The 57,671-nt window shown below is 72.3% G+C and carries 48 protein-coding genes (2 of these 48 cut by a window edge); 16 read left to right on the forward strand and 32 right to left on the reverse strand.

Features of this window, described 5'->3' with window-relative positions; genetic code table 11:
- The 16 genes from FHS22_RS23460 to rpmE form a co-directional block, all read right to left on the reverse strand.
- Nucleotides 1–160, reverse strand: partial view of a F0F1 ATP synthase subunit gamma gene (locus FHS22_RS23460; protein WP_184944884.1) — the 5' end (the start) only. 740 nt of this gene lie to the left of the window's left edge; only the first 160 of its 900 coding nucleotides appear in the window; its start codon is at nucleotides 158–160; the stop codon falls past the left edge of the window.
- Nucleotides 161–163: 3 nt separating this feature from the next.
- Nucleotides 164–1,810 carry a F0F1 ATP synthase subunit alpha gene (gene atpA, locus FHS22_RS23465; RefSeq protein WP_184944886.1) on the reverse strand — a complete coding sequence of 549 codons (1,647 nt, stop codon included), beginning with the start codon at nucleotides 1,808–1,810 and terminating at the stop codon, nucleotides 164–166.
- Between the two features lie 23 nt (nucleotides 1,811–1,833).
- Nucleotides 1,834–2,643, reverse strand: coding sequence for a F0F1 ATP synthase subunit delta (locus tag FHS22_RS23470; RefSeq protein ID WP_184944888.1), 810 nt, complete (start codon nucleotides 2,641–2,643; stop codon nucleotides 1,834–1,836).
- Between the two features lie 85 nt (nucleotides 2,644–2,728).
- The gene (locus FHS22_RS23475; RefSeq protein ID WP_184944890.1) at nucleotides 2,729–3,274 is read right to left on the reverse strand and encodes a F0F1 ATP synthase subunit B; all 546 of its coding nucleotides are present in this window, start codon (nucleotides 3,272–3,274) and stop codon (nucleotides 2,729–2,731) included.
- Between the two features lie 32 nt (nucleotides 3,275–3,306).
- Nucleotides 3,307–3,534, reverse strand: coding sequence for an ATP synthase F0 subunit C (atpE, locus tag FHS22_RS23480; protein WP_030906562.1), 228 nt, complete (start codon nucleotides 3,532–3,534; stop codon nucleotides 3,307–3,309).
- A gap of 64 nt (nucleotides 3,535–3,598) precedes the next feature.
- Nucleotides 3,599–4,393, reverse strand: a complete 795-nt coding sequence (gene atpB, locus FHS22_RS23485) for a F0F1 ATP synthase subunit A (protein ID WP_184944891.1) — start codon at nucleotides 4,391–4,393, stop codon at nucleotides 3,599–3,601.
- A 67-nt stretch (nucleotides 4,394–4,460) separates the two neighbouring features.
- Entirely contained in the window at nucleotides 4,461–4,676 is a 216-nt protein-coding gene (locus FHS22_RS23490) for an AtpZ/AtpI family protein (protein WP_221474003.1), read from the reverse strand.
- A 75-nt stretch (nucleotides 4,677–4,751) separates the two neighbouring features.
- Nucleotides 4,752–5,177, reverse strand: coding sequence for a Cg1360 family ATP-synthase-associated protein (locus FHS22_RS23495; protein WP_184944893.1), 426 nt, complete (start codon nucleotides 5,175–5,177; stop codon nucleotides 4,752–4,754).
- A 152-nt stretch (nucleotides 5,178–5,329) separates the two neighbouring features.
- On the reverse strand, nucleotides 5,330–6,751 hold the full coding sequence (locus FHS22_RS23500) for an MraY family glycosyltransferase (protein WP_184944895.1): 1,422 nt from the start codon (nucleotides 6,749–6,751) through the stop codon (nucleotides 5,330–5,332).
- A gap of 63 nt (nucleotides 6,752–6,814) precedes the next feature.
- Nucleotides 6,815–8,074 (reverse strand): serine hydroxymethyltransferase, encoded by a 1,260-nt coding sequence (locus FHS22_RS23505; RefSeq protein WP_184944897.1) that lies wholly within the window; start codon nucleotides 8,072–8,074, stop codon nucleotides 6,815–6,817.
- 87 nt (nucleotides 8,075–8,161) lie between these two features.
- Nucleotides 8,162–8,542, reverse strand: a complete 381-nt coding sequence (locus FHS22_RS23510; protein ID WP_184944898.1) for a hypothetical protein — start codon at nucleotides 8,540–8,542, stop codon at nucleotides 8,162–8,164.
- 12 nt (nucleotides 8,543–8,554) lie between these two features.
- Nucleotides 8,555–9,796 carry a hypothetical protein gene (locus tag FHS22_RS23515; RefSeq protein ID WP_184944900.1) on the reverse strand — a complete coding sequence of 414 codons (1,242 nt, stop codon included), beginning with the start codon at nucleotides 9,794–9,796 and terminating at the stop codon, nucleotides 8,555–8,557.
- Nucleotides 9,797–9,982: 186 nt separating this feature from the next.
- Entirely contained in the window at nucleotides 9,983–10,648 is a 666-nt protein-coding gene (locus tag FHS22_RS23520) for an L-threonylcarbamoyladenylate synthase (RefSeq protein WP_184944902.1), read from the reverse strand.
- Between the two features lie 35 nt (nucleotides 10,649–10,683).
- Complete coding sequence (gene prmC, locus FHS22_RS23525; protein WP_184944904.1) at nucleotides 10,684–11,538, reverse strand: peptide chain release factor N(5)-glutamine methyltransferase; 855 nt, start codon at nucleotides 11,536–11,538, stop codon at nucleotides 10,684–10,686.
- 25 nt (nucleotides 11,539–11,563) lie between these two features.
- Nucleotides 11,564–12,616 carry a peptide chain release factor 1 gene (gene prfA / locus FHS22_RS23530; RefSeq protein WP_184944906.1) on the reverse strand — a complete coding sequence of 351 codons (1,053 nt, stop codon included), beginning with the start codon at nucleotides 12,614–12,616 and terminating at the stop codon, nucleotides 11,564–11,566.
- A gap of 115 nt (nucleotides 12,617–12,731) precedes the next feature.
- Nucleotides 12,732–12,950, reverse strand: coding sequence for a 50S ribosomal protein L31 (rpmE, locus tag FHS22_RS23535; protein ID WP_184944908.1), 219 nt, complete (start codon nucleotides 12,948–12,950; stop codon nucleotides 12,732–12,734).
- Nucleotides 12,951–13,221: 271 nt separating this feature from the next.
- On the opposite strand from rpmE, the gene FHS22_RS23540 reads away from it, so the two are divergent.
- Entirely contained in the window at nucleotides 13,222–14,337 is a 1,116-nt protein-coding gene (locus FHS22_RS23540; RefSeq protein ID WP_184944909.1) for a hypothetical protein, read from the forward strand.
- A 165-nt stretch (nucleotides 14,338–14,502) separates the two neighbouring features.
- On the opposite strand, the gene rho is transcribed toward FHS22_RS23540, so the two are convergent.
- The 3 genes from rho to thrC all read right to left on the reverse strand — a co-directional run bounded on the left by rho (nucleotide 14,503) and on the right by thrC (nucleotide 19,027).
- Entirely contained in the window at nucleotides 14,503–16,491 is a 1,989-nt protein-coding gene (gene rho / locus FHS22_RS23545) for a transcription termination factor Rho (RefSeq protein ID WP_184944911.1), read from the reverse strand.
- A 464-nt stretch (nucleotides 16,492–16,955) separates the two neighbouring features.
- On the reverse strand, nucleotides 16,956–17,918 hold the full coding sequence (gene thrB, locus FHS22_RS23550; protein WP_184944913.1) for a homoserine kinase: 963 nt from the start codon (nucleotides 17,916–17,918) through the stop codon (nucleotides 16,956–16,958).
- Nucleotides 17,919–17,968: 50 nt separating this feature from the next.
- Nucleotides 17,969–19,027, reverse strand: coding sequence for a threonine synthase (thrC, locus tag FHS22_RS23555; protein ID WP_184944915.1), 1,059 nt, complete (start codon nucleotides 19,025–19,027; stop codon nucleotides 17,969–17,971).
- 214 nt (nucleotides 19,028–19,241) lie between these two features.
- Between thrC and FHS22_RS23560 the strand changes: the two genes are divergently transcribed.
- Nucleotides 19,242–20,765 (forward strand): glycosyltransferase family 2 protein, encoded by a 1,524-nt coding sequence (locus tag FHS22_RS23560; RefSeq protein WP_184944917.1) that lies wholly within the window; start codon nucleotides 19,242–19,244, stop codon nucleotides 20,763–20,765.
- A 77-nt stretch (nucleotides 20,766–20,842) separates the two neighbouring features.
- Here the strand turns inward: FHS22_RS23560 and FHS22_RS23565 are convergent, their stop codons facing one another.
- Entirely contained in the window at nucleotides 20,843–22,171 is a 1,329-nt protein-coding gene (locus FHS22_RS23565; protein ID WP_184944919.1) for an MFS transporter, read from the reverse strand.
- Between the two features lie 70 nt (nucleotides 22,172–22,241).
- On the opposite strand from FHS22_RS23565, the gene FHS22_RS23570 reads away from it, so the two are divergent.
- Complete coding sequence (locus tag FHS22_RS23570; RefSeq protein ID WP_221474005.1) at nucleotides 22,242–23,060, forward strand: SAM-dependent methyltransferase; 819 nt, start codon at nucleotides 22,242–22,244, stop codon at nucleotides 23,058–23,060.
- On the opposite strand, the gene FHS22_RS23575 is transcribed toward FHS22_RS23570, so the two are convergent.
- Together FHS22_RS23575 and FHS22_RS23580 are read right to left on the reverse strand one after the other, a co-directional pair.
- Nucleotides 23,044–24,681, reverse strand: a complete 1,638-nt coding sequence (locus tag FHS22_RS23575) for a glycosyltransferase family 2 protein (RefSeq protein WP_184944923.1) — start codon at nucleotides 24,679–24,681, stop codon at nucleotides 23,044–23,046. The two genes, FHS22_RS23570 and FHS22_RS23575, sit on opposite strands and share 17 nt — an antisense overlap.
- Complete coding sequence (locus FHS22_RS23580; RefSeq protein WP_184944925.1) at nucleotides 24,678–25,901, reverse strand: glycosyltransferase family 2 protein; 1,224 nt, start codon at nucleotides 25,899–25,901, stop codon at nucleotides 24,678–24,680. The genes FHS22_RS23575 and FHS22_RS23580 overlap by 4 nt, the downstream gene beginning before the upstream one ends.
- Nucleotides 25,902–26,034: 133 nt before the next feature.
- On the opposite strand from FHS22_RS23580, the gene FHS22_RS23585 reads away from it, so the two are divergent.
- The 5 genes from FHS22_RS23585 (at nucleotide 26,035) to FHS22_RS23605 (ending at nucleotide 34,027) form a co-directional block, all read left to right on the forward strand.
- A complete protein-coding gene (locus FHS22_RS23585) occupies nucleotides 26,035–27,903 on the forward strand; it encodes an arabinofuranosyltransferase (protein ID WP_184944926.1) in 1,869 nt (622 codons plus the stop codon).
- A gap of 147 nt (nucleotides 27,904–28,050) precedes the next feature.
- Nucleotides 28,051–28,596, forward strand: coding sequence for a hypothetical protein (locus FHS22_RS23590; protein ID WP_184944928.1), 546 nt, complete (start codon nucleotides 28,051–28,053; stop codon nucleotides 28,594–28,596).
- The gene (locus FHS22_RS23595) at nucleotides 28,589–30,565 is read left to right on the forward strand and encodes a glycosyltransferase (RefSeq protein ID WP_184944930.1); all 1,977 of its coding nucleotides are present in this window, start codon (nucleotides 28,589–28,591) and stop codon (nucleotides 30,563–30,565) included. The genes FHS22_RS23590 and FHS22_RS23595 overlap by 8 nt, the downstream gene beginning before the upstream one ends.
- Complete coding sequence (locus FHS22_RS23600) at nucleotides 30,562–32,382, forward strand: glycosyltransferase family 2 protein (RefSeq protein ID WP_184944932.1); 1,821 nt, start codon at nucleotides 30,562–30,564, stop codon at nucleotides 32,380–32,382. Before FHS22_RS23595 ends, FHS22_RS23600 begins: the two co-directional genes overlap by 4 nt.
- A complete protein-coding gene (locus FHS22_RS23605) occupies nucleotides 32,372–34,027 on the forward strand; it encodes a glycosyltransferase family 2 protein (protein ID WP_184944934.1) in 1,656 nt (551 codons plus the stop codon). The genes FHS22_RS23600 and FHS22_RS23605 overlap by 11 nt, the downstream gene beginning before the upstream one ends.
- 13 nt (nucleotides 34,028–34,040) lie before the next feature.
- On the opposite strand, the gene FHS22_RS23610 is transcribed toward FHS22_RS23605, so the two are convergent.
- From FHS22_RS23610 to FHS22_RS23635, 6 genes are all read right to left on the reverse strand, one after another.
- Nucleotides 34,041–34,853, reverse strand: coding sequence for a polysaccharide deacetylase family protein (locus FHS22_RS23610; RefSeq protein ID WP_184944936.1), 813 nt, complete (start codon nucleotides 34,851–34,853; stop codon nucleotides 34,041–34,043).
- Nucleotides 34,854–35,151: 298 nt separating this feature from the next.
- The gene (locus FHS22_RS23615; RefSeq protein ID WP_338047899.1) at nucleotides 35,152–36,462 is read right to left on the reverse strand and encodes a homoserine dehydrogenase; all 1,311 of its coding nucleotides are present in this window, start codon (nucleotides 36,460–36,462) and stop codon (nucleotides 35,152–35,154) included.
- A complete protein-coding gene (gene lysA / locus FHS22_RS23620; RefSeq protein WP_184944938.1) occupies nucleotides 36,459–37,841 on the reverse strand; it encodes a diaminopimelate decarboxylase in 1,383 nt (460 codons plus the stop codon). The genes FHS22_RS23615 and lysA overlap by 4 nt, the downstream gene beginning before the upstream one ends.
- Nucleotides 37,842–37,981: 140 nt before the next feature.
- Complete coding sequence (locus FHS22_RS23625; RefSeq protein WP_184944940.1) at nucleotides 37,982–38,812, reverse strand: neutral zinc metallopeptidase; 831 nt, start codon at nucleotides 38,810–38,812, stop codon at nucleotides 37,982–37,984.
- Nucleotides 38,813–38,846: 34 nt separating this feature from the next.
- Nucleotides 38,847–39,596, reverse strand: coding sequence for a DALR anticodon-binding domain-containing protein (locus FHS22_RS23630; protein ID WP_184944942.1), 750 nt, complete (start codon nucleotides 39,594–39,596; stop codon nucleotides 38,847–38,849).
- A gap of 46 nt (nucleotides 39,597–39,642) precedes the next feature.
- Complete coding sequence (locus FHS22_RS23635; protein ID WP_221474006.1) at nucleotides 39,643–41,592, reverse strand: glycosyltransferase; 1,950 nt, start codon at nucleotides 41,590–41,592, stop codon at nucleotides 39,643–39,645.
- A gap of 51 nt (nucleotides 41,593–41,643) precedes the next feature.
- Here FHS22_RS23635 and FHS22_RS23640 point away from each other — a divergent pair, with 51 nt between their 5' ends.
- A complete protein-coding gene (locus FHS22_RS23640) occupies nucleotides 41,644–43,386 on the forward strand; it encodes an asparagine synthetase B family protein (protein ID WP_184944944.1) in 1,743 nt (580 codons plus the stop codon).
- Nucleotides 43,387–43,411: 25 nt separating this feature from the next.
- On the opposite strand, the gene FHS22_RS23645 is transcribed toward FHS22_RS23640, so the two are convergent.
- Complete coding sequence (locus FHS22_RS23645; RefSeq protein ID WP_184944946.1) at nucleotides 43,412–43,630, reverse strand: hypothetical protein; 219 nt, start codon at nucleotides 43,628–43,630, stop codon at nucleotides 43,412–43,414.
- 244 nt (nucleotides 43,631–43,874) lie between these two features.
- On the opposite strand from FHS22_RS23645, the gene FHS22_RS23650 reads away from it, so the two are divergent.
- The 3 genes from FHS22_RS23650 (at nucleotide 43,875) to treS (ending at nucleotide 49,246) form a co-directional block, all read left to right on the forward strand.
- Nucleotides 43,875–44,288 carry a hypothetical protein gene (locus tag FHS22_RS23650; RefSeq protein WP_184944948.1) on the forward strand — a complete coding sequence of 138 codons (414 nt, stop codon included), beginning with the start codon at nucleotides 43,875–43,877 and terminating at the stop codon, nucleotides 44,286–44,288.
- Nucleotides 44,285–47,020, forward strand: a complete 2,736-nt coding sequence (locus tag FHS22_RS23655) for a MinD/ParA family ATP-binding protein (protein ID WP_184944949.1) — start codon at nucleotides 44,285–44,287, stop codon at nucleotides 47,018–47,020. Before FHS22_RS23650 ends, FHS22_RS23655 begins: the two co-directional genes overlap by 4 nt.
- A 534-nt stretch (nucleotides 47,021–47,554) precedes the next feature.
- Nucleotides 47,555–49,246, forward strand: a complete 1,692-nt coding sequence (gene treS, locus FHS22_RS23660) for a maltose alpha-D-glucosyltransferase (RefSeq protein WP_184944951.1) — start codon at nucleotides 47,555–47,557, stop codon at nucleotides 49,244–49,246.
- 48 nt (nucleotides 49,247–49,294) lie between these two features.
- On the opposite strand, the gene FHS22_RS23665 is transcribed toward treS, so the two are convergent.
- The 3 genes from FHS22_RS23665 to FHS22_RS23675 are packed head-to-tail and all read right to left on the reverse strand — an operon-like array spanning nucleotide 49,295 to nucleotide 52,947.
- Nucleotides 49,295–51,574, reverse strand: coding sequence for an FtsX-like permease family protein (locus FHS22_RS23665; RefSeq protein WP_184944953.1), 2,280 nt, complete (start codon nucleotides 51,572–51,574; stop codon nucleotides 49,295–49,297).
- Between the two features lie 4 nt (nucleotides 51,575–51,578).
- A complete protein-coding gene (locus FHS22_RS23670; RefSeq protein ID WP_260408206.1) occupies nucleotides 51,579–52,406 on the reverse strand; it encodes an ABC transporter ATP-binding protein in 828 nt (275 codons plus the stop codon).
- 28 nt (nucleotides 52,407–52,434) lie between these two features.
- Complete coding sequence (locus FHS22_RS23675; RefSeq protein ID WP_338047900.1) at nucleotides 52,435–52,947, reverse strand: PadR family transcriptional regulator; 513 nt, start codon at nucleotides 52,945–52,947, stop codon at nucleotides 52,435–52,437.
- Nucleotides 52,948–53,074: 127 nt separating this feature from the next.
- On the opposite strand from FHS22_RS23675, the gene FHS22_RS23680 reads away from it, so the two are divergent.
- The 4 genes from FHS22_RS23680 to FHS22_RS23695 form a co-directional block, all read left to right on the forward strand.
- Complete coding sequence (locus tag FHS22_RS23680) at nucleotides 53,075–54,355, forward strand: ABC transporter substrate-binding protein (protein WP_338047901.1); 1,281 nt, start codon at nucleotides 53,075–53,077, stop codon at nucleotides 54,353–54,355.
- 77 nt (nucleotides 54,356–54,432) lie between these two features.
- On the forward strand, nucleotides 54,433–55,758 hold the full coding sequence (locus FHS22_RS23685) for an ABC transporter substrate-binding protein (protein ID WP_184944955.1): 1,326 nt from the start codon (nucleotides 54,433–54,435) through the stop codon (nucleotides 55,756–55,758).
- A gap of 12 nt (nucleotides 55,759–55,770) precedes the next feature.
- Complete coding sequence (locus tag FHS22_RS23690) at nucleotides 55,771–57,330, forward strand: ABC transporter permease (RefSeq protein WP_377297282.1); 1,560 nt, start codon at nucleotides 55,771–55,773, stop codon at nucleotides 57,328–57,330.
- Nucleotides 57,327–57,671, forward strand: the 5' end (the start) of a protein-coding gene (locus FHS22_RS23695; RefSeq protein ID WP_184944957.1) for a carbohydrate ABC transporter permease. It continues 531 nt past the right edge of the window; 345 of the gene's 876 nt are visible here — the first part of the coding sequence; the start codon lies at nucleotides 57,327–57,329; its stop codon lies beyond the right edge, outside the window. Before FHS22_RS23690 ends, FHS22_RS23695 begins: the two co-directional genes overlap by 4 nt.

A 57,671-nucleotide genomic window follows, 5' to 3' on the forward strand; every position in this document is an offset into this window, starting at 1 on the left:
CCGCGCGAGTGATCTCCCGCTCGTACGGCACGGCCGCCTGCATCCGCTGCTGCGCCTTCACGATGCGCGACGAGGCGATGAGCTCCTGGGCACGCGTGATCTTCGCCGTGGACTTGACCGACTTGATCCGCCGCCGCAGCAGTCTTAGCTGGGCACCCATCGGCTACTTCTTCTCGTCCTGGACGTGCTTGACGATCTTCTCCTGGCCGACCCGGTTGGCGCCGAGAGCCGCGACCGGCTCCTCGTTGACCAGCAGCTCGCCCGCGGAGGTCTCGAAGCCCTTCTTGAACTGGGCGATCGCGTCCTTGAGGGCCGTGATCGCGTCGTCCGAGAGCTCCCGGGTCTCGCGGATGCCATCGAAGATGCCCTTGTGGTCGCGGCCGATGTAGTCGAGGAACTCCGCCTCGAAGCGGCGGATGTCCTCGACCGGGACCTCGTCGAGCTCGCCGGTGGTGCCGGCCCAGATCGAGACGACCTCCTTCTCCACCGGGAAGGGGCTGTACTGCGGCTGCTTGAGCAGCTCGACCAGGCGCTGGCCGCGCTCGAGCTGCGCCTTGGAGGCCGCGTCCAGGTCGGAGGCGAAGGCCGCGAAGGCCTCCAGGTCGCGGTACTGGGACAGGGCGAGGCGGAGCGTGCCGGCGACCTTCCGCATGGCCTTGGTCTGCGCGGAGCCGCCGACTCGGGAGACGGAGACACCGACGTTGATGGCCGGACGCACACCGGCGTTGAACAGGTCGGTCTCGAGGAAGACCTGGCCGTCGGTGATGGAGATGACGTTGGTCGGGATGAACGCCGAGACGTCGTTGCCCTTGGTCTCGATGACCGGCAGACCGGTCATCGAGCCGGCGCCCATGTCGTCGGAGAGCTTGGCGCAGCGCTCCAGCAGACGGGAGTGCAGGTAGAAGACGTCGCCGGGGTAGGCCTCGCGGCCCGGCGGGCGGCGCAGCAGCAGGGAGACGGCGCGGTAGGCGTCGGCCTGCTTGGTCAGGTCGTCGAAGACGATGAGGACGTGCTTGCCCTGGTACATCCAGTGCTGGCCGATGGCCGAACCGGTGTAGGGGGCGAGGTACTTGAAGCCGGCCGCGTCGGAGGCCGGGGCGGCGACGATGGTGGTGTACTCCATCGCGCCCGCCGCCTCCAGGCGGCCCTTGACCTGCGCGATCGTCGAGCCCTTCTGGCCGACGGCGACGTAGACGCAGCGGACCTGCTTCGCCGGGTCGCCGGAGAGCCAGTTCTCCCGCTGGTTGAGGATGGTGTCCACGGCGATGGCGGTCTTGCCGGTGCCGCGGTCACCGATGATCAGCTGGCGCTGACCCCGGCCGATCGCGGTCATGGCGTCGATCGCCTTGATGCCGGTGGCCAGCGGCTCCTTCACCGGCTGGCGCTGGACCACGGAGGGGGCCTGGAGCTCGAGAGCACGCATGCCCTCGGACTCGATGGCGCCCTTGCCGTCCAGCGGGTTGCCCAGCGGGTCGACCACGCGGCCGAGGAAGTCGTCGCCGACCGGCACGGAGAGGACCTCTCCCGTGCGGCGGACCGACTGGCCCTCCTCGATCTTGCTGAAGTCGCCCAGGATAACGACACCGATCTCCCGGACGTCCAGGTTCAGTGCCAGACCACGCGTGCCGTCCTCGAACTCGAGCAGCTCGTTCGCCATCGCCGAGGGAAGGCCGGAGACATGGGCGATACCGTCGCCGCAGTCGACGACGGTCCCGATCTCCTCGCGCGCGGCGCCTTCCGGCTCGTACGCCTGGACGAAGCGCTCAAGCGCGTCCCGGATCTCGTCCGGCCGGATCGTAAGCTCCGCCATCTCTCTTCTGTCTCCCTATTCGCCTAGCCGGCCAACCGGCGGCGGACTTCTTCGATTCGTCCCGCGATGGTGGTGTCGATGAGGTCGTCCCCGATGCGGACGGAGAACCCACCGAGCACTCGCGGATCCACCTCGACGTTCAGGTGAACGTCGTGGCCGTACGAGGTGCGAAGCCACGCGGCGAGGCGCTGCTTCTGCTCCTCGGAGAGCGCGACGGCGCTGCGCACCACCGCGACGAGACGCTGCCGCTGGGACGCGACCAGGCCGCCGAACTCCGCCAGTCCACCGTCCAGGCTACGTCCTCGCGGATGCACCACGAGCTGCGTGACCAGACGGAGGGTCGTCGGGGCGACCTTCGCGCCGAGAAGCGCGTCGAGCAGCTCGCGCTTGCCCTGCGCGGGCGCGGCGGGGTCGGTCAGCGTCCGGTGCAGGGTGAGGTTCGAGGCGACGATGCGCCCGAACCGGAACAGCTCGTCCTCGACGTCGTCGAGCCGGCCCTGCGCCTCGGCCTCGGCCGACGCGGCGACCACGCCGAGGCGCTCCAGCGCGTCGGCCAGGTCGCCGGAGCGCGCCCACTTGACGGAGACGGCCGCCACGACCGTCTCCAGCGCGGCGGCGCTGACCTTGCCCTCCAGCAGGACCCGGAGGATCTGGGCCTTCTGCTCGGCCGGGCGGGCGGCGTCGGACATGCTCCGGCGGAGCCCGTGCTCACGGTCGAACAGGTCGGCGACCGAGAAGAGCTCGTCGGCCAGCGTGCCGAGGTCGGCGCTTCCCGCCACGGCGTTGAAGCGCTCCTCGACCTCGGCCAGCGAGGTCCTGCTCAGACCCCTCATCGGTCGCTCACCCTTCCTCGTTCGCTACGCGGCCCGCTCGTGCCTCGCGAGCCACTCCGCTCACTGCGTCGGGTTCGCTCCATCATCAGCGGACCGCCGCGCTGCTCGACTCGAGCTCCTCCAGGAACCGGTCGACGGTGCGGCGCTGGCGCGCCTCGTCCTCGAGGGACTCACCGACGATGCGGCCCGCCAGGTCGGTCGAGAGCCGGCCGATCTCGGAGCGGAGCTGGGCGAACGCCTGCTGGCGGTCGGCCTCGATCTGGACGTGCGCCGCCTCGATGAGGCGGCGGGCCTCGGCCTGCGCCTCCTCGCGGAGCTCGGCCTTGATCTGCGCACCCTGCTCGCGGGCCTCCTCACGCAGGCGGGACGCCTCGTGACGAGCCTCGGCGAGCTGCTCCTTGTACTGCGCGAGCAGCGCCTGGGCCTCGGCCTGGGCGTCCTGCGCCTTCTGGATGCCGCCCTCGATCGCCTCGGTCCGCTCGTTCAGAGTCTTCTGAATGCGCGGGGTGAGGATCTTGCCGACGACGATGAGGACGACAGCGAAGGCGAAGATGCCGACGACCAGCTCGTAGGCGTGCGGGATGAGCGGGTTGTTCCCCTCCGCCGCCAGGAGCGAAGCTGCTGTGATCATTGGTGCAGCCTTCCGTCAGAGATATTCGGGTCTTACTGGCCGAACATGAACGGCGCGACGAGACCGATGAGGGCCAGGGCCTCGGTGAGAACGAAGCCGAGCAGCATGTTCTGGCGGATCAGGCCGTAGGCCTCGGGCTGGCGGGCGATGGCCTGCACGCCCTGACCGAAGATGATGCCCACGCCGATGCCGGGGCCGATCGCGGCGAGACCGTAGCCGATGGAACCGAGGGAGCCGGTGACCTCAGCGAGGATGCCCATTGTGTCTTCCTTTACTGGTCGGCCGGTGGATGCCCTCCACCGGTCTGGATATTCGAGGTGGGTCTTAGTGCTCGGCGTGGAGCGAGTTGCCGATGTACATCGCGGCGAGCATCGCGAAGAGGAACGCCTGCAGGAACTGGATGAACATCTCGAAGCCGGTCATCGCGATCGTCATGACGACGCCGACCACGCCCAGCGGGGCGCCCAGCGGGGTGAGCTTCTCGAAGAGGAACCAGAAGCCGACCAGGCTGAAGAACGCCAGGATGATGTGGCCGGCGAACATGTTGGCGAACAGTCGCACCGCGTGCGTGAAGGGCGCGATGATCAGGTTCGAGAGGAACTCGATCGGGGCGAGCAGCACGTAGATCGGCTTGGGCAGGCCCGGCGGGAACATCATGTTCTTGAAGTAGCCGATCGGGCCCTGGTGCTTGATGCCCAGGTAGATCTTGAGGACGTAGATGCTCAGCGCCAGCACGATCGGGAAGGCGATGTGCGAGGCGACCGGGAACTGGACGACGGGGATGACGCCCATCAGGTTCCAGATCCAGACCATGAAGAAGATGCTCAGCAGCAGGCCCATCCACCGGTCGGCGTCCTTGCCGAGGAACGGCCGGGCGACCTGGTCGCGGACGAACGTGTAGCCGATCTCGGCGACGTTCTGCACGCCCCGGGGCACGAGCTTCGGCTTGGCGAAGGCGGCCCAGCAGAAGGCGATGACGATCAGCGAGCTCAGAACCGCCAGGAGCACCGGCTTGGTGAACCAGGTGACGCCCGCGATGATCGGCGGAAGGTCGAAGAGTTCCAGCCCCGGAGGCGTGAACTTGTCCTCGGGAGCGGTGAGGAGCGTCAGCGTGCTCACGCGGCGGTCCCTTCAACGTGGTAGTGGATCGAAATGGCTTCGTCGGCGAGCCGGCCGCAGCCGAGGACTAGCGGCCGTACTTCCGGTAGACCAGGTAGACGGCGAGAGCGACGCCGAGAATCAGCCCGATCGGAGTGAAGGCGACCACTCCGGTCCACTTGGACAGCAGCCATCCCGCCCCGCCGTACAGGATCATCCCGGAGAGCAGATAGCTGGGGATCGACCAAGCGGCGTTGGCGAAGTCGCGGCCGTCGTCCTCGGGCCGGATTTTCTTCTCGCTCATCGCGGCCACGACGATAGCAGGCATGATGAGGGCTAGTCATATCGGGCCCCACCGCACCCGATGGGATCTTAGTCCTCATCGGGAATCACCTTGACCCGGGACCCTACCCTCCGGATCGACGTAGAGCATCTTGAGCTTCATGAAGCCGCGCATCTCACCGACGGTCCACGCCAGGGTGCAGACGATGGCGGCCCAGCCGAAGGCCTTGGGCTCGAACGCCGTGGCGTCCTCGAACGCCTTCAGCATCGCCATGACCGCCAGGATCTTGACCGCGTAGGTCACCACCGCGGCGGTCATCATCATCATGGGCGAGACGCGGCTGGCGTAGGAGACCGCCACCAGGCCGACGGTGAAGAAGACCGAGACGACCAGCAGGCCGATCGCGGCGCCCAGCGCGCCCTTCCCTCCGGCCAGCACGGTCGCGACCACGACCACGGCCAGCCCGGCCAGAGCCGTGGGGATCGCGGCTCCCTTCAGGAGGCGCACGTCGTTGGCCTGCATCGGCACTCCCAGTGACAGTTATCAAGCGAGCGATTGCTACCCAGCAGGTCTCGTACTGTTCAGCACCTGCTAGTGAAAGCTATCACAAGCTCCTGGAAGAGCGCCTTTACCTGCCGTTTCAAGTAAACGATCTAGAGGTTTCCGGCAGGTGTTCAGCGCCCTGTCCCCGGGGCCGGGAAACGCTGGCGGGAAGCGCTGAGTGACAGGTCGGACAGGGCGGACAGCTCCGCCCTGTCGTCGCCCACCGGGTGCTCCCCCGGGAGCGGAGGCTCGGGGGACGCCGGGCGCAGAGGCCGCTGGAGCGGAGCCTCCACCGGGAGCGGGCGGGCGCCCTGCGGGAACGGGGGGTCGGCCGGGAGGGGGCGGACGTCCTGGGCGGCCGGCGCCTCGGGAGGAAGCGGGTGGGCGGCCTGCCCGTGGGCGGGCCCCTCGCCGGGGCGGACGTGCCGGCCGGCGGCGTGCGCTCCCCCGCCGTTGCGGCGCATGCGCGGCAGCCCCATCGCCACCAGCACGCCGACGGCCAGCAGCACGGCCAGGAGGAACAGGACCAGCGGGACGCCCTTGACGGACATCGCCACGACCCCGAAGGCGAACAGGAACGTCCACGCGTACATGATCAGGACGCTCGTGCGGTGCGAGTGGCCGATGTCCAGCAGCCGGTGGTGCAGGTGCCCGCGGTCGGGGGCGAACGGCGAGAGCCCGTTGGACGTTCGCCGGACCACCGCCATGATCAGGTCCAGCAGCGGCAGCACCAGGATCGCGACCGGGACCAGCATCGGCAGGATGACCGGGAAGCGGTTGATGCTGCTGGAGTCGAGCGGGGTGACGGTGATCATCGTGGAGGCGAGGACCAGGCCGATCAGCATCGCCCCGGTGTCGCCCATGAAGATCTTCGCCGGGTGGAAGTTGTGCGGCAGGAAGCCCAGGCAGACGCCGATGAGCACCGAGGTGACCGCGGCGGTGACGTTGATGCTGGTGTTGCCGAAGTCCGTGGACAGGGCGACGGAGTAGGTCCAGGTGGCCATGGCCGCGATGCCGACGATCCCGGCCGCCAGCCCGTCCAGCCCGTCGACGAAGTTGACCGCGTTGATCATGACGACGATGACCATGATCGTGATCAGCGGGCTCAGCGTGGAGTCCAGGACGTAGAGCCCGCCCATGCTGGTGGGCAGCGGGATCCAGGGCAGGCTGACCCCGAAGGCGACCAGCACGCCCGCCGCGCCGATCTGCCCGGCCAGCTTGATCAGGGCGTCCATGCCCCACCAGTCGTCCAGGAAGCCGGTCAGCGTGATCAGGCCGCCGGCGAGGATCAGCCCGAGGACGACCTTCCCCCCGGTCGCGGCCTCCTCGGCGAGTTTCCCCCCGGCGTACGGCAGCTTGGCGGCCACCAGCAGGCCCGCCACCAGCCCGCCGTACATGGCCAGGCCGCCGAGCCGCGGTGTCGGGGTGGTGTGCACGTCCCGGTCACGGACCTCGGGCATCGCGCCGATGCGGATGGCGAAGACGCGGACCAGCGGGACCAGCAGGTAGGTCGCCGCCGCCGCGACGAGCGCCATCAGTAGGTATTCGCGCACGGACCTAGTTTCCCGGATAGTCCGGCCAGCTGTGACCGGAAAACAGCACAGAACCACTCATAATTAGCTGGGATATGCCGGATACAGCGCGGTGAGCTCCGCCACGCGCGCCCTGATCTCCCCCACCGCGCCGGGGTCGCGCACGGCTCGCGCCACCATCGAGGCCAGTTCCTTCATCTCCTCGGTCCCCATCCCCTGCGTGGTCACGCAGGGGGTTCCCACCCGGATGCCGGAGGTCACCGTGGGCGGTTCGGGGTCGTAGGGGATCGCGTTGCGGTTCAGCGTGATCCCGGCGGCGGCGCACCGCTGCTCGGCCAGCGCGCCCGTGACCGCGGCGTCGCGCAGGTCGACGAGGACCAGGTGGCTGTCGGTTCCGCCGGAGACCGGCCGCAGGCCCTCCACCGCCAGCGCGTCGGCCAGCGTCCGGGCGTTGTCCACCACCCGCCGCGCGTAGTCGGCGAACTCCGGGCGGAGCGCCTCGCCGAAGGCCACCGCCTTGGCCGCCACCGCGTGCATGAGCGGGCCGCCCTGGACGAACGGGAACACCGCCCGGTCGATCTTGGCCGCCAGCTCCGCCGTGCACATGATCCCGCCGCCGCGCGGGCCGCGCAGCGCCTTGTGCGTGGTGAAGGTCACCACGTCGGCGTACGGCACCGCGGACGGCAGGGCTCCTCCCGCCATCAGCCCCACGGTGTGCGCGACGTCGGCGAGCAGCCAGGCGCCCACCTCGTCGGCGATCCCCCGGAAGGCCGCGAAGTCGATCTCCCTGGGATAGGCCGTGGCGCCGCAGATGATCATCTTGGGCCGGCGGCGCAGCGCCAGCTCCCTCACCTCGTCGTAGTCGATCAGCTCGGTGTCCCGGCGCACGCCGTACGCCACGATCTCGAACCAGCGGCCGGAGAAGTTGACCTTCGAGCCGTGGGTGAGGTGGCCGCCGTGCGGCAGCGCCATGGCGAGCACGGTGTCGCCCGGCTGGAGCAGCGCGGCGTAGGCGGCGAGGTTGGCCGAGGCCCCGGAGTGCGGCTGCACGTTGACGTGGTCCGCCCCGAACAACCGGCGGGCGCGGTCGATGGCGAGCTGCTCGGCCCGGTCGACGACCTCGCACCCGCCGTAGTAGCGCCGGCCGGGATACCCCTCGGCGTACTTGTTGGTGAGCGTCGAACCGAGCGCGGCCAGCACCGCCGGCGAGGCGAGGTTCTCGCTCGCGATGAGCTGGATGCCGCCGCGCAGGCGGTCGAGCTCGTCGAGGAGCACCTTCGCGATCTCCGGATCCTGCCGGAGCAGGAGGCCGAAGTCGGGCCCGTAGTACGGCACAGAGCTCAATTGCCTCACTCCGTTCGGCGGCTCGGGCGGACGACCCACCTCCCACTGTAAGCCCGGCGGCCCTCGTTATCCCATGTCAGGGCGGGTTCAGGAGAAAGCGTGTGGGGCTCCTGCGTCGGCGGGCACCCAACGGGGCGTGTCGGCCGCCTGGTCGCTGATCGAGGTGAGGACGGCCTGCCGGTACTGGCCCAGGCGTGCCCGCCACTCCGTCAGGTCCTCCACGTAGCGGTCCCCCACCGGGGCGTCCCAGACGTCGCGGCTCCTGGCCATCTGGTAGGCCCTGTCCAGGCAGGAGGTCAGCGTCTCCAGCATGGGCAGCACCTGCTGCCAGAGCACGACCAGCCGCTGGTAGTCGGGGTTGAACTGCCAGGCCGTGGCCGTCTCCGGAGACGGCAGGCCGGAGCTCCTGCCCTGCGGCGGGGCCTCCCCCGGCTGGAGCGGCTGCGGGGCGGGCGGGTCTGCGTACATCCGAAAGGCTCCTCACGCCGACTGCGGACCTGAAGACGCGCCCGACGAGCCGCCGGGCGGCGGGATGGGCCGGAGCGGGTCGGCCGGGTCCACCTCGCCCGCAGGGCCGTCCGGCCCGACGTCCATGGGCACCCAGGCGCCCTCGCCCCATGTCTCCCCCTCCGGCACCTGGACACCCGGCATCTCCAGCGGCTCGATCTCTCGCACGTTGTCGACCAGCGTCCTGAGGGCGTCCAGGTTCAGCGGCCCGGCCTCGGCCGAGACCACGTCGCTGCCGTCGTCCGCCCACCGCGCCACCGTGTCCCCGGGTGTTCCGGACCCGCCGGGAGCCGTCCCGCCGGCGCCGGTGCCGGGCTGTCCGCCCCCGTCCGTCCCGGTGCCGGGCTGTCCGCCCGCATCCGTCCCGGTGCCGTCCATGGTGGGCATGTCCATCGGCGGGATGTTCTCGATGTCCTCCAGCAGCGCCTCGACCTCCTCCGCGGTAGGCGGGTCGAGCGGGATCTGCAGAACCTTGACGCCGTCCACCTCGACGATCTGCGGCCGGAGCTCGCCCGTCTGGTCGATGTCGTCGGGGTGGTCCTTCTCCGGCGTGTCCAGCGGGTCGTCCCCTTGCGTCCCGCCGCCGTCCCGCGGCGAACGCTCGTCCCCCTTGGAGTCGGCCTCCGGCTTGGGATCGGGTGTGGAGTCGGCCTCCGGCTTGGGATCGGGCTTCGTCTCCGAACCACCGGAGCGGTCGTCTCCCTGCGCCCCGCCGCCGTCCCGCGGCGAACGCTCGTCCCCCTTGGAGTCGGCCTCCGGCTTGGGATCGGGTGTGGAATCGGCCTCCGGCTTGGAACCGCTCTCCGGCTTCGGCGGATCGTCCGCGGACTGGTCCTCGACCCGGGGGCTCTCACCGGAGCCGGGGACGGCGGGCTTGAGGTCCTCGGCCCGCGGCGTCTCCGGTTTCCCGGTGTCGCGCGCCGGAGTCTCCGCTCCCGGGGCGGGGGACGCGGCGTCCGGGGTCCCGGAGCCCGGGGCCGTCCCCTGCTCGATCCTCTTCTCCAGCAGCGCCACCCGCGCCGAGACGTCCTTGACCATCACGTCGCACGCCTCGGCGATCTGCACGGGGCGGTGAGTGGACTGGGAGGACAGTCCGGCCTCGCCCATCAGCCGGGTGATCCGGCCCTCGATCGTCCGCATCTGCCCGGCGGCCTGCCTGATTTCGGACAGCAGGTCGCGGACCAGCTCGGGGTCCATTCCGTCGAACTTGCCCATGGGCGTCTCCCGGGTCTCGGCCCATTTCACGGTACCGGGGAGATCGCCGCACGTCACGGTGATACCCAGCCGGTATGGATGGCGGCCGCGAGCAGCGGTTCGACAGGGGACGGCCGGATGCGCGGCGGCACGCCGCCCCGGTCTGGCCACCGGAACCGCCCGGGACCCCGGACGGCTCCGGCCGGGTCAATCCTCGGTGGCGGGGTCGGCGTCCGTCGCCACGTAGCCGATCACTCCGCGCAGCTTCTCCACCGGGATCGCGCCCCGGCGCAGCAGCCGGGGCACCGCGGTGGTGAGGTCGAGGATCGTGGACGGGGTGTCGTCCGCGCACGCCCCTCCGTCGAGGTAGACCGCGACCGAGTCGCCGAGCTGCTTCTCCGCGTCGGCGGCCGTGGTCGCGGCGGGGGCTCCGGAGCGGTTGGCGCTGGAGACGGCCATCGGGCCCGTGTCCTTGAGCAGGTCCAGGGCCACCGGGTGCAGCGGCATGCGGATCGCCACGGTGCCCTTGGTCTCGCCCAGGTCCCATGAGAGCGAGCGGTTGACCCGGCAGATCAGTGTGAGGGGACCGGGCCAGAAGGCGTCCACGAGGTCCTGGCCGTACGGTCCCAGGTTCTCCACCAGGGCGTTGGCCGCGCGCACGGTGCCGACCAGGACGGGCACCGGCATGTCCCGGCCGCGCCCCTTGGCCTCCAGCAGGCGGGCGACGGCCGACTGGGTGAACGCGTCACCGCCGATGCCGTAGACGGTGTCGGTCGGGAGCACCACCAGCTCGCCCCGGCGTACGGCCGACGCCGCGTCGGTCAGGCCCGCGGCCCGCTGCTCCGCGTCGGTGCAGTCATAGCGTCTACTCACGGCGTTCAGCCCCCATCCTCGGCCTCGTTCCTGGCTCATTCCTGGCCGAAACGGGCGGTGACGTAACGATCCCTGCGGGCGAGGTCCTGGCGGCTGCGCACGTCGCGCCAGCCGTTCTCCTCGGAGAAGATCAGGTATACCGGAGTGCCCTGCTCGTCGGCGTGCTCCACCGCGACGAACCCGCCGGGCCGCAGCAACCGCCTGGCGGTCCGCTCCACCGCCCTGACCTCGTCCAGGCCGTCGCCGCCCGAGCCGTACAGGGCGCGGTGCGGGTCGTAGTCGCGGACCTCGGGGTCGCGCGGGATCGCACCCGGCGGGATGTAGGGCGGGTTGGAGACGACCAGGTCCACCTGGCCGTCGAGCTCGGGCAGGGCGTCGGCGAGGTCCTCCGGGTGCAGGTGCACCCGGCCCTGCCCCTGCTCCAGGATGTTGCGCTTGGCCCACCGGTAGGCGTCGGGGTCGACCTCGACCGCGTGCACCGTGGCCAGCGCGACCTCCTGCGCGATGGAGAGCGCGATCGCGCCGGAGCCGGTGCCCAGGTCCACGACCACCGGAGCGGCCACGTCCATCTCCCGCAGCCGGTCGATGGCCCAGCCCGCCACCACCTCGGTCTCCGGGCGCGGGACGAACACGCCCGGCCCGACCTCCAGCGACAGGTAGCGGAAGTAGGCCCGGCCGGTGATGTGCTGGAGCGGCTCGCGCGCCTCGCGCCGCGCGACGCCCTCCCAGAACAGGGCGTCGAAGTCCGCGTCCGTCACGGTGTGCAGCTCGCTGCGCCGTACGCCGTGGACGAAGGCGGCGATCTCCTCGGCATCGGTGCGCGGCGACGGCACACCCGCCTCGGCGAGCCTGGCGGTGGCGAGGGCGATCTCGTCCAGTAGAAAGGTCATGGGCGCGTTCTGTCGAGTGGGCGTGCTATGAGTGGGCGGCGAGCTTCTCCGCCATCTCGGCGTCGAGCAGGGACTGGATGACGGCCGTCAGGTCCCCGTCCAGCACCTGGTCGAGGTTGTAGGCCTTGAACCCGACGCGGTGGTCGGAGATGCGGTTCTCGGGGAAGTTGTAGGTCCGGATGCGCTCGGAGCGGTCGACCGTGCGGATCTGGGACTTGCGCTCGGCCATCGCCGCGGCGTTGGCCTCCTCCTCCGCGATGGCCTGCAGGCGCGCCCGCAGGATGCGCAGGGCCGACTCCTTGTTCTGGAGCTGGCTCTTCTCGTTCTGGCAGGAGGCGACCACGCCGGTCGGCAGGTGCGTGATACGCACCGCCGAGTCGGTGGTGTTGACGCTCTGCCCGCCGGGGCCGCTGGAGCGGTAGACGTCGATGCGAAGGTCGTTCGGGTCGATCTGGACGTCGACCTCCTCGGCCTCCGGGTAGACCAGGACACCCGCCGCGCTGGTGTGGATGCGGCCCTGGGACTCGGTGACCGGGACGCGCTGCACGCGGTGCACGCCGCCCTCGAACTTCAGCCTCGACCAGACGCCGTCGTCGCCCCTGGCCTTCACCGCGACCGTGACGTCCTTGTAGCCGCCCAGGTCGGAGTGGGTCATGTCGATGATCTCGGTCTTCCAGCCGACCCGCTCGGCGTAGCGGAGGTACATCCGCAGGAGGTCGCCGGCGAACAGCGCCGACTCCTCACCGCCCTCGCCCGCCTTGATCTCCATGATGATGTCCTTGTCATCGTTGGGATCACGCGGGATGAGCAGGTGCCGGAGCCTCTCCTCCAGCTCGGGGACGCGCGCCTCGAGCTCCTTGGCCTCCTCGGCGAAGGCCTCGTCCTCCGAGGCCAGCTCCCTGGCCGTGGCCAGGTCGTTCTGGACGCCTTCGAGCTCCCGGTACGTGGTGATGATCGGGGTCAGCTCGGCGTAGCGCCGGCCGAACGTGCGCGCCTGCGTCGGGTTGGCGTGCACGGTGGGGTCGGCGAGCTTGAGTTCCAGCTCGGCGTACTCACTGAGCAGCTCGTCGAGGTTCACCGCACGTCCTTCTTCCTTGAAAGCCCTTTGTAAGCCCGCCTCATCACCACGAACGCCGACCCGGGCAGGCCCCTCGCGGACGAGGGGCGGTGCCGGGCCGGCGTCGGGACGAGGGCTACTGGCCCGCGGGCTTCTTGCCGAAGCGCTTCTCGAAGCGCGCCACCCGGCCGCCGGTGTCCAGGATCTTCTGCTTGCCCGTGTAGAACGGGTGGCAGGCGGAGCACACGTCGGCGTGGATCGCGCCGCTCTTGGCGGTGCTGCGGGTGGTGAAGGAGTTGCCGCAGGTGCAGGTCACCTGAGTGGTGACGTACTCCGGGTGAATGTCGGGCTTCATGACTTCGTCCTCTCCAATGCGCGGTCGCCGGGTCGCCACATCTCTCGCCGGTACGGCGTGCGCGCTGCAAGCACACTGAGGTGCGCGCGGGCGGGAACCGGAACCGCTGCGGTTCGGCTACCAGTGTGCCAGATGCTCGAACCATTCCAGGCCACCGGGCATTCCCAGGCGGCCGTTACCTGCGTCTGTAGACGTGTCACTTGCGTACCACTAGGCTCCGGTGCCCAAACTGTACCTTTTCCCACTTTTTTACCCGAGTAAGGGGACCATGATGAGGAAGGGAATGCGGCTGCTCCTGGCGGCCGCAACGGGGGCTGCCGTCTTCGCCAGTGGTACGGCGACAGCGTTCGCCACCCAGACCAGGGTCGCGGCAGCGGCCTGCGATCTCGTCGCCGCCGACGTCACCGCATTGACCGTGGACGACCCCTACGTCCCGCTCAAGGAAGACGCCACCATCACCTTCGAGGCGACCCTCAAGGACGCCTGGAAGCTGGACGGAACGCCCAAGAAGGTCGAGCGGAACATCACCGCAGTCAAGGCCGAGTTCCAGCGGGTCGGCGAGACCACCTGGAACAGCGCGACGATCGGCGACCTCCCCGCGGTTCCGGCCGCCCCGGCCACCGGTGACGCGTCGCTCCCCGCCGACGCGGTCAAGCTCAAGGGCAGCTTCAAGATCACGAAGGACAACAAGGACGGCAAGTGGCTCGTCCGCCTCCTGGTGAGCCGCGGCAGCGACACCAAGGAGAGCTGCAAGGAGGTGACGGTCGACCCGCAGGTCAAGTTCGTCTCCGCCTCGGTCACCGACCCGGTCGTCATCAGCTCCAGCGGTGACACCGAGGTCAAGGTCCGCGCGAACATCGTCGGCGCCTCCGCCGTCACCGGCAAGCTCTACCACAACGACGGCGGCGACTCGATCGACGTGACCCTGGAGAAGGGCAGCTCCGCCGGCACCTGGTACGCCGACACCTACTTCGACTACTCCTTCTCCACCGGTTACTGGACCCTGGAGCTGGCGGCCGCGCGCGGCGGCCAGACCCTGGAGGTCAAGAAGGCCGACACCTTCTACGTCCAGAAGGGCGCCGTCAAGAAGGCCAAGTCCAAGGTCTCCTTCGACGTGACCGCCAACAAGGTCAAGAAGGGCAAGTCCATCCGCCTCTACGGCAAGGTCTACCGGGGCAGCAAGGGCTACGCCGGCAAGATGGTCGGGCTCTACTACAAGAAGAAGAACGGCAGCTGGCAGTTCGCCTACTACGTGAAGGCGAACAGCAGCGGCAAGTACAGCAAGACCGTCAAGCCGAGGTTCGACGCCTACTGGCGGGCCGTCGTCGGCGGGACCAGCAAGACCTACGGCTCCAAGTCCGGCTACGAGTACGTCGACGTCCGCTAGCCGGACTCCGCGGCGGCACGGAGGACTGTACGGCTCGCGTCCCCAACCCCGGGCGCAAGCCGTACAGGCGCCGGACCGGGGCCGAACACTCGGAGAAGAGTTCGCAGCAGCAAGGGAAACGCCCGGTGGCCGAGGCCACCGGGCGTTTCCGTGCGCCGGGACGGGTCAGTCGCGGTCGGAGCTGACCGTCGTCTTCTGCACCTGGAGCAGGAACTCCGCGTTGGACTTGGTCTCCTTCATCTTCTCCAGGAGAAGCTCCAGAGCCTGCTGCATGTCCAGGGCGTGCAGCACGCGCCGCAGCTTCCAGACGATCTGCAGCTCGTCCTTCGACATGAGGATCTCCTCCTTGCGGGTGCCGGACGCGTCGACGTCCACCGCGGGGAAGATCCGCTTGTCCGCGAGGCCGCGGTTGAGCTTGAGCTCGGCGTTTCCGGTGCCCTTGAACTCCTCGAAGATGACCTCGTCCATCTTGGAGCCGGTCTCGACCAGCGCCGTGGCGAGGATCGTCAGCGAGCCGCCGTTCTCGATGTTGCGGGCGGCGCCGAAGAAGCGCTTGGGCGGGTAGAGGGCCGTGGAGTCGACACCGCCCGACAGGATCCGGCCCGAGGCGGGAGCCGCCAGGTTGTAGGCCCGGCCCAGGCGGGTGATCGAGTCGAGCAGCACGACGACGTCGTGGCCCAGCTCCACCAGGCGCTTGGCCCGCTCGATGGCGAGTTCGGCGACCGTGGTGTGGTCCTCGGCGGGACGGTCGAAGGTCGAGTGGATGACCTCGCCCTTCACCGACCGCTGCATGTCGGTGACCTCTTCCGGACGCTCGTCGACGAGGACGACCATCAGGTGGCACTCGGGGTTGTTCCGGGTGATCGCGTTGGCGATCGCCTGGAGCACCATCGTCTTGCCCGCCTTGGGCGGGGAGACGATGAGCCCGCGCTGGCCCTTGCCGATCGGGGCGACCAGGTCGATGATCCGGGTCGTCAGGACGTTCGGCTCGGTCTCCAGCCGCAGGCGCTCCTGCGGGTAGAGCGGCGTGAGCTTGTTGAAGTCGGGCCGCTGGCGGGCCTGCTCCGGGTCCATGCCGTTGACCGTGTCGAGACGGACGAGCGCGTTGAACTTCTCGCGGCGCTCGCCGTCGCGCGGCTGGCGGACGGCGCCGGTGACGACGTCGCCCTTGCGCAGGCCGTTGCGGCGGATCTGGGCGAGCGAGACGTAGACGTCGTTGGAGCCGGGCAGGTAGCCGCTGGTCCGGACGAACGCGTAGTTGTCCAGGATGTCCAGGATGCCGGCGATCGGGATGAGGACGTCGTCCTCGCCGACCACGGGCTCGTTGGCGTCGAAGCGGTCACGGCCGCGGCGGTTGCGCTCCCGGAACCGGCCGCGGCGGCCGCGGCGGTCGTCGTCCTCGGCGCCGGGACCGTGCTGGTCGCCCCGGCCCTGCGGGCCGCGGTTCTGGTCGCCGCGCTCGCCCCGGTCACCCCGGTCGGTGCGCTCGCCCCGGTCGATGCGCTCGCCCCGGTCGGTGCGCTCGCCCCGCTCACCGCGCTCGGGACGGTCCGCGCGCTCCCCGCGGGACTGGCCCGCGTCGGCGGCGCGCTGGTCGGCACGGCCCTCGCCGCGCTCGCCGCGCTCGCCCCGCTCACCGCGTTCGCCCCGCTCACGGCGCTCGCCGCGGCCGCGGCGCTCGCCGCGCTCGCGGCGGCTCTCGCCGCGCTCGGGACGGTTCTCGGGCTGACCGGCCTCGGCCTGCTCCACGACGGGCGCGGCGGCCGCGACCGGCTCGGGAGCCGCCTCCGGCTCGGGCGCGGACTCGGCGGGGACGGCCGGGGCGGCGGCGCGGGAACGTTCCCTGCGGCTGCGCGCGGGGCGCTCGGCGACCGGCTCGGAGACGGCCGGGGCCTCCTGGACGGCGGCGGGCGCGGGGGCGCTCTCGGGGGAGATGCCCTGCTTCTCCTGGATGGCCGCGATCAGCTGGCTCTTGCGCATCCGCCCGGTCCCGCTGATACCAAGACCGGTCGCCATGGCCTGCAGCTCGGGCAGCACCATGGCGGACAGGCCGGTGCCGGAGCGACGACGCTTGGTCGCGGCGCGGGTGGGGGTGTCGCCGGCCGCCGGCTGGGTGCCGTTGGCATCGGAGAGGAGTTCGGTGGTGTCGCTCACTAATGGGTCCTTCCCAGGGGTCGGGCGTGGCCATGATCGGCCGATCGTCCCGGTGGTGCGATCGGCCCGGCGGGACAGACCGGGCCGGGTTGCACGTCGCGATCCTCGGCGGTCCTTGAGGACCGCCGCCACTGTCGGAGAAGGGCGTATCCACGCCGTCACCATCGAGATTCGCCGACGGTGGGGCTTGGAGGACACCCCCCGGATTGCTACCGGCAACCAGATGTCGAGATGGTTCGAACGCGCATGTCCCTGAAACGCCGCCTCTCGCTGCCCCAACCGAATGTGGGCCATTCGGAGGCGACGGATTCGGGGAAACCACTGTGGCGCTCACGCCTCACGGAGCGAGGCATGGTGCGACGATGTGTGGCTGACAAGCACGCACCCGAAACGGGGGCACCTGGTGCGGCTCTCAGCCTAACATCACCAGCACACACAGCTATTCCCTGAAGGTCGAAGAGGCATCAGCGTGTCTCGGGAAAGGCAACGCGCGCACCGCGGGTTTCGACATCCAGTGGCTGGATGTGCCAGTCAGTACCCACTTCCGGTGCGATCAAATCCTGCGTATCCGCTGTCGAAAACGCAAGAACCGTGGGACCCGCCCCGGAGACGACCGCGGGCACCCCGGCGCCGCGCAGGCGTTCGACCAGTTCGGCGGTCTCCGGCATGGCGGGCGCGCGGTAGCCCTGGTGCAGCCGGTCCTCGGTCGCGGCCATGAGCAGCTCCCGCTCCGGCCGCCCGGTCAGCGCCGCGACCAGCAGCGCGGCCCGCCCGGCGTTCGCGGAGGCGTCCGCGTGCGGGACCTGCGCGGGGAGCAGCCCCCTGGCGACCTCCGTGGACAGGCGGTGCCGGGGGATGAGCGCCACCGGCCGGACGTCGGCGTGTGGAACCAGTTTCACCATACGCGGAACTCCGGGCTGCTCGATCCACGCGACCGTCAGCCCGCCCGCGATGCAGGGGGCGACGTTGTCCGGGTGCCCCTCGATCTCGGTGGCCAGCGCGAGGGCGAAGTCGTCCGAGAGCTTGCTCCCCCGGTCCCGGCGCGTCTCCTGGCTCCCGGCGTGTTCGGGGTGGGCCAGCGCGCGGGCCGCGAGGATGCCGGCGCAGATCGCCGCCGAGGAGGAGCCGAGGCCGCGCCCGTGCGGGATGCGGTTGCGGCAGACCATCCTGATCCCGGCCGGCTGCCGCACCGTGAAGGCGTCGAAGGCGGCGCGCAGCGCCCGGACGACCAGATGCCCCTCACCGGCGTCGAGCTCTCCCTCGCCCTCCCCCTTCACCTCCACGACCAGCCCGGGCGTCTGCGTGATCTCGACCTCCACCTCGTCGCAGAGGTCCAGCGCCAGCCCGAGGGAGTCGAACCCCGGCCCCAGGTTCGCGCTGGTCGCGGGGGTCCGGACCACGACCTTGCCGCCATAGATATTGATCATTCATCTCCTTGTTGCCCGCCCGCCGGGCCGGCGGGCGGGGACGGGGCGGGTCAGGCGAGTTCGAGCGCGGTGGCCGCGGCGTGGGCGTCGATGGGGATCGTGAGGGGCGTGGGAGCGCCGGAGATGGCCCAGTCGGGGTCCTTGAGGCCGTTGCCCGTCACCGTGCAGACGACGCGCTGCCCGGGCTCGACCAGGCCCTGCTCGTGCGCCTGGAGCAGGCCGGCCACGCTGGCCGCGGAGGCGAGCTCGACGAACACGCCCTCCTCCTGCGCCAGCAGCTTGTAGGCGGCGGCGATCTGGCGGTCGGTGACGGCCTGGATGACGCCGCCGGACTCGTCGCGCGCGGCCTCGGCGAGCTGCCAGGAGGCGGGGTTGCCGATGCGGATCGCGGTGGCGATCGTGTGCGGGTGGGTCACCGGCGCGCCGTTGACGATCGGCGCGGCTCCGCTGGCCTGGAAGCCGAACATCCGGGGCGTCCTCGTGGCGACGCCGTCGGCGGCGTACTCGGTGTAGCCCATCCAGTAGGCCGAGATGTTGCCGGCGTTGCCGACCGGGATGCAGTGGATGTCGGGAGCGTCGCCGAGCGCGTCCACGATCTCGAAGGCGGCGGTCTTCTGGCCCTGGAGCCGGAACGGGTTGACCGAGTTGACCAGCGCGATCGGGTAGTTCTCCGAGAGCTTCCTGGTCATCTCGAGGCAGTCGTCGAAGGAGCCCTCGACCTGGAGCAGCTTGGCGCCGTGCACCAGCGCCTGGGCCAGCTTGCCCATCGCGATCTTTCCTCGGGGCACGAGCACGGCGCAGGTCAGGCCCGCGCGGACCGCGTAGGCGGCGGCCGAGGCGCTGGTGTTGCCGGTGGAGGCGCAGATGACGGCCTTGGCGCCCTCCTCGACGGCCTTGCTGATGGCCATCGTCATGCCGCGGTCCTTGAAGCTGCCGGTCGGGTTCAGGCCCTCGACCTTCAGGTGGACGTCGCAGCCGGTCAGCGCGGAGACCCGGTGCGCCGGGACGAGCGGCGTGCCGCCCTCCAGGAGCGTGACGACGGGAGTCTCCGCGGTCACCGGAAGTCGGTCACGGTACTCCTCGATGAGGCCACGCCACGCCCTGGTCATGATTGCTCCTCCCGCGCACGGCTCCGCGGTGCGCGTTCTACCTGCGTTGTTGGGCAACGAGTCTACGGGCAACCGTCTCGCTCCCGGGATCCGATGTCCACCAACTGGACATCTCGGGCGTCCTCCTGGGAGACGCACTCAGACAGCACTAAGAAACCGCGGGTAAGGTCGACAGGTCTTGACACGCGGTGACGCAGACAAGGGGCATGACATCATGACGGGCGGAGCGGCGATCGGCCTGCCCCCGATCCGGCACAACGACTACTCCCCCCTGGTCCCTCCCGGGCTGGGCGAGTGGGAGCCGTCGCTCCCGGTGAGCGTGGTCATCCCCGCGCACGGCGGGCAGCACCGGCTCGACCTGACCCTCGCCGCGCTGGCCGCGCAGACCTATCCGGACCACCTCATGGAAGTGATCGTGGTCGACGACGGCAGCGAACCCCCGCTGCGCCTGCCGGAGATCGCCCCGCTGGACACCAGGATCGTCCCCGCGGCCCCCGGAGGCTGGGGCATCGCGCACGCGTTCAACAGCGGCGCCGCCCTCGCCGGGGGCCGCGTCCTGCAGCGCCTCGACGCCGACATGATCGTCTGCCGCGAGCACATCGAGGCGCTGGCCCGCTGGCACCACCTGGCCGAGCACGTGGTCGCCATCGGCGCCAAGAAGTTCGTCGAGGAGCCCGCGCTGACGCCCGCCGAGGTCCACGAGGCCGTGCGCGAAGGCGCGCCGGGATCGCTCTTCGACCTGTCCCGGGCGATCAACAGCTCCACCGAGCAGACGATCGCCCGCACCGACGGCCTGCGGAGCAGCCGCAACCCCTACCACGTGTGCACGGGGCCGACGATCTCGATGCGCGCCGAGACCTTCCACGCCGTGGGCGGCTTCGACCCCGCCGTGCCGCGGGGCGAGGACACCGAACTCGCCTACCGGCTGGCCCAGCACGGCGTGGTCTTCATCCCCGACATGGCGGCCGGGGCCGTGCACCTCGGGCTCCCCGCGCAGCGCCGCGACCGGCAGCGGGCGGTCCGGGTGGTCGCTCCCTACCTGGCCCACCGGGTACCGCTCCGCCGGGACCTGCGCAAGGACCGGGGACGGCGCTGGCTGGTGCCGTACGCCGAGGTGGTCCTGCACGTGGGCGAGGCGACCGAGGAGCAGGCGCGCAGGGCGGTGGGTGCCGCGCTGGAGGGGTCGGTGACCGACGTGGTGGTCACCCTGGTCGCCCCGTGGTCGCGGCTGCCGGAAGGCCGCCGCCCGGTGCTCGGCGACCCCGCCTTCGAACTGCGCCTGATGCACGAGCACTTCGCCCACGACGAGCGGGTACGGCTGGCCGACGAGGTCTCCCCCACCCCCGCGCCCATCCCGTTCCGCTACACGGGCCCCGTCTCGGCCCCGCTGGGCCGAGACTCCCTGGAGCGGATGATCGCCGCGGTCCAGGCGGACCGGTCGGGGCTCCTGGTGGTCGACCTCTCCGGCGACGGGACGGCCACGCTGGAGCGGACCGAGGCGCTGGGCCGGGCCCGGCTGCTCGGCGCGGACGACGTGGTCACCTCGATCAAGGCCACCCACGGCGTACGGCACGGCACGCGGGCGGAGTTCTGGCCGTCCCAGCGGCCCTCCCCCGACAGGCCCGCGGCGAGGAAGCCGGAGCCGGCCGCCGGCCCCGCGCGCCGGAAGCCGGGCCCCGTGCCCGCGGAACCGCGCTCGCTGCTCGCCCGCCTCCGCTCCGCGGTCCGCGCGGACTGACCGGGCCGCCCGGCCGTACGGCGCCGCCGGGAGGCACGCCCGGCCGGTGGGCCGCAGGCGGCCGGGGAGCCCTCCCCTCAGGCCGGTGCGTCGACGGGCCTGGCGTCCGGCTCGGGCAGGGGCGTGACGCGGCGCCGTACCGCGAGCCCGAACGCCACGACGAGCAGACCCGCGGCGCCCGCGACCGCGAACGGCGCGGCGGGGCGCCAGGCGTCGTAGAGGTAGCCGCCGAGACCGGAGACGACGAGGATGCCGATCGCTCCGCAGAGGGTCTGCACGCCGTAGGCGGAGCCCCGGACGGAGGCGGGGGCCTGCTGCGCCAGGAGCGGCCCGGCTGTGGTGATCACCGCGATCTCGCCCAGTCCCACGAGCACCGCCGTGACCATCATTCCGGAGCCGAGCGGGTCGGAGATCAGGAGCGTGGACAGGTAGGCGGCGGCCGCGAGGCCCTGGGCGAGGACCACCACGTCCTGGCGGCGCATCCGGTCGCCGAGCCAGCCGAAGAGGGGGGCGGCGAGCATGGCCGTGGTCTGCGCGATCCCGACCACGGCTCCGGCCCGGGCCAGCGCCTCGGCGCCGGACAGTCCTCCCTCCGCGAGGGCGTGCTCGGTCACCCACAGGGACATGAACCCGGCGACGACCGCGAGGTCGGCGCGGGCCACGAACGCCGCGGCGTACGACAGGGCGACCCCGGGATCGCGGGCGAGCGCGACGCCCTCGGCGATCAGCCGGGTCAGCGGGACGCGCCCGGCGGCGGCGCTCACCCTCGTCTTCGACAATGTGCGCCACATCAGGGCGCCGACCGCCAGGACCACCGCGGCGATGACCAGGAACGAGATCCGGGCGGCGGCGACCGGGGCCGTCCCGCCGTCCTCCAGGAGCTTGGGGAGCCGGACCAGGGCGAGCACCGCGACCATCGCGCCGAGCCCGCTGAACAGGCCGACCAGTCCGTAGGATCTGCCCCGCGAGCCGTCGCGGACGTAGTCGACCGCCACGGTGGAGAGCATTCCACTCAGCGCCGCGACGCCGAGGGCGAAGACCACGCGCAGCGCGACGAGCACGGCGGTGTTCCCGGCGAAGGGGAACAGCGCGGTGCCCAGCGCGCACAGCGCGAACCCGGCGACCACGACGGGCCGCCGGCCGTACCGGTCGGCCAGCGCGCCGTACCAGGCCAGGCTCACGATCATCGCGATCTCGGCGGCGACGCCGAGGAGACCGACGATCTTTCCCTGATCGCCCTTGGCGACGCCGAGGACGCCGCTGAGGATGTACGGCTGCGCGGCGGGCAGGAAGGAGATCACCGCCGTCGCGGTGAACGCCATGGACAGGCAGGCCCACAGGTTGCCGCGGCCGATGCCGTCGGCGAGGTCGAGACCCAGGACGCGGCGCGAGGGGGAGGCGGCCATGGCGTGATCTTGTCATCTCGGAGATCACTTCTCCAGGGCCCGAGTGGCTATGATCACGACAATTCCTGAAATGTTGTCATCGGAGCGGCACGTGACCGACCAGGCCCCCATCGGCATCCAGACGCACATCCCCAACATCGCCCGCATGTACGACTACTACCTGGGCGGAAAGGACAACTTCCCCGCCGACCGGGAGGCCGCCGAGAAGGCCCTCGCGGTGGTGCCGGAGATCCGCCACAGCGCCCGGTCCAACCGCGCCTTCCTCGGCCGCGCCGTCGCCTTCCTCGCCGAGCGGGGCATCGACCAGTTCCTCGACATCGGCGCGGGGCTGCCCACCCAGAGCAACGTGCACCAGGTCGCCCCCGGCGCCCGGGTGGTCTACGTCGACAACGACCCCACCGTGCTGGTCCACGGCCGGGCCATCCTGGGCCGGAACGAGAACGTGTCCATCGTCGAGGGGGACGTGCGCCGGCCCAAGGAGATCCTGGAGCACCCGGACGTCCGCGCGGCGATCGACTTCACCCGGCCGGTGGCGGTCCTACTGCTGGCGATCATGCATTTCGTCCCGGACGAGTACAGCCCCTCGGGCATCATCGCCGAGTTCCGCGCGGCCATGGCGCCCGGCAGCCACCTGGCCATGTCCCACGTCGTGATCGACGCCCGGCCCCAGGCCGCCGAGGGGGTGACGCAGGTCTACGACCAGGCGTCCTCGCCCTTCGTGCCGCGGACGAGCGCGGAGGTCATCCGGCTGTTCGGCGGTTTCGACCTGGTCGACCCCGGCGTGGTCAACCTCCCCGAGTGGCGGCCCGCGCCCGGCGACGCGGTGCCCTACCGGAACGTCGGCGACTACTTCCTCGGCGGGGTCGGCCTGGTCACCGGCGACGGGTGATGGCCCGCTTCACGGAGGAGAGCAGGCCGTACTGCACGACCTTCCGGGCGGCCGCGAGCTCCTTGCGCAGCGCGCCGACCTCCCGTCTGAGCTCCACCGCGCTCCTGCGCCAGCGGCCGGACTCCTCGCGCCACCGGCTCACCTGGCCGCGGAGCCGTTCGACCTCCTTGGTGAGCCGGGCCACCTCGGCCTCGGCCTCGGTCCGGGCGCGGTAGGCGCCGCGGCGGCCGGTGATCTGCCGGGCCCCCTCCGTGAACCCGTAGGCCTGGCCGTCCACCCAGAGCGTGCCGAAGGTGTCCTCCACCGCGTCGTCGGGGTCCTCCCCCTCCCGCAGGACGATCGCCGCGCGGGCGAACGCGGCGGTGCGCTCCAGCCGCGCCGCGACGACCCGCCGGCCGGGCCCCTCCGCCAGCAGCACCGAGACCAGCCCGTACCCGCCGTCGGCGGCCAGGTCGAGCAGGCGGGCGAGGCCGTCCTCCTCCGGCGCCCACCCCGCGGGCAGCCGGAGCCGGTACGGCGCCGCGTCCACCGGGCCGGAGGCCGTCCGCACCCGGGGCTCGCAGGCGTAGTGGCCCCGGATCAGCACCAGGTCCAGGTCGGGGTTGCGCAGCGGCGCGCGCCCCTCGGCCCGGACGTCGTCCCAGGGGCCGGTGACCGTCACCGCGACGTCGGGGACCGTGCCCGCCAGCACCGCGTCCACGGTCGCCCGGACCTCGTCGTAGCCCTGCCCGGGATCGCGCCCGGCCTCGACGACCACCTCCAGGTAGGGGACCTTCCAGTTCCGGTTCGGATGGGAGCGGAGCCAGCGGTAGGCGGGGATGCGGTCGGCGACGAACGCGTGGCTCACCCGGTCGATCGGGGCCTTGCCGCGCATCCGCATGGTCGGGCCGAGGTGGAAGGCGCGGGCCAGCGGCTCGGGCACGAAGACGGCGCCCGCCTGGGCCAGCCGGTAGCCCATCTCGGTGTCCTGGCCGAGGATGAGGTCGGTGTCCATCGGCCCCGCCTGCGCCAGCAGGGCGGCGTTGACCGAGGTGGCGCCGCCCACGTGGAGGCTGAAGGCGCGGCCCTGACCGGAGGTGAGGCCGTCGGTCCGCTCGATCAGGTCCACCAGCCAGGCGTGCGGCTCGGCGGGCTCGAAGAGCTTGCCCAGGTCGTCGGCGGCGGCGACCACCTCGGGAGCGGGCAGCGCGGCCGGGGTGAAGCGCAGCCGCCCGGTCACCACGAGGTACGGCGCCGCGTGGTGCCAGCGCATGTGGGCCTCGACCGAGCGGCGGTCCAGGACGACGTCGGAGTCCAGCCAGTGGACCACGTCGCCGCCCGCCTCCCGGAGCCCGGCGTTGCGGGCGTGGGCCCGGCCCGGCGTCGGACAGGTGATCATCCGGGTGCCGGGCGGGCGGAGCGCGGGCAGGCGCAGCGGCGGCTCGCTGCCGTTGTCCACCACGATGACCTCGGTGAGCTCGGCCGGGTAGCTCTGACCGGCCAGCCCGGCGAGCGCCAGGTCGAGTTTGTCCTGGTCGCCGTAGGCGGGGACGACGACGCTGACCCGCAGGGAGGGCGTCCAGGCGCCCAGTTCGGGCGGGGTGAGACCGCGGTAGTCGTTGCCCCTGATCCGTGCTGTCATGACGTTTCCAGAATCAGGCTGGGGCGGAATCCCCGCCACTGGTTCGACGCGACGCGCAGGAAGTGGGCGAGGGAGAGCCGCCAGGTGTGCTCGGCGGCGGCCGAGCGGCGCAGCACGTACCCCAGGCCGTGGGTCCGGTAGACGCGCGCCCCGGCGGCGCGCGCGGCCTTCAGGAAGCCCGCGTCCACTCCCGCCGGCAGGGCGGGGAACCCGCCGGTCCGGCGGAACAGCTCCCGGTCCAGCAGGATCGTTCCCCCGGCGACGTGGTCGGACCAGACCTCGCTGGTGTAGTCGGTGCGCCGGACCGTGACGTCCAGCGGCTCCAGGTAGAAGAACTCGGCCGCGGTCCCCACGATGTCCGCCCCGGAGTAGGACCGGGCGAGCAGCAGGTCGGACAGGTGGCCGGGGCCGTACCAGTCGTCGTCGTCCCACTTCGCGACGTAGTCGCCGGACGCGCGGGCGGCGGCCAGGTTGAGCACCTCGCCGAACGGCGTCGCGGCGTCGGCCTCGGCCACGGTCACCGGGAGCGGGCAGTCCCCGACCGCCCGCCGTACCGCCTCGTGGCCGGCGGGCACGCCGTGCAGGCCCAGCAGGACCTCGGTCTCCACCCCGCGCTGCCGGGCGATCTGGGCGAGCGCCGACTCCAGCAGGTGCGGGCGCATGCTGGACATCACGACGCTGACCTTCGGCGCGCCCGTCCCGCGCCCGCCGCCCGCCTGACCGCCGCCCGCCTGACCGCCCGCCCGCTCCCGGCGCGCGAGCCCGTGGCGGCGCAGCCGTACGCTGTGCTCCTCGCGGCGCAGGTCCGCCGTGCAGTTCGGCGCGTCCCGCGGGGTCTCGGCCAGCCAGCCGCCGTCGGCGAGGAGCGCCGCGAACGCGGGGTCGGCCCGTACGGCCCAGGCCGGGACCTCGTCGGCGTGCAGCGGCACACCGGCCGCTGCCAGGTCGAGCAGCCCGGCGAGGACCGGTTCCCCCGCCTCGCCCGGCCAGCGCACGCGCAACCCGCGCAGCGCGCGCAGCCCTCCCGCGGATCCCTCCGCGGGCTCTCCGGCGGGCCCTTCCGGGGGCGCCCCGGCGGGCCCTTCCGAGGGCGCCCCGGTGGGCGGCGCCCACCGGCCGTCCGCCCAGCGCAGGTCGGCCATCCCGGCCGACGGGGTCCGCACGAAGCCCTGCGGGCTCAGGCCGGTCCCGGGCGAGCCGAGGCCGATGACAGCTGTCATGGAGGTGGTTCCTGACTGCGCGGCGTCTCGCGCGGATTCGTCACCGTACGAGCGCCAACTTTAGCCAAGTCTGAATTGCTCCTCGGCATTCCGTATGCACTTTCCCTCCATCCGACGCATATGATCTTTCGCCATGGCCGTCGCGCTCGCGAAACCGGAGACCGCCCGCACCCCGCGCCCGGCCGGCCCGTCGCGCGCCGGCCCGGCCGCCGTCGCCACCTGGATCCCCGCCTCCGTGATCGCGGTCATGCTGCCGGGCTGGACGGACCTCGACCCGTTCGGGGTCCGGGGGGCGCTGCTGCCCGTCGCGGCCGGCGCGCTGCTCCTGGTGCTCCTGGTCCCCCTGGCGCTCACCGCGGGCAGGACCGTACGGCCCCGCCTCGTCCCCTCCGCCGACACCCTGAGCGGCGTCGCGGCGGGCCTGTTCGGGGCCTGGGTGCTGCTTGCCCTCCGCACGGCGCTGTACGGCACGCCGTACGGCTTCGGCCCGCTCGAAGGCGACATGGGCCGGATGTCGGCGATGGCCGTCCACTACAGCGTGAGCTGGGAGAACGCCGATCCCCTGGCCGTCGGGGTCCCGTCGGAGTACCCCCCGCTCCAGCCCCTGCTGATCGGGCGGGCCGCCGCGCTGCTCGGCCGGGACGCCTGGCGCCTGCTCGGGGCCGCCGAGATGCTGATGCTCTCCGGAGCGGTCGTGCTGTCCTTCCTCCTGTGGCGGCGGCTGGTCTCCGGGCCCGTCGCGCTGGCGGTGAGCGCGGCCGGGCTGCTCGCGTTCCACGCGCCGGCGAAGGCGTTCGTCGTCCTCACGATCGCCGTCTTCGTGCCCTGGGTCCTGCAGACCCTCTGGGAGCCCCCGGCGGGACGCCTGCACTGGGCCGCCTCCGGGATCGTCGGCGGCCTCGTCCTGTGCACCTACCTCGGCCCGTTCATGCTGAGCGCGTTCGGACTGCTCGCGCTCGCCGCGACGGCGCTGCGGCGGAGCGGGGACGTCCGGGCGCACCTCCTGCACGCGGGGAAGGTCGTCCTCGTGGCGGTCGCGGTCTCCGGCTGGTACCTGGTCCCCTACGTCCTCACCCTCCTCACCGGGGGCGGCCAGACCGTGTCGGACCTCTACGAGGACATCGGCGCGCCCGCCCTCCCGCCGCTGACGGACGTCTCGGTCATGAGCGCCCTCCAGCTGGCCGGCCTGGCCGGGACCGTCTGGTACCGCCGCACCGCCTGGTGGGCCCTCCCCATGCTCTGCCTGGTCGCGGGCCTGTACCTGTACTGGGCCGTCATGGCGGCCCGCTACGTTCTCACCGGCCACACCATGTTCTTCCACTACGTCCCGCGCGTGCTCGGGCCCGTGCTGGCGATCTGCGGGGTGCTCGCGCTCGCGCAGGCCGCCCCCGCGCTCGCCCGCAGGCTCGGGCGCCCCGCGCCGCGCGGGCTCGGCACGGCGGCCGCGGCGCTGCTCCTGGCCTGGTGCGGGCTCGCCCTCGGCCGGAGCTGGCTGCCCAACGCCGACCGCGCCGCCCCCAACAGCGCCGCCGTCGCCCACCAGCAGCCGTTCCCCGACGGCCGCCTGCCCCGGTTCGCCGCGCCGGGCCACATGCTCCACGGCTTTCCGGCCGCGCGGGTCGCCAGGGCCGCCGCCGGGACGACGGGCGCGCAGGCCAGGCCGGTGACGCTCTCCTGCGACGAGCGGCTCTTCGCCTTCCTGCCCTGGCGGGGCTACCTCGCCGTGGACCGGACCGCGGCCGGCGGCGTGGCGCGCTGGAACGACCGGTACGCCGAGCTGGCCCGGCTGGCGGCCGTCACCGTCCCGGAGGAGTTCGCCCGCCGCTCGGCCGCGCTGCGGCACGGCCCGATCGACGTCTTCGTCCTGTGGGACGAGGGGGAGGTCTGGTCGTGGAAGGATCTCGACTTCCGCCCCGGCCAGTTCGGTGAGGCCGAGTTCTCGGTGACCCGCGGGCTCCCCGGCGGTCTGGTCGTCGCAGCCCGGCGAACCCCGCTTTCCTAATTTCTCATGATTTTCTCAACCACGAACAACCACAAAACACCTCTAAAGCGACTTCACTCGATTAAAATCGCACCAGCATCGCCCATGACGGCCGCCTCCGGCGGCATGGGACCCCCCAGACGTCTCCCCGTCCCGAAAGGTCCTTTCATGCGTTCTGTGACGCCCCGTCGTCTTGGCGTGATGATCGCCGCCCTGGGCGTCGCCGGATGCCTGGTGCTCCTCGCGCTGATCGTCACCGGAGCCCTCGGCGCCGCCACCGCGCTCCAGCTCGTCCTGGCCTTCGCCGCACTCGGCCTGCTGGCCCTGAACCTGCTCTCCCTACGGCGGGCCGACGGCAAGGTCCTGCGGCTGGACCGCAAGGTCGCGGCCCTGGGAGAGCGGTTCGAGCCCGCGAGCGCCGACATCAGGGGACTCCGCTCCGACCTGGCCCGGCTGACCGCGGCCGTCGACCGGCTGGAGAAGTCCGTGCGGCAGGTGGAGAGCCGCACCGCCGCGAGCGCCACCAGCGTCCTGGCCGCGCTCGGCGAGGACCGGATCGAGGCGATGAGCCGCAGCTCGGCCCATGCCGACCTGCTGCTGGAGATCGGCTCCGAGATCCGCGAGCGGGTCGCCCCGGCGATCTACCAGCTCTCCTCCGAGCTCGACCTCGGACCGGACCCCGAACCCGCCGGGCTGCGGGAGCGTCATGGGTGACGGCACCGTGAGCGACGGGGCGGCCGATCGGCTGGTCGCCTCCCTGCTGAAGGACGCCTCGCGGGACGGCGGTGAACTGCTCCTGTGCCACGTGGGCTTCGACGCGGACCCCTGCGCCCGGGCCGCGGGCCGGCCGGAGGTCACCGTCGTGGACCTCGACACCGCCGAAGTCGGCGCGCCCCTCACCGGAGCCCCCGTCGGCCGGGTCGCCGTGCTGGCGCGCACGCTCACGGACCTGCGCCGGGCGGTGACCCTGCACTCCCTGCTGCCGAAGGCCCTGCGCACCACCGTCCTGGTGGCCGGCACGCCGCAGTTGCGGCACGCGCCGCTCGCGGCGGCCTCCGCCCACGTCAACTGGCGCACCGTCCAGGACTGGCGGGTCACCCGCCTCGGCGAGCACTCCTGGTCGGTGGAGGCCCGCTTCTCCGGCCACATGCAGGCCGGCCAGGTCCTGCTCACCGCGGCACGCGCCTTCACCCCCGGACGCCCGGACACGATGCCCCAGCCCGTCGCCGCCCTCGCCGGGAGCGGGGTCGCGCACTGGCGCCCGGCCGACCCCAACGCCACGCTGGCGGACGCGGCCGGCCCGGTCCCGGAGCGGCCCGCCGCCCCGGGCTGCGACCTCGCGCTGCGGACGGTGGGCGAGGGGACCGGCACATGGTCCGATCCGGACGTGCCCGCCGCCGAGCGGCCCGGCCCCGGCATGACCGACTGGGCCAGGTTCGGCCGGCCGGGCGGCCGCGGCCTCGGCTCCGACCTCGACCTGTCGGGACCGCAGGCGGTGCCGCCGGTGGACGAGCGCTCGGTGAACCCGGTGGGGTTCACCGCCGCGCCGGAGCTCGGGATCGCGCGCCTCACCCAGGAGTCGGGCCGCTGGCACGTCATGCTCGACGGCGTCGGCCTGGCCGCGTTCGCCGCCTCCGGCTGCGTCACCGACGCCGACGTCGCCCGGCTGCGCGCGCTGCGCGGGATCTCCGTCGACTGGCGCCCCGCGCACACCGGCCCCGTCGCCGCCGCCCGCGTCGTCGCCGGCCTGGCCGCCGCCGGGATCCCGCTGACCGGCCCGGACGTCCCCGCCTGGGCCGCCCCCCTGCTCGGCGACCGGCTCGCCGGACTGCTCGGAAGCACGACCGCCGGGGAACTGGACGACGACCTCCACCGGCAGGAGCACAGCGTCGAGCTGCGCCGCTGCGCGCTGCGCACGCACGGCAGCAGGGCGCGCTGGGAGCAGCTCGCCGCCGCGGCCGGCCTCCCCCGCCCTGCCCCGCCCGCGGTCTCGGTGCTGCTGGCCACCCGGCGGCCGGACATGGTGGGCTTCGCCCTGTCCCAGGTCGCCCGGCAGCGCGGCGTCGAGGTGGAGGTGGTCCTCTCCCTGCACGGCATCCCCGCCTCGGCCCCCGGCGTCGCCGAGGCCGTCGCCGCCTTCCCCCACCCGGTGACGGTGTACGAGGCCGGCGCGGGCCTGCCGTTCGGCACGGTGCTCAACGAGGCCGCCGCCCGCGCCTCGGGGGCGTTCCTCACCAAGATGGACGACGACGACTGGTACGGCCCCGACCACCTCGCCGACCAGCACCTCGCCCTGCTCTACACCGGCGCCGACCTGACCGGGACCCCGGCCGAGTTCATCTACCTGGAGCAGATCGACATGACCGTGCAGCGCCACTGGAACACCGAGACGTGGCAGAACTTCGTCGCGGGCGGCACCCTGTTCATGCCCAGGAACGTCTTCGCGGACGTCGGGGGCTTCCGGCCCATCGGGCTCACCGAGGACGGGCAGCTGCTGCAGGCCGTGCAGCAGGCCGGCGGACGGATCTACCAGGGCCACGGGCTCGGCTACATCCTGCGCCGCCAGCCCTCCTCCGGGCACACCTGGAAGGCCCCGATCGGCAACTTCCTCGACCACAAGACGGTACGGCAGTGGCGGGGCTTCCACCCCGGCCGCCTGATGGAACTGGACGGCCCCCTGTGACGGAACGGCCTCTCCTGGCGCCTCCCCCGGCAGGACCCTCCGCACCGGGCTCCCCCGCGCCCGGCCTCTCCGCGCCGGACCCCTTCCCGGCCGAGCGGCTCCCGGCCGCCTCCGGGCAACCGCGCGTCCGCCTCAACGACCACGGCTCGCTCACGCCGCCCGAGCTCGGGGCCTGGACGCCGAGCCGTACGGTCAGCGTCGTCATCCCCGCCCACCGCTGCCAGGAGACCCTCGACCTGACGCTCGCGGCGCTCGCGGGGCAGAGCTACCCGGCGCACCTGACCGAGGTGATCGTCGTGGACGACGGCGGCGGGCCCGCCCTGCGGCTGGGTGAGATCCGCCCCGAGAACACCCGGATCATCCCCAGCCGCCCGGGCGGCTGGGGCCGCGCCTGGGCCTGCCAGACCGGCGCCGACGCGGCCGGGGGCGAGGTGGTCCACTGGCTGGACGCCGACATGGTGCCCTTCCGCGAGCACGTCGAGGCCCAGCTCCGCTGGCACCACCTCGCCGACTACCTCGTGGTGCTCGGCTCGCTCAGGTTCGTCGACCTGGCCGCCGGCCTGCCGGCGGCGCAGGAGGTGCACGACGCGGTCGCGGGCGGCTGGGCGGAGAAGCTCTTCGCGTGGCAGGCCACCGAGCCGCACGGCTGGGTCGAGGAGTTCCTCGCGAACACCGGCGACCTGCGGGACTGCCCGATCGACGCCTACAACGTGCACTGCGGGGCCACCGCCTCGGTCTCCGCCCGGCTGCTGCGGGCGGCGGGAGGCATGGACGTCTCCCTGGTCCTGGGCGAGGACACCGAGCTCGGCTACCGGCTCTCCCAGCAGGGCGCGGTGTTCGTCCCCGACTCCCGGGCACGGAGCTGGCACCTCGGGCTGCACACCGTCGGCACGCGCGAGGCCGAGGTCAAGCGGCACAACTGGCCGCTGCTCGCCGAGCGGGTCCCGGAGCTGCGCTGGCTGCGGACCCATCCCAGCCGCCGCAGGCTGGTGCCGTACGTGGACGTGGTGGTGGACGCCGCCGGCGCCCGCTACGAGGACGTCCGCGCGACGGTGGACGGCGTGCTGGCCTCGACGCTGCCCGACGTCGCCGTGACGCTCACCGGCCCCTGGGGCACGCTCACCGCCGAACGCCGCTCCCCGCTCGACGACCCGCTGCTCGACCTGCGGCTGGCCCGCGCCACCTACGAGCACGACGGCCGGGTCTCCTTCGCCGAGGAGGCGGGCGGGGACTCCGCGCCCGCGATGTTCCGCCTCCTGATCCCGGCCGGCTGGGTGCCGGGCCGAGACAGCCTGCGGCGGCTGACCGCGGAGGCGGACACCGACTGCGCGGGCGTGCTCGACATCGTCCTGGACGGCCACGACGACCTGGTGACGGCCCGGCTGGAGCGGACGGCGGCGATGACCCGTGCCCGGTTCCTCGCCGCCGAGGGGGAGGACCCGGACGACGTGGTGCACGCGACGTTCGGCACCCGCTGGACCAGCGGGGAGGCCTGGGACATCCTCCCGGCCCCGGCCGCCGAGAAGCCCAGCACCTCGCGCCCGAACGCCGAGACCGACCGGCTCCGGGGCGAGGTGGCGCGGTGGAAGGCCGAGGCCGCCAGGTGGAAGGCCGCCTCCGCCGAGCATCGCAGGCAGAGCGCGGAGTGGAAGGCCGAGGCCGCCAAGTGGCGCCGGTCGGCCGTGCAGTGGCGGCGCGAACTGGCCCAGCTGCGCAGGCTCCGGCACCGCTGGCGGCGCAGGCTCACCGAGCACGCCCCGTTCCTGCGCGCCGTCGGCAGGACCGTGCGCCGGTCCCGGACCGCCGATGAGGGCTGAGGTCCGGGCCGCGATCGACGAGGTGCTCGTCCCCTCCCGGCTGGCGAGCGCCCTGGTGGCCTGCGCGGGTCTCCCCCTCCCCGCCGAGACCGTGGGCCCCCTCCCGCCCACCGCCCTCCTGCTCGACCTCGACCGTCCGCAGGAGGTCCCCTCCCTGGTGGACGGGGTGGCGGTGATCGTCAGGACTCCCGCGGACCTGCGCCGGATCGCCGCGGACCCGCCCCGGCTGCCCTCGGCCCGGCTGCTGGTGGTGCACGTCGTGGAGGCCCCGCCGTGGCAGGGCCCGCCCTCCCCCGAGGCCGGATCCGGCTTCGCCACCCGGGCGCTGGACTCCCTCCGGCTGGCCGCGCACGGCGCGTCCGGCTGGATCGCCGAGGCGCACTTCCGGGTGCCCGTCCCGGTCGCGGGCGTGCTGGCCTCGATGGCGGGCGCCCCGGCCCCGCGGAGGAGCGGCCCCGTACTGCGGGCGGGCGAGCGGCCGTCCCGCCCCGCCCCCTCCGTGGACGAGCTGGTGGTCAACCCCGTCGGGTTCTCGGCCGCGCCGGAGCTGGGCGTCGCCGATCTCGTACGGCGGGCGGACCGCTGGGAGGTCGTGCTCGACGGGGAACCGGTGGCGGCGTTCTCCGGGCCGGTCACCGACGTGGACGTGGCCGGACTCCGCCCGCTGCGCGCCGTACGCGTCCACTGGCCCGCCCGGGACACCGCCGGCCCGGCTCGGACGCGCACGGAACCGGGAGCGTCCGGCGGCCCCGATCCCGCGGACGTCGCCGTGGCGCTGGCCGCCGCCGGGGTGCCGCTGCTCACCCGGCGGATCCCCGAGGAGGCCCGCTCCGCGCTCGGCGGGGAGACCGCCCGCCTGGCCGAGGCCGCCACCCCCGAGCTGCTCGCCGACGACCTCCGCCGCGAGGAGCACAGCATCGCGCTGCGCCGTACCGCGCTGCTCGCGCACGGCCGGCGCGCCCCGGCCCGCCCCCCGAGGATCTCGGTGCTGCTGACCACCCGGCGGCCGGAGATGCTGGAGTTCGCCCTCTCCCAGATCGCCCGCCAGCGCCTGGCCGACGTCGAGGTGGTGATCGCCGCCCACGGCTTCTCCCCCGCCTCGGTCCCCGGCGCGGGGCCGTACCCCGTGACCGTGGTCGAGGCGGACGCGGCGACGCCGTTCGGCGAGGTGCTCAACCTGGCCGCCGCCCGCGCGTCCGGCGACTACCTCGCCAAATGGGACGACGACGACTGGTACGGCCCGCACCACCTGGCCGACCTGCACCTGGCCCGCCTCTACACCGGGGCCGAGGTCACCGGAACGCCCGCCGAGCTGTTCTACCTGCAGGAGGCCGACACGACCGTCCGCCACCGGTGGGCCAGCGAGACCTGGCAGCCCTTCGTCTCCGGAGGCACGATCTTCATGCCCCGCGACGTGTTCGGCGCGGTGGGAGGTTTCCGGCCGATCTCCCGGACGGTCGACGGGCAGTTCCTGGCCGCCGTACGGCAGGCGGACGCGCGGATCTACCAGGCCCACGGCCTCGGCTTCCTGATCCGCCGGGCGGATCCCGCCCGCCACACCTGGCGGGAACCGGTCGAGTGGTTCCTGGACCAGGCCGTCGGCCGCTGGCCCGGCTTCCGCCCGACCGCCACCCTCACCGGCTGACCGGACCGCCCGGTCAGGGGACGGGGGGAACCGGCCTGACCGCGGGGTCGAAGGCGGCGGCGAAGGGTTTCACGGTCGTGCCGCGGCTCTTGCGGGTGGCCAGCCAGTCGAGGAAGTCGCCCAGGACCTCCGGGGATGTCGAGTAGACGCCGCAGTCGTCGCAGACGCGGTGGAGCACCAGCGGGAGCAGCCCGCCGCCGCCCTTCTCGGCGTTGTAGACCTGCTGCTTGAGCTGGCGCAGCACGGTGGTGTCGCGGACCGAGCCGGGGGTGCGGACCCGGAAGGGGTTGCGCGGCGGGAGGGTTTCGGCGGCCGGGCAGGCGGGGCAGTCCCACAGCCGCAGGCCGCCGACCGTGCGGGCCGCGGTGTAGCCGCACTGCCGGGCCGTACGCATGGCGTCGGTGTCGACCGCGCCGAACGGGTAGGCCAGCGTGGTGACCCGGTGTCCCATGGCCAGCAGCGCCCTGCGGTCCTCGCAGATCTGCTCGCGCTGGCGCTCGGGCGTCAGCTCGGTCAGGCGGGTGTGGTCGAGCGTGTGCCCGCCGATCTCGTGGCCGGCCTTCGCGATGGCCGCCAGCTGGCGCCGGGTCAGCTTGCGCTCGTCGCCCAGGGTGGCGCTGTTGACGTAGAAGGTGCCCCGCATGCCCCGCTCCTGCAGCATGCGCGCGGCCAGCACGTGGGTGGCGTCCCCGTCGTCGAAGGTGAGGGAGACGATCACTCCCCGCTTCTCCGGTGCCCCGGCGCCCGAGGCGTGAGCGGGGGCCGCGGAGACGAGGAGCAGGATCAGCGCCGTCAGTGCCCCTGTCGCGTGTCTGGGGGTCTTCACGTCGGAGGCGTCCCTTCTGGGCCGCGCGCAGGCGGCCGGCCCGGGAACCGGTGGGCCTGCCTGGCAGGGTCGGCGGTACAGCAAAGCACCATACCGACATATGACCTACTCCTGGTGATTTCCCTACCAACCCAGATGGTCTGGAAGTTCCGGCCGACCGGCCGCCGGAAGCGCGGACAGTCGGACCCGTCCGGCGGAGCGGACACCCGGACTCGCCCGGCGGAGCGGACACGCGGACGGCCTCCGCGCGTGCCGTCACGCGCGGAGGCCGTCCGTCAGGGATGCCCTCGGCCGGGGTCTACGAGGCGTCCTCGCCCTCGACGCGCATGACGCTCACCACGTCGCGCACGATGTCCAGCTCGCGCAGGCTCTCGATCGTCGCCGAGAGCGCCGCGTCGCTGGCCCGGTGGGTGACCAGGACGAGCTGCGCGTCGGCGCCGAGCCCCTCCTGGCGGACGGTCTGGATGGAGACGTCCTGCTTGGCGAACATGTCGGCGACCCGGGCGAGCACGCCCGGCTTGTCGGCGACGTCCAGGGAGACGTGGTAGCGGGTGACGGTCTCGCCCATCGGGTGCACGGTCAGGTCGGCGTAGGTCGACTCCTCGGGGCCGCGCGTGCCGGCCAGCCGGTTGCGGCCCACCGCCACGATGTCGCCCAGCACCGCGCTCGCGGTCGGCGCGCCGCCCGCGCCCGCGCCGTAGAACATGAGCTGACCGGCGGACCCGGCCTCGACGAAGACCGCGTTGTAGGCCTCGCGGACCCCGGCCAGCGGGTGCGTCCTGGGGATCATCGCCGGGTGCACCCGGACCCCGAAGGAGCGTCCGTCCTCCGCGCGCGCGCAGATCGCCAGCAGCTTGATGACGTAGCCCATCGCCTTGGCGCTGGCCACGTCCGCCGCGGTGATCTCGGTGATGCCCTCGCGGTGCACGTCGGCGGCCGTCACCCGGCTGTGGAAGGCGATCCCGGCCAGGATCGCGGCCTTGGCCGCGGCGTCGAAGCCCTCCACGTCGGCCGTGGGGTCGGCCTCGGCGTAGCCCAGCGCCTGGGCCTCCTCCAGCGCGTCGGAGAACGAGGCCCCGGAGGAGTCCATCTTGTCGAGGATGTAGTTGGTGGTGCCGTTGACGATGCCGAGCACGCGGTGCACGTGGTCACCGGCCAGGGACTCCCGCAGCGGCCGGATCAGCGGGATCGCGCCCGCGACGGCGGCCTCGAAGTACAGGTCCACCGCGTTCTCGCGGGCGGCGGCGTGGATCGTCGCGCCGTCCTCGGCCAGCAGCGCCTTGTTGGCGCTGACGATCGACTTGCCGCTGTTCATCGCGGCCAGGAGGAGCGAGCGGGCGGGCTCGATGCCGCCGATCACCTCGACGACGATGTCGACGTCGTCCCGGGTCACCAGCGCCTCGGCGTCGGTGGTGAGCAGCGCGGGGTCCACGTCGATGTCGCGGGCCCGGCCCAGCCGCCGTACGGCCACGCCCGCCAGTTCGAGCGGGGCCCCGATCCGGGCGGCGAGGTCGGCCGACTGCTCGCGCATGAGCCGGATCACCTGGGAGCCGACCACGCCGCAGCCGAGGAGCGCGACTTTCAGCGGTTTGCCTGAGGTCTGTTTCACAGCTGCCCTCTCAACAGGTCGTCCTCGGTCTCCCGGCGGACGATCACACGGGACGCTCCGTCCTTGACCGCGACCACGGCGGGCTTGGGGAGGTAGTTGTAGTTGCTGGCGAGCGAGCGGCAGTAGGCCCCGGTGCCCGCGACGGCGATCAGGTCGCCGGTGGCGAGGTCCTCGGGGAGCCAGAGGTCACGGATGACCATGTCGCCGCTCTCGCAGTGCTTGCCGACCAGGCGGGAGAGCATCGGCCCGGCGGCGCTCTCCCGGGAGGCGAGGCGGGCGGTGTACTCGGCGCCGTAGAGGGCGGTGCGGACGTTGTCGCTCATGCCGCCGTCGACGCTGACGTAGGTGCGCAGCCCCTCGACGTCCTTGATCGTGCCGACCTCGTAGAGCGTCACGCCGGCGAGCCCGGCGATGGCCCTCCCGGGCTCGACGGTGAGCTTGGGCACCGGCAGGCCGGCGGTCTCGGCCACCCGGGTGACGATCTCGCGCAGGCTGTCGGCGATCACCTTCACGTCGATCGTCTCGTCGCCCTCGACGTAGGCGATGCCGTACCCGCCGCCCAGGTCGAGCTCGGGCAGGACGACGCCGTGCTCCTCCTTGATCTGCACCATCAGCTTGGCCAGGCGGCTCGCGGCCACCTCGAACCCGGCGGTGTCGGTGATCTGCGACCCGATGTGGGAGTGCAGGCCGACCAGCTCCAGCTGGGGCAGGGCGAGGATGCGGCGGGCGGCCTCGGCCGCGGCGCCGCTGTTCAGCGAGAGGCCGAACTTCTGGTCGTCGTGGGCGGTGGCGATGAACTCGTGGGTGTGCGCCTCGACGCCCACGGTCACCCGGATCATGACCTTGGGCCGCCTGCCGTGCCGTTCGGCCAGGAAGCCGAGGCGGGCGATCTCCTCGAAGGAGTCGACCACGATGTGCCCGACGCCGACCTCGACGGCCCGCTCCAGCTCGGCGGGCGACTTGTTGTTGCCGTGCATGGTGATGCGCTCGGGCGGGAAGCCGACGCTCAGCGCGACGGCGAGCTCGCCGGCGCTGCACACGTCGAGGCCGAGGCCCTCCTGCATGATCCAGCGGGCGGCCTCGCGGCAGAGGAAGGCCTTGCCCGCGTAGTGGACCTCGCCGTCGGCGAACGCGGACCGGTAGTCGTGGCAGCGGGAGCGGAAGTCCTCCTCGTCGACCACGTAGAGGGGGGTGCCGTGCTCGGCCACCAGGTCCCTGACGTCCACTCCGCCGATCGTGATCGCGCCGCCGGAGCGGCCGGACGTTCGCGGCCAGATCGTCGGGTCGAGTGTGTTCAGGTCGGCGGGCGCGTGCGGAGGACGGTCCTCGGGCAGCACCTCGGCATGCCGGTCACCGGCGGGGTGGACGAATCGACTCACCCGAAGGAGGCTATAGGACCGGCTGATCCCCATGGGACGGATGCCCATCTGGCGAGACGGGATCTTCCACGAACGCGCGAACTTTTCACGCTTCTGACAACCTTTGCCGCATAATTTAGCGTTCTGTAGCCGTCTGACCGCTAAGAGACCTCCCTCTCCGGCGCCTTCCAGGTGTTGCAGTCCCCCACCGCGCCCGTCTTCTGCCCGCGCAGCATCCACCGGGCGCCGTTGCGCGGCGAGCCGTGCGACGCGCGGAGCGCGGAGGCCGCCTCCTCCGTCGCGCCCGTCTCCTCCCCGTCCGCCACCGCCCGGCGCAGGTCGTTGAGCAGGTACGGCCGCACGTCGCGCAGCGCCGCGGCGGCCAGGCAGTCGGCCTGCAGCTCCAGCCGCCGCGACCAGGCCTCATCGAAGACCTCCGACCCGTCCCGTCCGGAGATGCCGACGAGCGTCTGGACGTGGTGGGCGTACTCGTGGGCGAGAGTGAACATCATCGGGAAGACCTCGCGCCGCTCCGGACCGTCCTCGACCAGGACGTTGACGACCCGGCCCTCACCGCAGTAGATCCCCGCCCAGTCGAGGTCCCCGGTCCCGCAGGCGGCCTCCTCCGGCGTGCCGACCAGCCGCACCTCCCCGGGGCTCTCGTAGTCGACCCCGGCGGGCTCCAGCGCGGCGGCCCACATGCGGTCCAGGCAGCGCGCCAGCGCGTTCAGCGTCGCGGCGGCGTCGGCCTCCAGGTCCTCCGGGAGGCCGGCGCAGCGGCCCCCGAGCGGACCGCTCTCCTCGTAGACGCGGGCGGCGGCCACCGCCGAGCGGGCCGAGCCGGGCTCGGTCCCGAGCAGGTCCCTCAGGTCGCCGCCCAGGTACAGCACCCCGCCGACGACGGCGGCGAAGACGAGGGCGACCGGCAGGATCCGCCGGACCACGCCGCGCCTCGGGGCCTCTTCCGGGGACCAGTCCCGCGGACCGCTCACTCGGTCTCCAAACGCCTGTTCTCCGGATAGGTCATCACAATCTATCCGGCACCACCACGCCGACCGCGGCCGTCGCCTCGGCCAGCACGTCCCGCACGGCCCGCGCCAGCCGTACCCGGGCCACGTGCAGCGCCGACGGCTCCTCGTCCCCCGCCGGCAGCGCCGGGGCCCGCTCGAACGCGTCGTGGTAGGCCAGGGCCAACTGCTCGGCGTAGGCGGCCCACCCGGGGTCCCGGCTCGCCCGCCTGCCCTCCAGCTCCGCCAGGAGCCTGAGCACCGCCCGGTCGCGGCCGCCGTCCAGCAGCTCCGGCCGGAACTCCCCGGCCACGCCCAGCTCGGCCGCCCAGCGCTGTACGGCGACCGCCCGCGCGTGCGCGTAGCCGACCACGAAGCCCGGGTTGTCCCACGTCAGGGGAGAGTCCGCCCACGGCGCCCGCCCGTCCCGCGCCGCCGCGCCCGCGCCGCGGTGCGGGCCGATCTCCTCCACCAGTTCCCCGGGCACGGCGACCACGATCTCCAGGAAGCCGTTGGCACGCACCCGCACGGCCGCAACCCCGGGCAGCGCGCGCAGCCTCCCGGCCAGCTCCTGCGGCGGCTCGCCCCGCCGCAGGGCGGCCGGGGAGACGTAGCACGCCTCGGTCTCCCACGTCCCCTGCGGCGCCGGCGGCGCCCCGAGGACCTCGCCGAGCCGGCCGGGGGTGCCGAGCCAGCCGGGGGTGCCGCGGCGCCCGGCGGGCGGGGCCTGACCGCCCCCGCCCCCGTCACCGCCCCCGTCACCGCCCATGGCCGGCCGGACCCGGCCGCCCTCCCCCACAGCCGTCCGGACCCGGCTAGACGAGGGCGTGCGGCTCGGCCGGGCCGTAGTCGACGAGCTGGGCCGAGCCGAGCAGCCAGCGGTCGCGGTCGCGCAGCCGGACGTAGCCGTACCGGTCGGCGGAGAAGACCTTGATCCCGTCGGTACGGCACTGCCGCATCAGCACCTCGTCCCAGCCCTCGGAGACGTCGGCGAAGCCGATGGAGCGCAGCACGGTCCTGCGGGCCAGCAGGGTGGCCCCGGCGACCTCGGGGAGGTAGGAGTACTCGGCGGCGGGCTGGCGCAGCACCGTCGCGGCCACGTCGCGCAGGTGCGCGAAGTAGGCGGCCTTGCCGACGATGTCGGCGGTGCTGAACAGGAAGGCCCTGGCGAGGTCGGCCAGGTAGTGCTCGCCGTACGCGTCCTGGCCGTCCATGACCGCCACCAGGTCGCCCTCGCACAGGTCGAGGGCCCGGTTGAGCAGGCTCCCGACGGTGAGCTCCGACTCCGGGCGGCGGACCACGACGTCCACCCGGGCGGGCATCGCGGCGCGCGCCCTGGCCTCGGCGTCGTCGGCGTCGGTGAGCAGCACCAGCTGGACGACGCCCTTCTGCGGCGCGACCTGGGCCAGCGTGCGGTCGAGGTCGCCCCGGTCGATCATGATCACCGAGATGTCCAGCGTCGCGCGGGCGCTGGGCAGGCCGATCGCGTCGAGCAGCTCGTCGACCTTCTGTGTCATCGTGCCCGAGGCGTACGCCTGGCGCAGGGCGACGTGCGCCCGGCGCGCGTCCGGCTCGGCCCCGGCCTCGTCCGACGTGACGATCGGGGTCCCGCAGGCGGCCAGCTCGGCCATCCGCCAGAGCTCGGTGCCCGGCGGGCAGTCCACGGCCCTGGGCCAGCGGTAGGAGGTGAGCACGTCCGGATAGGACAGGTGCCCCGGCAGCAGCTCCTGCAGGGTGAGCACCCGGCCGAACCGGTCCCCGGCCAGCGGCAGGGGGTTGTGCACACGCGGCTGGATCGCGAAGGGCAGCAGGCCCAGCGAGGGCTCGCGGCGGCCCTGGCCGCGCTCCGGACCCGCGCTCGCCAGGGCGGCCCCCCACGCCCCGACCGAGGCGGGCAGCGCGGTGACGATGTGCTCGAACAGCCCGGCCGCGGCCGCGAAGTCGGCGACCTCGCCCCTCGTGTGCCAGAAGACGGTGCGGATGCCCCGCTCGCCGCACCACGCCAGCAGCGCGTGCAGCCCCTCACCCGGCTCCTTCAGCTCCCCGGCCCACGGCCCCTGCGTGACCGACTCGACCAGCAGCAGGTGCGGCACCTCGGAGGCCAGCACGCGGGCGAAGTCCTTCGGGGTGAAACCGGTGCTCTGCCGCCACTCGTAGCGCAGCAGCGCCTCGGCGTGCGGCTCCGCGACGACCGCCGCGGTCAGGTGCGGGCGCGTGTTCGGGCCGGTGGGCACCCGGAAGGGCTTGAGCTTGACCGAGACGCCGCCGACCGTCCTGGTGGACGTGGTGGCCTGGAACGCCGCTCCGGGAACCTGCCTGGCCTCGCCCTTCGCCTGCGGGACCGGCTGGCGCTTGGGCGCCGCCGGGCGCTTGGCGGGCCTGGCCGCGCCGCGCAGACCACGCGCCAGCCGCACCGGGTTGCTCTTGCCCGTCTTGATCGCGTCACCGAGCCGCGACCAGCGCGCCACCTGCACCGACGAGAGCTTCCACTTGGCCACGTCGGCCTGGTAGCGCTGCTCGGCCAGGTCCCTGCGGAGTTTCTCCTCGGCGGCCTGGGCGGCCGCCAGCCGCTCCTCGGTCTCCCGCAGCCGGTCCTGGACGCCGCGCAGCTCCTCGGCCGCGCGCTCGGCCTCGGAGGCCTTCGCCTGCGCCGCATCGAGCAGCCGGGCCAGCTCGGCGGCCCGTTCCGCCTGGGCCACCGCCTCACGCAGTGCCTGCCGCGTGCTCTCGAGTTGCTCGCCTGCCACGTCGTCCTCCGATTCCAAGTGGACGAAAGGATACCCTTTGGTCAATCGCGACACGGAGGAGTCAGCACGGTGGAGTGGCCGGCGTTCAATGTGAGGCCCTACGTCTGCGGCGGCCTCGGCCTGCTCGACGAGGCCGCCCTGTCGGTCCTGCAGGCGGCCGGGCCCAGGGTTCGGCCCGCGCTGCGCACCCGCGAGGCGGCGCTGTTCAGCTCCTCTCCGCTGCCGCCGTACCGCCGGGGCCCCGAGCGCGGGGGCGCCGGGCAGGGGCACGCCGACTCCCGTGACACCGAGCCCCGCGACGCCGGGACCTGGGCCTTCGCCTGGGGTGAGCGCCGGCCCGCCGGGAAGGACGCTCCGGCGGCTCCGGACCCGGGGGCGTGGATCGGCGTGGCGGAGACCTACGAGACGCCCGGCCTGATCGACGACGGCGAGCGCGTCACGCTGCACGCCGGCGGGCTCGGCCTGGTGGACGTCTACTACCTGCGCCGGGACGGCGCGGTCTACTTCTCCTCGCTGCTGGAGCCGCTGCTGGCGCTGGCGCGCACGCCGTACGAGATCGACTGGGAGGCCTGGGCCTCGATCGTCCAGCTCACCTTCCCGCTCCGCGACGACACACCGTACGCGCAGGTCAAGCGGTTGGCGGGGGCGAGCGCGCTGGTCTTCGACAAGCGCAGGGGCGTGCTCTCGACCGACCGGAGGCTCCCCCGCTGGCTGCGCGAGGAGCCGTACGAGGCGGGGCGGAGCGCCGGGGAGATCCTGGAGATCCTGCACGAGGTCTACAAGGAGTTCGACGGGCGCCCGCTGCTGGTCCCGGTCAGCGGCGGCTACGACTCGCGGCTGCTCTGCTCGGTGGCCGTGGCCCGCGGCGCCGACGTGGAGTCCTGGACGACCAGCCCGGACGACGGCACCGACACCGACATCGCCTTCGCCAAGGCGATCACCCGCGAGCTCGGGGTACGGCACCGCGTCATCGCCCAGGACCCGGCCGCCTACCCCGGCGACGCCCTGGACGTCGCGCGCAGGCTGGAGTTCATGACGCCGCACCACGCCTGGTACGCCCCGTTCGCCCGCGAGGTGCACAAGGCGGGCCGGACCCTGGTGGACGGCCTGGCGGGCGGGCCGCTGCTGAAGAACTTCATGGTCAGCGGGGCCGCGCTGACCGCCTCCACGCAGGCCGAGCGGAAGGCCGCGCTGCTCGGCTCGCTCGCGCTGGGTGCGCCGTCGGTGCCGTTCCTGTCGGAGCGGGCCGCCGAGTGGATCACCTCGTCGGTGGGCGCGGCCTTCGCCGAGGCGACCTCCATGCTCAACGGCCACCGGGCCGAGCTGCCCCTGTCGGTGCTGCACACCCGCACCGCCCGGGGCATCGCCCGCTCGGCGGTCAACCTGGTCGGGCCGGAGACGTCGTTCGCGGCGCCGTTCATGCACCCGGACTTCTTCGACGCCGCGCTCTCGGTGGGGGTGGCCCGCAAGGACGGCGGGAAGTTCTACCGGGAGGTCCTGCACGCGGCCGATCCGCGGGTGGCGGCGCTGCCGTCCACCAACGTGGTCAAGCAGCCGCTGCGGCGGGTCCCGCTCCGCTCGGCCGCCGCGCCCGCCCGCGCCTACGGGCACACGATGCTGTCCCGGGTCGCGGAGGCGGTGCCGTCGCTGCTGTCCGAGCAGCTGCACGGGGTGGTCGCCGAGGGGCCGGACGCGCTGGCCCGGTTCAACGGCTGGAACGACCGGTTCTGGGTGCGCAGCCTGGTGCTGTTCGGGGCCTGGCTCGGCGACTACGCCGACCGCCTCCCCGACCCCACCCCGCCCTGGGACTGATCGCGCCGCGGCCGCCTCGGCCGCTTCAGCCCTGCGGCGGCGCGGGCGGCGGCCCGCGCAGGCCCTGGCACAACGCCCAGGCCCATGCCAGACCGGCCGCGACCAGGACGGACACCCCGGGCCACGTCACCGTGACGCCTCCACCCGCCTCTGTGAACAGCGTCAGCCTCCACAACACGCCGAGGTCACCGGCGACCGCCGCGATCACCACGGCCACCGCCACCGCGGCGATGTACATACTCACGACGAGCAGGGCGAAAACACCGAAACGGTGACGACGGAGCACGGAGCACTTCCCGGGGGCCAACGGGATCGAATTCCTCGCCCTACAACCGGCGATCATCGGGGTACGCGCCGGTGAGGCCGAACGGTCAGCCCGACCCCTGTGACCTCTTCGAGCAGTCCTGACGAGAGTCATGAGGTGTTCCGCCAGTTGGATCGCCATTCTCCCGTCAGGGAAGCGGAAGGATTCAGTAGGATCGCGCAGCGTGTCCGTAGACGTCGGCAGGAACCAGCTCCGCGCCAGCTTCGTGTCGCATAGAGAAGCAGCCCATGCCATGAAAGAGGGCGCCCCAGCGGCGTTGCTTCTCTTCTACGGCGTTGAATGCGGACTGAAGGCGGCACTCCTCGATCGCCAGGGGTTGAAATCCACCGCCCAGCTACCGGAGCAGTTCAGAAACCACGATCTGCATCGCCTGGCCAAAGAGTTGCGGCTCGCTCCACCGCTCTGCAACCGGATGCGACCCTGCACGAGCCAGAAGCAGGAACGGGAGCAAGTGGCCTTCGCGGATCTCCACCAGGCCTGGAGATACGGCCACGCCCTCAAGAAGGATCACGAAGAGAAAGCTCTTGCCGTGTTGCGCGAGCTTCTGGACTGGTGTCAGCGAGAATTGAGAGCATGATCATGCCGGATCAGGAGATCAAGGTCCCCGACCGCATCTACACCTGGGTTGATGTGGATGCCCATCTGGCGGCCCTGGCCGCCGCCGGCCGGTGGCCGGAGTGGCTGCAGGAGTGCGATGCCTTCTGGGACGGCCTTGAGGTGACGATCGACCCGCAGGCTTCACCCCAAGAGGCCACGGCCTGGTTGGGTGACGTGTTCGGTGTGAGCTCGACCACCCTGCACGAAGGGGAGACCGTTCTCAAACTGGACGACGTTCCGGGGCATCCTTCTGCCCGGTTGCTACCGATCTCGGTGCGGCGGCGGGAACTCGAAACGCCCCGGCGTGAACCTCGGTGGAGGGAACGCCGCATCGTCCGCAGCCTCGGCGAGCCGCTTCCCCATCCAGAGATCCCGTTCCCGGGCAACGTGCGGATCGCCGCGATGCACTCCTTCAAGGGTGGTGTGGGACGCACCCTCCACGGGGTGGCTCTCGCCGACGCCATCGCCCAGCGCGGCGAGCGGGTGCTGCTGGTCGACGCCGACCTGGAGGCGCCGGGCATCACCTGGATGTTCCGCGCGCAGGGCAGGCGCGTCGACTTCGGCTACGAGGATTTCCTCGCGTTGCTCCATTCCTCCGATGATGGGCGCCCCGATGACGCGGTGCGGCTCGGCGCGGCCTACCTGCCGAACCAGCGAATCGACAATGTGATCGTCATGCCGACGCGGCGTTCGCTGCTGGACATCGCCCCTCCACGACTCGAACCCACTGATCTGCTGACTCCTGACCGGTCGATCTACTACCTGACCGAATCCCTCGCCGAACTCGCCGAGCGGCTCGGCGCACGGACGGTCTTGATCGATCTGCGGGCGGGCAGCAGCGAACTCGCCGCTCCCATCCTGCTCGACCCGCGCATCCAGCGGATCTTCGTCACCACTGTCAGCGATCAGTCGCTGTACGGCACTCTTCGCACCATTCAAGAACTCGGCCGACGCGCACCGACGCGCACCGACGATCCGGCGAGCGTTGCCGTGATCACCCAGTTCCGGGAGGACGGGCATCGGGAACTGGCCGTCTCGGCCGCGACCCGGCTTCGCGACGCGATCTCCGGAACCCTCGAACCGAACACCCAGGAAGGCGAGGACCGCACCGTCGACCGCGATGTCACGCTGGAACCGATCTTCAGCGTGTTCCAGGATCGGCTTCTGGCATTGCCCGCCTCCTGGGAGGCTGTGGTGGATCTGGTACGGCGCCAGCAGCTCGCGGAGCCACTCGCCCCGCTCATCGAGGGACTCGTGGTCTCGAAGGAACCGGCACTTACCGATCAAGGACCCGCCACGGAGCCATCCCACGTCATAACGGGCGACAACGACGTAACCCGTCTCCGCGGAGTCCTGAGCGAGTTCGCCGGGCGACTGGCGTATGCCGAGACCGCGGATGACACGGACTTCCTCCCAACGGAGTCGCTCCGGAAGATGCTCGTCTCCCACAGGACCGAACCGCCTCTGTGCGTGGTCACCGGAGCCAAGGGATCGGGAAAGACCTTCACCCAGCTTCAGATGTGCTTCCGGGGAACCTGGCCGGACTATGCGCGAGATGTCGGTGTCGACGGCGTGACCCTGGACGCCCTTCTGGCGCCGGTGCTCGTCTCCAAGAATCTCAGTGAATCCGCGCTGGAACGGATCGGCGAGATCCAACGGAACGCCTCCGCCTTCCGGGACGCCGCACCCGCGACCCAGCTCGAACTGCGCGACCTGATCGACCAGGCCCTGCGGACGCAGTCGACCAATGTGCAGTGGCGCCGCGTCTGGCTCACCTGCATGGCCAGGGCCCTGGGCATCGACGCCTCTCCTGAGGACGTCGAACGGAAACTGGCCGACTTCGCTTCCACGAATATGCGGATCTTCCTGTTCGACGGGCTTGAGGATCTCCTTCAGGATCTCCTCGACAGCGACGTCCAGCGGCAGGCGCTCCGCGTCCTCCTGATCGACTGCCTCGACTGGCTGCGCAGTCTTCGCGGCCGGCCGCTCGGGCTGGTGATCTTCGTCAGGCGTGATCTCGTGCAGTCGGCCATTCGGCAGAACTACGGGCAGTTCTTCGCCCGGTACAGCGACTACGAACTCAAGTGGAACCACTCCGAGGCACTGCGGCTCGCCCTGTGGGTCGCGCAGCGTTCCGGGGCCTTTCCCCAGCACGCCTCCGAAGCGGCGGCATCGGTGAGGAATCAGGATCTCAGCACAGCGCTCCACCCGCTCTGGGGAGAGAAGATGGGGTCCCCCAAATCTCGGGAGGCCCGCTCGGACGGATGGTTCCTCGCTGCCCTGTCCGACTTCAACGAGCAGATCCAGGCACGTGACATCGTGACCTTCCTCAAGGAATCGGCCGCTCTGTCCGTGGAAGACAGGAACTGGCCAGCCCGTCTGCTCACACCGGCCGCGATGAGAAAAGCGCTCGTGCAGTGCAGCTTGGACAAAATACGTGCCATCACCGAGGAAAGCCCGCAGGTTGGGGACCTTCTCAGGCGGCTCGACGACCTCCCCTCGGACAAGAAGAGAATTCCCTTCAGTCCCGAGACCGTCGATCTGTCGAGCCAGCAACTGGAGGTTCTCGCCGGTAACGGAGTCGTCTTTCGGGAGGAAGACCAGTACTGGATTCCTGAGATCTTCCGCCACGGCCTCTCGTTCAAGGCCACGGGCCGCCCGAAGATCCTGGCGATCGCCAACCTGGTACGCCAGCGGAACAACCTCGACTGACAGTGAGAACCTGGTGGTCAGGATATGAGCCGCTCCCTCGCAGCCACGAGGTCGCGGTGGGCCCGGACCCAGTTCGTGGAGACCTTCAGCGCGCCGGGGGCGGGCCGGTCGTCGGATGGCGGCCACCCCACTCGACGGGCAGCGGGGGCTCTGGGGCCGTGGTCGGCCGCTCCTCCAGCCCGGCCTTTGATCGCGACGAGGCAGCCCCGCTCGTGAGCGTACTCGGAGGGTGTGGCCTCCTCCCAGCGCCTGCTTCCTGACTCCCCGCGCCTCCCCGTTCCTCGGCGCGGAGTCCAGTCCCACAGGCCCTCGTGTTTTCCCCTGCCTTCCTGGTCGATCAGGCCTCCCGGCGCACACCCGGCTGGTAGTGTTCGCCCGGAAAGCGCCACAACGGCGGGCCCGAACCACGAATTCGGCCTGTCCGGGGGCAGGGAGCTCACAGGGATGACGGCTCCCCCCAGCGCGGTCACCAGACAGCATCGACCGGGACACCCGGTGACTTCGTCCTGCCCTCCTTCCCCCTGAGCGAGAACAATGAACGCATCCCCCCACCCCGAGTCGGTCCCCGAGGACTTCGTCTCGGCGGATCCGCAGTGGTACAAGCGGGCGGTCTTCTACGAGGTGCTGGTCCGCGGGTTCGCCGACTCCAACGGCGACGGCACCGGAGACCTCCGCGGCCTCATCCAGAAGCTGGACTACCTCCAGTGGCTCGGCGTGGACTGCCTGTGGCTGCTCCCGCTGTACGAGTCGCCGCTGCGCGACGGCGGCTACGACATATCCGACTACCTGAAGATCCTGCCCGACTTCGGCGACCTCGCCGACTTCGTGGAGCTCGTCGAGCAGGCCCACAGGCGGGGCATGCGCGTCATCACCGACCTGGTGATGAACCACACCAGCGACGCCCACCCCTGGTTCCAGGCCTCCCGGCACGACCCCGAGGGCCCCTACGGCGACTTCTACGTCTGGAGCGACGACCCGTCCCGCTACCCCGACGCGCCGATCATCTTCATCGGCGCGGAGGAGTCCAACTGGACCTACGACCCCGTCCGCAAGCAGCACTACTGGCACCGCTTCTTCCACCACCAGCCGGACCTGAACTACGACAACCCGGCGGTCCAGGAGGCCATGCTGGAGGTGCTCCGGTTCTGGCTGGACCTGGGCATCGACGGCTTCCGGCTGGACGCGGTGCCGTACCTGTTCGAGCGCGAGGGCACGATCTGCTCCGGGCTGCCGGAGACCCACGCCTACCTCAGGCGGGTGCGGGCCGAGGTGGACCGCCTCTACCCGGACCGGGTGCTGCTGGCCGAGGCCAACGGCTGGCCCGAGGACGTGGTGGAGTACTTCGGCGACCCCGCCGCCGGGGGCGACGAGTGCCACATGGCCTTCCACTTCCCGCTCATGCCGCGGATCTTCATGGCGGTACGGCGGGGCGACCGCGAGCCGATCTCCGAGATCATGTCGCGGACCCCGAAGCTCCCCGACAGCGCCCAGTGGGGGATCTTCCTGCGCAACCACGACGAGCTGACCCTGGAGACGGTCACCGACGACGAGCGCGACTACATGCACGCCGAGTACGCCAAGGACCCGCGCATGCGGGCCTACCTCGGCATCCGGCGGCGCCTGGCCCCGCTGCTGGAGAACGACCGGGACCAGATCGAGCTGTTCACCGCGCTGCTGCTCTCCCTTCCCGGCTCACCGGTCATGTACTACGGCGACGAGATCGGCATGGGCGACAACATCTGGCTGGAGGACCGCGACGCGGTCCGCACCCCGATGCAGTGGAGCCCGGACCGCAACGCCGGTTTCTCCACGGCCGACCCGGGCCGGCTCTACCTGCCGGCCGTCATGGACCCGATCTACGGCTTCCAGGCGGTCAACGTGGAGGCGCAGCAGAAGAACCCGTCGTCGCTGCTGCACTTCACCCGGAAGATGCTGGCCATCCGGCGGCGGCATCCCGTCTTCGGCACCGGCGCCTACATCGAGCTCTGGTCGGACAACCCGGCGGTGCTGACCTTCGTCCGCGAGGACTCCGGCGACGTGATGCTCTGCGTCAACAACCTGTCGAAGCATCCGCAGCCGGTCCAGCTCGACCTGCGCCGGTTCAAGGGCCTGACCCCGGTCGAGGCCCGCGGCGGGGTGCCGTTCCCGGTCGTCGGCGACCTGCCGTACCTGCTGACCCTGCCGGGTCACGGCTTCTTCTGGTTCCAGCTCACCGAGCGGCACTGACGGGACCGCCGGTGGCCCGGGTGCGGGCGGCTCCGGCGGCCCGCACCGCTACCGGGCGGTCACCGGGACCTGGGCGCGGGCGGCTCTGCGGGCGGGGATCAGCGCCACCAGCAGGGCCGCCCCGATCGCGATTCCCGCGGCGGCCGCCAGGGCCGCCGCGGACGGGGTGCGGCCGATGCCCGCGCCGACCCCGCTGGTACGGCCCTGCAGGTCGATCAGGCCGGCGACCGCCGAGGCCCCGGCGGCCGTGCCCGCCACCACCCCGAGCACGACCGGCAGCCCGGTCCCGGTGACCAGGGTCGCGGCCACCTGCCGGGGGGTGAGGCCCATGGCCTTGAGCACCGCCAGGTCGAGCGCGTGGTCGCGCAGGCCCAGCGCACTGGCGGTGAGCAGGTTGGCCAGGCCCAGCAGGGCGAGCACGACGGTCAGTGCCACGATCACCACCCGGATGACCGCGAGCCGTTCGGCCGGGTTGACCGTCCGCCGCACCTCCAGCGCCTCGCCGGAGGCGGCCAGCAGCCGGGCCCGGACGGCTGCGGGGTCGGCGCCCTGCTTCAGCACCAGGGCGTGGAACTGGGGCGGCACCGCGTCCTTGGCGGCGAGGCTGTCCATGCCGAGGGAGAGCACCTCGCCATCGTGGTCGGGCTCCACCACCCGGCCCACGATGTGCACGATCAGCGGCGTGCCGCCGACCGTCATCCGGACCCGGTCGCCGATCCCGGCGCCGAGCAGGTCGAGCAGGCCCTGCCCGGCGACGGCCTCGCCGCGCGCGGCGAACATCCGCCCCTCCACGACCGCGAAGGGGTACGGCTCGGCGGAGGTGCCGAGGGCGCGGGCCAGCACGCTGCGGGTCTGCTCCGGTTCCAGCGCGGAGACCTCGCTGCCGGGGTGGACGGCCAGCACGTCAGGATCGGCGCGGGCGATGCGGGCGGCGTCCTCGGCGGTGAGCCTGCCGGGGTGCACGGTGAGGGCGGCGGCCTGGCCGACCCGTTCGGGGTGGCGGAGGAAGTCGTCGAGGGTGGCCCAGCAGCCGAGGCCGATGGTGATCATCATCATCGGGACGGCCAGGCCGACGATGGTGAGCAGGGCGGGTGTCCTGCGGGTGAAGGCGTCGCGCGTGCCCAGGACGAGGGCGGGCGGGAGCCGCAGGAGCAGGGCGAGCCTGGCCAGCCGTGACAGGCGGCCCCGGGGCGGGGCCACCTGGGCGGCGGGGATGGGCGGGGTGCGCCCGCCGCGCCAGGCGGGCAGGGCCACCGCGGCCAGGACCACCGCGGCGGTGCCGCCGGTGATCGCGAGCAGCGGGGCCGGGGAGAGCGGCAGGATCGGCAGGCCGTCCAGGGCCAGCGTCGTGACGAGGCGGCCGCAGACCAGGCCGAGGGCGATGCCGAGCAGGCCGAGCGCGCCGTGCTCGGCCACCAGGACGGCGAAGACCTGGCCGCGCGTGTAGCCGAGGGACTTGAGGGTGGCGATGTCGCGTGTCTGGGTGAGCACCCGGCCGCCGGTCGCGTTGGCGATGGCCAGCGCGGCGGCGACCAGCCCGGCGGCGCCGAAGAGCGCGAGCAGCAGGCCCAGCAGCCGGTTGTCCAGCTCCATGGAGGCGCGGACCTCGCGCCAGGTGGACATGCGCTGGATCTGCTCGTCGAGCAGGGTGACGGCCCCGTGGACGGCCGGGAGCGTCTCCTCCCCGTCGGCGAGCCGCAGGCCGGTGACCGACTCGCTGCGGCCCGGCGCGGGCTCGATCCGGGTGAGGGTCGCCGGCAGGGTCCAGGCCAGGCCGGGGGTCCACTCGGGATAGAAGCCCTGGTCGGCGCTTTCGGCGAGGCCGACGACGATCAGCGGGTGGGTGGCGCCGTTGAGCGCGGTGACGGTGAACGGCCCGCCGACGCGCAGGCCGAGCGCCTCGGCGAAGGAGCGTTCGACGACCACGCCGCCGGTGTCGTCCGGGCGGAGCCAGCGGCCCTCGCGGACCAGCGGCGCGGCCACCCGGGGCGGCTCGGCGGCCGTCCCGCGCAGCGCGACCGGCGACTTCTTGCCGCCGAGCGCGAGCGTCACCGGCGCCGTCCGGTACGGCCCCGCCACCTGTTCCACCCCCGGCAGCCGCGACAGCGCCGTGACGTCGGGCGCGTCCCTGGTGTGGATCCACACGTGCGCGCCCCTGGTCTGCGCGAACAGCGCCCGCCAGGGGTTGGTCCCGTCCTCCAGCAGGGTGGCCGAGGTGATCAGCGCGGTGACGATCCCGGCCACCGAGAGGACCGCCAGGAGCGCCTGCCCGCGCCGGGCCCGCAGGTCCGCCCTGATCCACCGCACCGAGGCCCGGACCGTGCTCACCGGCTCAGCCCCTCAGCTCGACCACGTCGCCGGCGGTGCCCCGGGGGCGGCGGCGGGCGGCTCCGACGGCGCCGTCGTCGACGATCTGGCCGTCGAGGAGGGAGACGACGCGGTCGGCGAGGCTCGCCACGCGGGCGTCGTGGGTGACCAGGATGATCGTCTGGCCGTCGCGGTGCACCTCGCCGAGGAGCCTCAGCACGTCGCGGGTGTTGCGGCTGTCGAGGTTGCCGGTGGGCTCGTCGGCCAGCAGGAGGCTGGGCCGGTTGGCCAGGGCCCGGGCCAGTGCGACCCGCTGCTGCTCGCCCCCGGCGAGCTGGGCGGGGGCGGCCCCGGCGCGGTCGGTGAGGCCGAGCGCGCCGAGCAGGTGCTCGCGGCGCTCGCGGGCCACCCGCGGGGAGGCCCCGGCCAGCAGCGCGGGCAGCTCGACGTTGTCCGCGACGGTCATGTTGGCGACCAGGTTGAAGAACTGGAAGACGAAGCCGATCTTCTGCCTGCGCAGCAGCGCCCACGCGCTCTCGCCCAGCGTGTCGGCGCGCCTGCCGTCCAGCCAGATCTCGCCGCTGGTCCGGACGTCGAGGCCGCCGAGCATGTGCACCAGCGTGGACTTCCCGGAGCCGGAAGGGCCCATGATCGCGACGAACTCGCCCGGCTCCACCCGCAGGTCCACCCCGCGTACGGCGGGCACCGGGACACCGCCGTTCTGGTAGATCTTGACGAGGTTGACGGTGCTGACGACGGGGTCCGGGGCCGCCTCCCGTTCCCCGCCCGCCCCGCGGACGACTCGTCCCTTGCGGGCCGCCCCGCCCGCCCGGTCGGGTTCGCTCCGGCTCATGGGTCGCTCCTCGGGTCGTCGCTCCGGCTCAGCTCAGATCTTCCTGGCAGCGGTCGAGCCAGTCGAGGTCCGCCTGCAGATGCAGCATGGCCCCCTCGATCAGCAGGAGCGCGACGCGGTCGGCCGGGTCGGTCCGCCCGGCGAGCTCGTTGAGGTCGCGCATGAGCGCGAGGTAGTGGCGGCGCTGGCGGTTGATCAGCGTCATCCGGTCGGAGATGCCGGTCATCGGGGCCAGCACGAGCTTCATGAAGAACTCGTCGCGGACCCGCGGCCCCTCCGTCGGCTCGTCGGCCCAGGCGTCGAGCGCCTCGCGGCCCGCGGCGGTCAGGTGGTAGACCTTCTTGTTCGGCCGGTTGGGCTGCTCGACGTCCACCGCGCGGACCAGGCCGTCCTTCTCCAGACGCCCGAGTGTCACGTAGATCTGCCCGATGTTCGGCGAGGGATAGGCACTGCCAAATATCTGTTCAAGCGCCTGTTTGAGCTCGTATCCGTGGGCAGGTTCCTTCGCGAGGAGCGCCAGCAGGAACGGCCGCACGCTCACCTCCTCATCGAGCTCACGTTATGTGAGCGTTACGGATCGATCCGTTGACGTTCACATTAGCGCTGTGCATAACATGAATGCAGCTACCTAACATGTATGTAACCGCCTCGGAACCCGGAGGTCACCGGTGCATCGTCCGCTTCTGGCCGTGCTCGCCGCGCTGGCGCTGGCGGGGTGCACGGCGGGAGCGGCGGGCGAGGCGGAGACCGGCGGGGCGGAGGCCGGGCGGCGCGACGGGAGCGGCCCGTTCACCCTGGTGATCGGGCGGGACACGACGTCCTACCTGCAGCCTCTGCTCGACCGGTGGAACCGGGAGCATCCCGCCGAGCGGGTCACCCTGCTCGAACTCCCCGAGGCCGCCGACGAGCAGCGCGCGCAGATGGTCGCCAACCTCCAGGCGAGAAGCGACCGCTACGACGTGCTCGGCCTGGACGTGGTCTGGACGGCGGAGTTCGCCGACGCCGGCTGGATCGTCCCGCTGGACCGGAGCCTGTTCCCGCTCGACCGGTTCCTGCAGCCGGTCGTGGCCACGGCCGTCTACCGGGACAAGCTCTGGGCGGTGCCGTACACCGCCAACGCCGGTCTGCTCTACTACCGCGAGGACCTGCTCGCCAAGGAGGGCTTCACCCCGCCCAGGACCTGGGCGGAGCTGCGCGAGCAGGCCCGCGCCCTGCACGACGAGTACGGCATCGGCGGCTACGCCGGGCAGTTCCTGGCCTACGAGGGGCTGACCGTCAACTTCGCCGAGGCGGTGCAGTCGGCGGGCGGCGGGCCGATCCTCAGCCGGGACGGCACGCAGGTGACCATGGACCCGGCCGGCGCGAAGACCGGCCTGGACTTCCTCATGGGCGGGTTCCGGGAGGGGTGGATCCCGCCCGAGTCGCTCTCCTACAAGGAGGAGGAGTCGAGGCTCGCCTTCCAGGAGGGCCGGCTGGCCTTCGCCCGCAACTGGCCGCACGCCTACGGCCCGGCCACCCAGTCCGGGATCGCCGGCAAGTTCACGGTCACCCGGCTGCCGGGGCTGGACGGCCCGGGCTCCGGTTCGCTGGGCGGGACCAACCTCGCGCTCAGCGCCTACTCCAGGCGGCAGAAGTCGGCGGTGGAGTTCATCCGCTACTTCACCGGCCTGGAGAACCAGCGGCGGGTGCTCACCCAGGGCTCGTTCCCGCCCGTGTGGGCCGAGCTGTACGACGACCCCGCACTGATCAAGCGTTTCCCCTACCTTCCGGTCCTCAAGCAGAGCATCCTGTCGGCCACGCCGAGGCCGGTCACCGCCAACTACGACCAGGTGAGCCTGGCGATCGCCAGCGCGGTCTCCAACGCGCTCACCCGGCCCTTCGAGGAGTCCAGCGGCGACGTCGTCGCGTCCATGAGAAACCAGCTCAACGAGATCATCCGAGCTCGCTGACCGGAGCCGCCCGGCGAACCGCCGAACCGCCGGTCCGGACCGCAGGGAGTCACGAAAGCACAGGAGGTCTGTTCGACATGCGCAAAACCATCACCCTGGCGACGGTGGCGGGCCTGGCCGTCGCGCTGGCCGCGTGCGGCGGCGAGTCCGCCGAGCCCACGCCTCCGGCGGCCGGCGGGACCACCTCCGCCCCCGCGGCGGGCAAGGCCCTGGAGGGCCAGACCGTCGAGGTCGCCGCGAAGTGGACCGGGGCCGAGCAGCAGAACTTCCAGAAGGTGCTGGACGCCTTCACCGCCAAGACCGGCGCCAAGGTCACCTACTCCTCCACCGGCGAGGACACCGGCGCCTACCTCGGGCCGCGGATCCAGGGCGGCAGCCCGCCGGACGTCGCGATCCTGCCCCAGCCCGGCCTGGTCCAGCAGTACGACGAGCAGGAGGCGCTCAAGCCGCTCACCCCCGAGGTGATCAAGCAGATCGACGAGAACTACACCCCGTACTGGAAGGAGCTGGGCTCGGCCGGCGGCGAGGTCTACGGCGTGCTGGTGAAGGCCGCCCACAAGTCGCTCATCTGGTACCGCGACCAGGCCTTCACCGACGCCGGGGTGCAGCCGCCCACCACCTGGGACGAGCTCATCACGGGCGCCCAGACCGTCGCCGACTCCGGGACGGCGCCGTTCGCCCTGTGCGGGGCATCCGGCTGGACCCTGACCGACCTGTTCGAGAACGTCTACCTGTCCACCGCCGGGCCGGAGAACTACACCAAGCTCTCCAAGCACGAGATCCCGTGGACCGACCCCAGCGTGACCACCGCGCTGGAGAAGATGGCGCAGATCTTCGGCAAGCAGGAGCTCATGCTCGGCGGCAGCTCCGGCGCCCTGCAGACCGACTTCCCGACCTGCGTGACCCAGGTCTACGGCCAGGACAAGGCGGCCATGATCATCGAGGCCGACTTCGTCGGCACCACGGCCGAGGAGTCGGACGCCAAGCTGGGCGAGGAGGCCAAGTACTTCGCCTTCCCCAAGGCCGGTGAGACCGAGCCGGTCGTGCTGGGCGGCGACGTCGCGGTGGCGATGAAGGACTCCCCCGGCGCGATGGCGCTGCTGGAGTTCCTCGCCTCCAAGGAGGGCGGCGAGGTCTGGGCCAAGCTCCCCGGCTACCTGTCGCCCAACCGCAACGTCTCCCCGGACAACTACCCGAGCGAGCTGACCAAGCAGCTCGCCCAGACGATCATCTCCGCGGGTGAGTCCGTCCGCTACGACATGTCCGACCTCGCGCCCAGCGCCTTCGGCGGCACCGACGGCAAGGGCGAGTGGAAGCTCCTGCAGGACTTCCTGCGCGACCCGTCCGACATCAAGGGCATCCAGAGCCAGCTTGAGGCCGAGGCCAAGAAAGCCTGGAAGTAGGAGGGAACGGCCGTGACCGACAGGTTGGACGGCCCGCAGGACCCGCGCGGCGACCTCGCCCGCGGGTCCTCCCCCGGACCGCACGACGCATCCCCCGCCTCCGGCGGTGCATCCCCCGCGCCCGGCGGTGCCTCCGGGGCGACCCGGCCGGCGGGCGACGACGGGGAGGTGCACCCCGCGCTGTCCGACGTCCGCTCCGAGGACCCGCGGGCGCCCGCCGCCGCGCCGGAGGTCGCGACCGCCGGGCCCGCCGCCCCGGGGGCCGCTCCGGCGCCCGCCAGGCGCTCCAGGCTGGGACCGCCGCCGACGATGGCGACCCTGTTCCTGCTCCCGAGCCTGGTCCTGCTCGGCGCGATGGTGCTCTATCCGATCGGCTACTCCGTCTACCGGAGCCTCTACGGCGCGAACGAGAAGACCTTCGTCGGCCTGGACAACTACGCGGCGATCTTCACCGACTCCTCGACCCTGACCACCATCAGGAACAACCTGATCTGGGTCGTGGTCGCCCCCCTGCTGGTCACCGTGATAGGCCTGATCTTCGCGGTGCTGACCGAGCGGATCCGCTGGGCGACCGCGTTCAAGCTGATCGTGTTCATGCCCATGGCGGTCTCGCTGCTGGCCTCCGGCGTCATCTTCCGCCTGGTCTACGAGCAGGATCCGGACCGCGGCGTGGCCAACGCCGTGATCTCCTCGGTCTCGGGCGTGTTCGGCGGCGGCCAGGGGTATCCGGACGCCCGGCCCAGGGGCGGCGACCAGTCCCCGGTCGCCGCGGAGGGCCGCGCGGTGGTGAGCAGGCAGCCCGCCCGGCCGGGGCAGCCCGTGCTCCTTCCCCTGGTGGGCGTCAAGCCCGCCGACCTCGCCTCGGCCGCCCCGGCGAAGGCCGCCCAGCCCGCGCCGGGCGAGCTGACCGGGACCGTGTGGGTGGACTTCACCCAGGGCGGCGGCGGCCGGACCAACCAGGTGGACGGCACCGAGAAGGGCCTGGCGGGAATGACCGTCGAGGCGGTCCAGGACGGCGCGGTCCGGGCGGAGGCCACCACCGAGGCCGACGGGACCTTCCGGTTCACCGGGCTGGCCCCGGGCGACTACGTCGTACGGCTCCCGCAGTCGAACTTCGAGGCGGCCTTCAACGGCCTGAGCTGGCTCGGCCCGACGCTCATCACCCCGGCGATCATCGGCGCGTTCATCTGGGTGTGGGCCGGGTTCGCCATGGTGCTGATCGCGGCAGGGCTCTCGGCCATCCCCCGCGACGCGCTGGAGGCCGCCCGCATCGACGGCGCCACCGAGTGGCAGGTGTTCCGCCTGATCACCGTCCCGCTGCTGTCCCCGGTGCTGCTCGTCGTGCTCGTCACAATGATCATCAACACGCTGAAGGTCTTCGACCTGGTCTTCGTCATCGCGCCGGGATCGGTGCAGCCGAACGCCAACGTGATCGCGCTGGAGATGTGGCGGGTCTCCTTCGGCGGCGGCGGGAACCAGGGGCTGGGCAGCGCGCTGGCCATCTTCCTGCTGATCCTCGTGCTGCCCTTCATGATCCTCAACATCCGGCGGTTCAGGAGGGACAACCAGTGACGGCCCCCACTCTCGGCGCGCCCCCGCGCAGCGCCCTCGGCCGGATCGTCGACCGGGTGGGCGGCGGCGTGCTCCAGGTGCTGCTCGTGCTGATCGGCGTCTTCTGGCTGATCCCCACCCTCGGCCTGTTCGTGGTCTCCATCCGCGAGGAGGCCGCCAACAACTCCAGCGGCTGGTGGACGGTGTTCACCAAGCCGGCCGAGCTGACCCTGTCCAGCTACAGCAGCCTGCTGGCCAGCGGTTTCACCTCGTCGTTCTGGAACACCGTGCTCATCGCGCTGCCCTCGACGATCCTGGTGATCGGCATCGCGGCCATGGCGGCCTACGCGTTCGCCTGGATG

Origin of the sequence: Thiemannella venezuelensis, assembly GCF_014203605.1 — a bacterium.
Classification (GTDB): domain Bacteria; phylum Actinomycetota; class Actinomycetes; order Streptosporangiales; family Streptosporangiaceae; genus Planomonospora_A; species Planomonospora_A venezuelensis.

Coding starts and splice junctions, on each gene's coding strand:
- atpA (WP_184944886.1), bottom strand. CDS start 1,810: ATGGCGGAGCTTACGATCCGGCCGGACGAGATCCGGGACGCGCTTGAG.
- FHS22_RS23470 (WP_184944888.1), bottom strand. CDS start 2,643: ATGAGGGGTCTGAGCAGGACCTCGCTGGCCGAGGTCGAGGAGCGCTTC.
- FHS22_RS23475 (WP_184944890.1), bottom strand. CDS start 3,274: ATGATCACAGCAGCTTCGCTCCTGGCGGCGGAGGGGAACAACCCGCTC.
- atpE (WP_030906562.1), bottom strand. CDS start 3,534: ATGGGCATCCTCGCTGAGGTCACCGGCTCCCTCGGTTCCATCGGCTAC.
- FHS22_RS23490 (WP_221474003.1), bottom strand. CDS start 4,676: ATGAGCGAGAAGAAAATCCGGCCCGAGGACGACGGCCGCGACTTCGCC.
- FHS22_RS23495 (WP_184944893.1), bottom strand. CDS start 5,177: ATGCAGGCCAACGACGTGCGCCTCCTGAAGGGAGCCGCGATCCCCACG.
- FHS22_RS23510 (WP_184944898.1), bottom strand. CDS start 8,542: ATGTACGCAGACCCGCCCGCCCCGCAGCCGCTCCAGCCGGGGGAGGCC.
- FHS22_RS23515 (WP_184944900.1), bottom strand. CDS start 9,796: ATGGGCAAGTTCGACGGAATGGACCCCGAGCTGGTCCGCGACCTGCTG.
- prmC (WP_184944904.1), bottom strand. CDS start 11,538: ATGACCTTTCTACTGGACGAGATCGCCCTCGCCACCGCCAGGCTCGCC.
- rpmE (WP_184944908.1), bottom strand. CDS start 12,950: ATGAAGCCCGACATTCACCCGGAGTACGTCACCACTCAGGTGACCTGC.
- FHS22_RS23540 (WP_184944909.1), top strand. CDS start 13,222: ATGAGGAAGGGAATGCGGCTGCTCCTGGCGGCCGCAACGGGGGCTGCC.
- thrB (WP_184944913.1), bottom strand. CDS start 17,918: ATGATCAATATCTATGGCGGCAAGGTCGTGGTCCGGACCCCCGCGACC.
- thrC (WP_184944915.1), bottom strand. CDS start 19,027: ATGACCAGGGCGTGGCGTGGCCTCATCGAGGAGTACCGTGACCGACTT.
- FHS22_RS23560 (WP_184944917.1), top strand. CDS start 19,242: ATGACGGGCGGAGCGGCGATCGGCCTGCCCCCGATCCGGCACAACGAC.
- FHS22_RS23565 (WP_184944919.1), bottom strand. CDS start 22,171: ATGGCCGCCTCCCCCTCGCGCCGCGTCCTGGGTCTCGACCTCGCCGAC.
- FHS22_RS23570 (WP_221474005.1), top strand. CDS start 22,242: ATGTTGTCATCGGAGCGGCACGTGACCGACCAGGCCCCCATCGGCATC.
- FHS22_RS23575 (WP_184944923.1), bottom strand. CDS start 24,681: ATGACAGCACGGATCAGGGGCAACGACTACCGCGGTCTCACCCCGCCC.
- FHS22_RS23580 (WP_184944925.1), bottom strand. CDS start 25,901: ATGACAGCTGTCATCGGCCTCGGCTCGCCCGGGACCGGCCTGAGCCCG.
- FHS22_RS23585 (WP_184944926.1), top strand. CDS start 26,035: ATGGCCGTCGCGCTCGCGAAACCGGAGACCGCCCGCACCCCGCGCCCG.
- FHS22_RS23590 (WP_184944928.1), top strand. CDS start 28,051: ATGCGTTCTGTGACGCCCCGTCGTCTTGGCGTGATGATCGCCGCCCTG.
- FHS22_RS23595 (WP_184944930.1), top strand. CDS start 28,589: ATGGGTGACGGCACCGTGAGCGACGGGGCGGCCGATCGGCTGGTCGCC.
- FHS22_RS23605 (WP_184944934.1), top strand. CDS start 32,372: ATGAGGGCTGAGGTCCGGGCCGCGATCGACGAGGTGCTCGTCCCCTCC.
- FHS22_RS23630 (WP_184944942.1), bottom strand. CDS start 39,596: ATGGGCGGTGACGGGGGCGGTGACGGGGGCGGGGGCGGTCAGGCCCCG.
- FHS22_RS23655 (WP_184944949.1), top strand. CDS start 44,285: ATGATCATGCCGGATCAGGAGATCAAGGTCCCCGACCGCATCTACACC.
- treS (WP_184944951.1), top strand. CDS start 47,555: ATGAACGCATCCCCCCACCCCGAGTCGGTCCCCGAGGACTTCGTCTCG.
- FHS22_RS23670 (WP_260408206.1), bottom strand. CDS start 52,406: ATGAGCCGGAGCGAACCCGACCGGGCGGGCGGGGCGGCCCGCAAGGGA.
- FHS22_RS23685 (WP_184944955.1), top strand. CDS start 54,433: ATGCGCAAAACCATCACCCTGGCGACGGTGGCGGGCCTGGCCGTCGCG.